The organism is Candidatus Hodgkinia cicadicola (assembly GCF_002774925.1).
On record NZ_NXGO01000030.1, the window covers coordinates 1 to 43,285 of the forward strand.

At 29.2% G+C, this 43,285-nt stretch carries 31 protein-coding genes and 1 rRNA gene; 7 read left to right on the top strand and 25 right to left on the bottom strand.

What is annotated here, in order from left to right:
- The 3 genes from MAGTDC_RS01960 to MAGTDC_RS01970 all read left to right on the top strand — a co-directional run.
- Positions 1-468: ribosomal RNA gene (locus MAGTDC_RS01960) — 23S ribosomal RNA — on the top strand; the annotation flags it as partial.
- A 1,656-nt stretch (positions 469-2,124) separates the two neighbouring features.
- Positions 2,125-2,589, top strand: a complete 465-nt coding sequence (locus MAGTDC_RS01965; protein WP_146656839.1) for a hypothetical protein — start codon at positions 2,125-2,127, stop codon at positions 2,587-2,589.
- Positions 2,590-2,718: 129 nt separating this feature from the next.
- On the top strand, positions 2,719-3,924 hold the full coding sequence (locus MAGTDC_RS01970; protein ID WP_146656840.1) for a PLP-dependent transferase: 1,206 nt from the start codon (positions 2,719-2,721) through the stop codon (positions 3,922-3,924).
- Between the two features lie 2,001 nt (positions 3,925-5,925).
- On the opposite strand, the gene MAGTDC_RS01975 is transcribed toward MAGTDC_RS01970, so the two are convergent.
- The 5 genes from MAGTDC_RS01975 to MAGTDC_RS01990 all read right to left on the bottom strand — a co-directional run bounded on the left by MAGTDC_RS01975 (position 5,926) and on the right by MAGTDC_RS01990 (position 9,394).
- Positions 5,926-6,396 (bottom strand): hypothetical protein, encoded by a 471-nt coding sequence (locus MAGTDC_RS01975; RefSeq protein WP_192573084.1) that lies wholly within the window; start codon positions 6,394-6,396, stop codon positions 5,926-5,928.
- Complete coding sequence (locus tag MAGTDC_RS01980; RefSeq protein WP_278046926.1) at positions 6,380-6,583, bottom strand: hypothetical protein; 204 nt, start codon at positions 6,581-6,583, stop codon at positions 6,380-6,382. The genes MAGTDC_RS01975 and MAGTDC_RS01980 overlap by 17 nt, the downstream gene beginning before the upstream one ends.
- A 691-nt stretch (positions 6,584-7,274) precedes the next feature.
- Positions 7,275-7,412 (bottom strand): hypothetical protein, encoded by a 138-nt coding sequence (locus MAGTDC_RS04620; protein ID WP_192573086.1) that lies wholly within the window; start codon positions 7,410-7,412, stop codon positions 7,275-7,277.
- A 77-nt stretch (positions 7,413-7,489) separates the two neighbouring features.
- On the bottom strand, positions 7,490-7,678 hold the full coding sequence (locus MAGTDC_RS05520; protein ID WP_146656843.1) for a hypothetical protein: 189 nt from the start codon (positions 7,676-7,678) through the stop codon (positions 7,490-7,492).
- Between the two features lie 1,356 nt (positions 7,679-9,034).
- Positions 9,035-9,394, bottom strand: a complete 360-nt coding sequence (locus tag MAGTDC_RS01990) for a 50S ribosomal protein L20 (protein WP_146656844.1) — start codon at positions 9,392-9,394, stop codon at positions 9,035-9,037.
- A 2,821-nt stretch (positions 9,395-12,215) separates the two neighbouring features.
- On the opposite strand from MAGTDC_RS01990, the gene MAGTDC_RS04625 reads away from it, so the two are divergent.
- The 4 genes from MAGTDC_RS04625 to MAGTDC_RS02005 all read left to right on the top strand — a co-directional run bounded on the left by MAGTDC_RS04625 (position 12,216) and on the right by MAGTDC_RS02005 (position 16,736).
- Positions 12,216-12,413: a hypothetical protein gene (locus MAGTDC_RS04625; protein ID WP_192573087.1), complete on the top strand. Its 198-nt coding sequence runs from the start codon at positions 12,216-12,218 to the stop codon at positions 12,411-12,413.
- Between the two features lie 1,383 nt (positions 12,414-13,796).
- On the top strand, positions 13,797-14,576 hold the full coding sequence (coxB, locus tag MAGTDC_RS01995; protein ID WP_146656845.1) for a cytochrome c oxidase subunit II: 780 nt from the start codon (positions 13,797-13,799) through the stop codon (positions 14,574-14,576).
- Positions 14,566-16,203 carry a cbb3-type cytochrome c oxidase subunit I gene (locus MAGTDC_RS02000; RefSeq protein ID WP_146656846.1) on the top strand — a complete coding sequence of 546 codons (1,638 nt, stop codon included), beginning with the start codon at positions 14,566-14,568 and terminating at the stop codon, positions 16,201-16,203. Before coxB ends, MAGTDC_RS02000 begins: the two co-directional genes overlap by 11 nt.
- 47 nt (positions 16,204-16,250) lie before the next feature.
- Positions 16,251-16,736 carry a cytochrome c oxidase assembly protein gene (locus MAGTDC_RS02005; protein WP_192573088.1) on the top strand — a complete coding sequence of 162 codons (486 nt, stop codon included), beginning with the start codon at positions 16,251-16,253 and terminating at the stop codon, positions 16,734-16,736.
- Positions 16,737-17,204: 468 nt separating this feature from the next.
- Here the strand turns inward: MAGTDC_RS02005 and rpsD are convergent, their stop codons facing one another.
- From rpsD to MAGTDC_RS02095, 20 genes are all read right to left on the bottom strand, one after another.
- Complete coding sequence (rpsD, locus tag MAGTDC_RS02010; protein ID WP_146656848.1) at positions 17,205-17,828, bottom strand: 30S ribosomal protein S4; 624 nt, start codon at positions 17,826-17,828, stop codon at positions 17,205-17,207.
- A 364-nt stretch (positions 17,829-18,192) separates the two neighbouring features.
- Complete coding sequence (locus MAGTDC_RS02015; protein WP_146656849.1) at positions 18,193-18,822, bottom strand: cytochrome c1; 630 nt, start codon at positions 18,820-18,822, stop codon at positions 18,193-18,195.
- The gene (locus tag MAGTDC_RS02020) at positions 18,812-19,957 is read right to left on the bottom strand and encodes a cytochrome b (protein ID WP_146656850.1); all 1,146 of its coding nucleotides are present in this window, start codon (positions 19,955-19,957) and stop codon (positions 18,812-18,814) included. Before MAGTDC_RS02020 ends, MAGTDC_RS02015 begins: the two co-directional genes overlap by 11 nt.
- A gap of 539 nt (positions 19,958-20,496) precedes the next feature.
- Entirely contained in the window at positions 20,497-21,771 is a 1,275-nt protein-coding gene (locus MAGTDC_RS02025; protein ID WP_146656851.1) for a GTP-binding protein, read from the bottom strand.
- Positions 21,765-22,229, bottom strand: a complete 465-nt coding sequence (gene rpsG / locus MAGTDC_RS02030; protein WP_146656538.1) for a 30S ribosomal protein S7 — start codon at positions 22,227-22,229, stop codon at positions 21,765-21,767. Before rpsG ends, MAGTDC_RS02025 begins: the two co-directional genes overlap by 7 nt.
- Before the next feature lie 360 nt (positions 22,230-22,589).
- A complete protein-coding gene (locus MAGTDC_RS02035) occupies positions 22,590-26,615 on the bottom strand; it encodes a DNA-directed RNA polymerase subunit beta' (protein WP_146656537.1) in 4,026 nt (1,341 codons plus the stop codon).
- Positions 26,616-26,621: 6 nt separating this feature from the next.
- Positions 26,622-30,377: a DNA-directed RNA polymerase subunit beta gene (locus tag MAGTDC_RS02040; protein ID WP_146656536.1), complete on the bottom strand. Its 3,756-nt coding sequence runs from the start codon at positions 30,375-30,377 to the stop codon at positions 26,622-26,624.
- Positions 30,378-31,624: 1,247 nt separating this feature from the next.
- The gene (locus MAGTDC_RS02050) at positions 31,625-31,957 is read right to left on the bottom strand and encodes a L17 family ribosomal protein (RefSeq protein WP_146656546.1); all 333 of its coding nucleotides are present in this window, start codon (positions 31,955-31,957) and stop codon (positions 31,625-31,627) included.
- Between the two features lie 5 nt (positions 31,958-31,962).
- The gene (locus MAGTDC_RS02055) at positions 31,963-32,655 is read right to left on the bottom strand and encodes an RNA polymerase alpha/RpoL/Rpb11 family protein (protein ID WP_146656545.1); all 693 of its coding nucleotides are present in this window, start codon (positions 32,653-32,655) and stop codon (positions 31,963-31,965) included.
- A gap of 745 nt (positions 32,656-33,400) precedes the next feature.
- Entirely contained in the window at positions 33,401-33,565 is a 165-nt protein-coding gene (locus tag MAGTDC_RS04630) for a hypothetical protein (RefSeq protein ID WP_192572901.1), read from the bottom strand.
- A gap of 2,301 nt (positions 33,566-35,866) precedes the next feature.
- Complete coding sequence (locus MAGTDC_RS05525) at positions 35,867-36,022, bottom strand: hypothetical protein (RefSeq protein WP_278046846.1); 156 nt, start codon at positions 36,020-36,022, stop codon at positions 35,867-35,869.
- Between the two features lie 78 nt (positions 36,023-36,100).
- A complete protein-coding gene (locus tag MAGTDC_RS02065) occupies positions 36,101-36,340 on the bottom strand; it encodes a hypothetical protein (protein ID WP_146656544.1) in 240 nt (79 codons plus the stop codon).
- Between the two features lie 256 nt (positions 36,341-36,596).
- Positions 36,597-36,959 carry an uL14 family ribosomal protein gene (locus tag MAGTDC_RS02070; RefSeq protein WP_146656548.1) on the bottom strand — a complete coding sequence of 121 codons (363 nt, stop codon included), beginning with the start codon at positions 36,957-36,959 and terminating at the stop codon, positions 36,597-36,599.
- A complete protein-coding gene (gene rpsQ, locus MAGTDC_RS02075; protein WP_146656543.1) occupies positions 36,959-37,204 on the bottom strand; it encodes a 30S ribosomal protein S17 in 246 nt (81 codons plus the stop codon). Before rpsQ ends, MAGTDC_RS02070 begins: the two co-directional genes overlap by 1 nt.
- A gap of 484 nt (positions 37,205-37,688) precedes the next feature.
- Positions 37,689-38,018 carry a hypothetical protein gene (locus MAGTDC_RS02080; protein ID WP_146656542.1) on the bottom strand — a complete coding sequence of 110 codons (330 nt, stop codon included), beginning with the start codon at positions 38,016-38,018 and terminating at the stop codon, positions 37,689-37,691.
- Between the two features lie 1,477 nt (positions 38,019-39,495).
- Positions 39,496-39,660: a hypothetical protein gene (locus MAGTDC_RS04635; protein ID WP_192572899.1), complete on the bottom strand. Its 165-nt coding sequence runs from the start codon at positions 39,658-39,660 to the stop codon at positions 39,496-39,498.
- Complete coding sequence (gene rplD / locus MAGTDC_RS02085) at positions 39,639-40,121, bottom strand: 50S ribosomal protein L4 (protein ID WP_192572898.1); 483 nt, start codon at positions 40,119-40,121, stop codon at positions 39,639-39,641. Before rplD ends, MAGTDC_RS04635 begins: the two co-directional genes overlap by 22 nt.
- 48 nt (positions 40,122-40,169) lie before the next feature.
- Positions 40,170-40,730 carry a 50S ribosomal protein L3 gene (rplC, locus tag MAGTDC_RS02090; RefSeq protein WP_146656540.1) on the bottom strand — a complete coding sequence of 187 codons (561 nt, stop codon included), beginning with the start codon at positions 40,728-40,730 and terminating at the stop codon, positions 40,170-40,172.
- Entirely contained in the window at positions 40,731-40,856 is a 126-nt protein-coding gene (locus MAGTDC_RS05530; protein ID WP_278046845.1) for a hypothetical protein, read from the bottom strand.
- 1,399 nt (positions 40,857-42,255) lie between these two features.
- Positions 42,256-43,285 (bottom strand): translation factor GTPase family protein (locus tag MAGTDC_RS02095; RefSeq protein ID WP_462138615.1); only part of this gene is annotated, 1,030 nt, incomplete at its 5' end.

Below are 43,285 nucleotides of genomic sequence, written 5' to 3' on the forward strand. Positions count from 1 at the left end.
GCTCAACGGATAAAAGGTACGCCGGGGATAACAGGCTAATAACCCCTGAGAGTTCTTATCGACGGGGTTGCTTGGCACCTCGATGTCGACTCATCGCATCCTGGGGCTGAACAAGGTCCCAAGGGTATGGCTGTTCGCCATTTAAAGCGGTACGTGAGTTGGGTTCAGAACGTCGCGAGACAGTTCGGTCCCTATCTGCCGTGGGAAAAAGAATGTTGACGGATCCTGTCTCTAGTACGAGAGGATCGAGATGGACATACCTCTGGTCTACCTGTTGTCGTTGCCAAACGGCATGGCAGGTTAGCTAAGTATGGAATAGATAACTGCTGAAAGCATCTAAGCCGGAAGCTAAACCGAAAAAACATTCTATTAAGAGAAGTGATAGACTATCACGTTGATAGGCCAGATGTGTAAGTATGGTAACATATTTCAGCTAACTGGTACTAATATCTCGAAAACTATAAACAAACTGCTAACAACAAAACTGGAAAAGTAAATACTTATGCCTTTCAGTAATTTAGTTTAAGAACAACAACGCATTACCATGTTGAGCATGAATAGTTAAAATCTTAGACACCTTGTTGTCCTTTAAATCAAATATATAGGACTGAAGGTTTTACTGGTGGGTATTTCATCTTCCACATATGGAACAATACAGATAGATCTCATTAGATTCATGTTTTTTTTTAATCACAGAATCAAATCCATGTCTTCGTTGTATCATTCAATACTATTTTATTGTTAATTCTTAAATAAATCTAAAGAACTAAAACCTACCGAACACATCATCGACACAACATCCATGAACACAATTATTTCTCACAAGTATCAGTTCTAATTCCAATAAATCCTTCAACCAGTTACATAACAAAACATCTCAACCACAACACCAATCTCAACTAAATATCTACTGATCTATTACTTATAACCTCATTATCTTCATAAAACATACCATAACTATAACATTTTATATCCTGTATGTTCTTTTATAACCCTTTCTTCTATTTAAACTGACAACACAAACGCCCAAACATCAACAAAACTACCAATTACCTCTACCCAAAGCCAACCAATTGTTTCCTCCAGTCATAGATCAGATCATTACAACAATTTAAATGTTAAAACGTTTAGCAACTACAACGTTCCCATGGCCAACAACACCATTAGTTCTTAATTCCTATTAATAATATGTCCGAGTATACCTATAGTGGTAATTATTCAATTGGTTAAACCATGGATGTTTCAATAACTTTACAAATTCCGACGTTATGTCTAATCGAACAACATCCACACCAACACCAAACTTAATACTTCCATCCCCTTCTTTTTAACCATGTTGTTTTCTAGTTATCAACCAATAAAATGAACAGATCTTCCATGAAGATTACTATATAACTAATTAAGAATTAAAACACCAACAACCGAACAAAAGTTGTCAACATGTTGTGGATTACATGGTAACATCTATCATAATACTAAAAACTGACATGTTTTCATTGGATGTTTGATCAAACCGCCATAACATAGATACAATTTATGTTTTAGAACTTAAACCGAAACATCGGATGTTATCACAGAAACAAAAAATAAACATACATGTTCGAACTGAATCTTTAATTCCAAGATTATACCTCCAACATCGATATTATTGATTAGTATACTTTATAACTATTAATATTAACAAAAGTTGATTAACCAAGTAGTCCATGTATATGTTAACATCATGATCTCGTTGGCCAATTTATCCCTATAAATTACTATTGAATAACAAAAACCCAACATCAAAAGCCCGTTTAATACAAATCTGAACTTAATCAACGATTTATACCCCAAAGATGTTCGGACCAAACGTTGTAACAAGACGATTAACTCCTCATTTGGAATATCAATTACCTTATACATGTTGTTTAAAAACCAGAACAATCCGATCATCGAAATAATAACCACATTATTAAATGCTATAAAAAACCATATAACCGTTGGCCTTTAATTACTTAACAACAACATCCCATCAAATATTACTTAAACATACCAACCACTACTTTCTATTCATTGGATTTTATCATCCGCTTTGTAAATAATTTATTAAATTAACAACTGAACCTTATACAAATAAACATCTCTTTGATTAGAACTATACTGATAAAAGAATACACCCTCTGATGTGAAGATCTATCACATATTAGAAACGTTATAAGCAAGTGATTTACAAAAATAACATCAATAAGTTTAACCAATATACTCATACGTTTGATTTATGGTATTTTTGTTTGCTGATGGTATGTAAATTACAAATTAAAACCATTTTATCGTCTAATAAGAAGATTAAAACGAAAAACAAAGAAAATAATAAGATGAACTTGAAACAAAATAACGATTATTTTAAATCCAATATCAATTCTGTTATATTCATTGACAGATTATAGGTGGTTAACGTTTTACATCATCGTTTTAGCTAAACTCTTCAATGATCTATGTAACCGAGAAGATGAACGGGAATATTATGAGAATTACTATGAGGATTATAGAGAAAACTCCAAAAATGGAGATGAAGAAGACAACGGAGACCGAAACAGTGACCAAACATAAACATGTTTAATCCATTTGATAATTTTGGTTACCAACCTCCAGATTTTAATTATGAAGATAAATATCTTCGGTCAAAAAACAACAAAGTGACAATCCGAATCCATCTACCCATCTGATAACAGTCTATAAATGACTAACAGAATAGATTACTTGAACAAAATTAAAACAAACACCCACAACAATCTAGCTGATAGTACCACTTTAATAAAAACATTCGATGATATGGACAACGGATTCGTGAACAACATCCTCGTTAATGGATCAACGATTTTATTCAGAAATACATCCGAGATGATAAAGAATAACAAAAAATATACCTATGGAACACATGGTACGCCGACAACAAATGATCTATGTGTTGCTATTAGCATGTTGGAAAGATCCGATAAGACAATGGTAACATGTTCGGGATTAATGGCATTAACATCAACGTTTCTATGTATACTAAAGCCAAACGACCACGCATTGGTAGTGGATTCTGTTTATAATCCTTTAAAACAATTCTGTAAGATGTTATTAACGAGATTCAATGTCCATGTTGATTTCTTCGATCCAAGAGATGAATATAACTTAAAGACATTACTTAGAACCAATACCAAGTTAATTCATTTGGAATCACCATGTTCGAATACATTCGAGATATTAGATATTCATTCGATCTGTAAATACATAAAACAACGTTCAAACAGATGTGTTATATCAATGGATAATTCATGAGCAACACCCTTAATATATAAACCAATAACACAAGGAGTCGATATATCGATTTGTGCTTTAACCAAATACCCAACAGGATGTTCGGACGTTGTTATTGGATCGGTATCTACAACAAAAAAACTTTCATTGGCATTTAATAACTTCGAAAGGCTTATCGGAACAACAAGTAGTAGTTATAACTGCACTTTGGTTCTTAAAAATCTGAAATCAGTCTTCGTTCGATTATATTACCACCATAATTCTGTTGTTAAGGTTTGTAAATATTTAACCACATCGGGTTATGTTAGTCATGTATTCAGTCCGATTTTACCATGATCTCCGGATCATAAACTTTGGAAAAGAGATTACAAATTAAGTAATGGCATAATATCGTTTACTCTCAAAAGCAACAAAATTGAAGACTATAAGAGATTATTAGATGGTCTTAAAATATTTGGATTAGGATGGTCATGAGGAGGATATAAAAGCTTAGCAGCAATAGCTGATACTAAACATCGACATTTCAAGGGAATAACCAACACCCCGATCATAAGGTTACAGATCGGCTTCGAAGACATTAACGACTTGATAAATGATTTAGATAATTCGTTTCAACATGTTAACAACAAGAAAACATAAATCCGATCAAACGTTTAGAGATAAACTGTTAAATCCAAAACAAAATCTTTATTAAACTGCTATTAAAAATCACAACGATGTAAAAACAAGTAGATTAAACAAAACTGGACAACAGAATAATAGTAATTAATCCATTCCCACGAAAATATAAACACATTGAAATATATATAAATTTTATGTTATAATTATAAAATACTATTAATAATAATTTAAAACAACGAAAAAACAACACAACTACAAGTTTGTTAATAATAATCGATGTTAGATGTAATAACATAAGTAAAACTTACCGTTAACAACAAGATTATAAGATAAAATGATCTAAACATAACAAAACATCAGGTACTTATGTCAATATTAAATTAAATTAATACCAAACAAAAAAAAACCATGAGGATGTTGGTAATAAAAATTCAAACTGTTAACTATTCTGATTAGAACCTAATTTAATCCAACATCCGATCCCGAGTTTTACTAACTTGACCTTTCAAGTGACCACCTGTTATTCAAAGATGAACTTGTTAATGGGTGAAGTACATTAATCCGATTAAATTAATTGCCATCAATAATATTAAGCAACATAGACGAAACATTGGGAAACACTATATATATTTTGATAAACGAATCTATGAATCCAACAACCGAAAACATCTACACATATAGAAACATCTCAACACTACCATGTTTAGATTTAAGATCTCAATGTATACATTTGAAGTATGGAATATAGATTATTCCTTTAAGATAAGAACTCTTTTATGCTTAGAATTTATGAACAAAAGGTTAGAACTTAAACAAGTTGAAACAATAATCCAGAAAGAGCCATCAATTGCTCGAAGATTTAACAAACAACATCATGTTTAAAAAAAAACATGAACAGAATCATTAAGAAGATCCGCATCAAAACTTAACAACTTAATAACAAACAAAATTATTGACTCGAACATTAATCAATTATTAAATTTATTAGATTGACATCTAAACCTAACAAAGTTTTAAAAAAACTAAATATATTTAAACATGAGAGAAATTATAAAGTAATAATCGGTATTAACGTTAAAGTTTAATTTCGATGTTCATAAATTTACATAAATTTATATTCAACATAAATCTACATTTCAGTTTGAGATCTATTATGATTTACAACGGTGTAATATGCATCGGAATTCAAGAAATCATCACTTCGTTGGCTTAATAGTTAACCATCTTAATATAATTAGAAAACATAGGATCACTTCATTTTAGATATTTATATTATTTTGTTGCTAATAGATTATCCAATATATATCTGATTGAATGTCAATTTAAATTCAATTGTATTAACTACCAAATTTATTGAACTTTTAATAAAATTCAGTTTAAAAACAAACAACGTTAAGTTATTAAAAACTTATTAAAACTAGAGCTGTTCTTAGAATTTTAAAAACATTTCTATGATCAATTGCATTTAATTGAAATATTTGTTATCTTTTAGTAAAACCAAAATCCGATCACACCCATTATACATTACATATTAATTAATTTAAATATTTTTTAGTCTATTAATTCTCTAAAACTCATACCAAACATCAATTTAGACTACTTACATCTGTCTATTAGACAGTCTTCTACATTTATTACATAAATTCTGATATTTATACCAATCTTAATTCAAACAAAATCACTAATCCCAACATCCTTATCCTCCGTTATTCTTCTTTGAATAAATAATATTTAATTTAATATACCCAGATATATCGTTGGAACTTATATTTTTTGAATAACTTTAACTTACTGATATCGTTTACTATTACCGTTACTATGACCAATTTATTTTTTTTTGTTAAATCCTTATCAAATAAGATACCATTAACTACATCCTTTATTAGATTTATAACTTCAAACTGTAATGTTATCGTAGAATTAAATCAATTTGAAGGTAATCCCAAATAACATAATTACAAATCTTAAGTTGATTAAAAATATTCTTATACTGTTGTTGGTAAAATTGGATTAAGCTATTTACACATCTACGTTGTTCAACAATTTATAACATATAAACAATTCATCCATTCTAGCAGAATATCTAAAATGACAATATAGTAAACGTTTCGATGCTTCAAAATAATCTGAGGATATATCTTTACATATACTTCCAATGAGATCTAATATGTCATAATATAAACAATTATCATAAAGACAACGGATTTTGTTGTTCCAAATAACTAATTTATGTAAAACAAACCTGTCAATCTGACGTAACAGCCTTGGAATCAATTCAGTTTCAGGTTCCATAACATTAAGTGTTCATTTTATTACATAATTTATTCCATACAACACTTCTACCATTTTCAATGATCAATTACCCCCTACTATTATGTTTTCAGATAAACCAAAAACCCATCCTCTTGAAACGTTGTGGTCGTTGTTTATTATATTGTTAACAGAAGTTCCAACAATAGACTTTGACATCTTATTAAAATCAACATTCAAGATAAACGGATGTGTTATCAATGGTTTTTATTAGAATTTTATCCTCTAATATAGTACTGGTTATTAATAATGTTTGAAACCATCTTCTATGTTGATCCATGTCTCCGATAACAACATCCCAAGGTAATCTACCATTCCTTAATTTATAAACAATACCCGCATCAAACCCATACATCCAAGACATCATTATACCTTCGATCAATTGAACCTATCATATCTGCCATATAAAATTTTAACTTCTGATCAATACGAATCCTATTTCTTTCTCAAATAGATCTCACAACCTTCAAAATAAATTTTTATCATAGATTATTTTATTAAATCAACCTCTAACTAAACAAATAGGTGTTCCCCAAACACGTTGATGTGACACAATCCAATCTGCCCTTGTTCAAATTAATTTAACGTATTAATTCTTTATGTCATTGAGGTTTAAACTTTATACAATTAATAATCTTTGTCGATTGTCACTTTCCTGTTATAATATAATCTTATATACCATTAGAGGATTAACACAATTAATTATCAAAGAATTCGATCATGTTGATCTAAGACCACCGTTTATTCACTTCAACACAATTATGGATAAGCGAACAGGCTATAAGTTTATTTATCATATTTTTGTTCCAACCAAACCATTAGTTATAACATCGATTGTCTTTTTTTTAAAATATTTGTTGTTGTAGTTCAAAAAAAACTTCTTTTATATTCAGTTAACCTTTTAAACCTGTTTAACCTGTTTGTTATGTTAACGATCGATGTTTTAGTTCTAAAATCAACAACTATTGGCATATTTCTTTGGTTAAAAACATTGAAAACATTGAAAGTAGTCATTATTTCAGCAGGGATTGATCCATATAACCATGATTGGTTCATACTTATTTCTTTTCTAACAACAAGATTGATCCATATTCTAATCTTTTAGAATTTAATCCATTTGCAGCTACATTAACATATATTCCTCATGGCAACGACCATAACATACAATTACTAATCTGTATTCTCGAATCTAACATCTATGAATCTTGGAATAAAAAATTAACTAACAATTCTAATAATGTTGGCATTGATATTATCTTAACTTGTCGTTTTTTTAAGATATTACACCATATATCCCGCCTTCAAGACTATCCATCACTGAATCAATAACATCGATATCTGGTATGCTACTGTTATCTGTTATTGATCAAGCTGAATATTTCTTCCCAAACGTTATCATTCCTGTTTTAACAGGGTTATAAATTCTATTAGTATATCATCTTTTGAGCTTTACAAAGTACAACTGTCCTTGATTTATAACAACGGATTCCAAACATTTTTAGTTGCAACCCTTGTGTTATAGCTCAGTTCAATAAATATATCTTACATAAAAATGATAAGTACCTTCTGTTTCTTTGTTTTAGCTATTACTTGTAGTTCGATAGGTAATTCATGACAATCCCAATTATTTTTTGATATTCGAAGACCTTCCAAGTTCTTCATTGGCTTGATACAAATGTCTTCAGTATTTTATTTACTATGTGATCTAGATGAAGTTCACCGTTTGCAAATGGTAGTCCATCTAATACTCTAAACCTTTTTTCTATTCAACGTTCACAACAAAGTTACAACTTCTATTACTTCGTTGATAACATGTATACTTAACATCTATACCATTTTCTTGTTTCTGTAACATATCAATATTAAATATCTGTATTAATAGTTCGTTTTAATCAAAGTATTTCTAACATTAATAGGTTCAATATCAAATTAATGTATCTGTTTTTTTTTGGAATTCAAACATTTTAATTGTATTATTGGATGATATAAACTCCAATTAAGTTTAAAACTATTAAATGCATGGATGTTGTGTTGTTTATTCAAGATGTAGTTCCAAGTATCTTAATTAAAACCGATTTAATTCTGTCATGATTGGAACAGTCATATTTAACATCAATGTAACACTTTGTTTGATAAACAACGGTCATAGAGTATTAATTGAAGGAGAAATAATAGGGTAACAACAAACAAACGATGTCAATTCCATCCTTGGTAGTATAAATTAATTAAATGTTAAGCTTCAAACATGAGAAACGTGTAAACAAAAGAAATCAATGATTCAATATGGTAACCCATCAATGATGTTGGTATAAATTTATCATTTTTATTAGAAATTAATAATATTATTATCTATGTAAGCAAAAAAATGTTTATAATTATATTATTGTTTATCCAAGTTATGGATTATTAGCTTAAAATGGGTATGATTTATATAAAATACAACAACAAAAAAGAGATGGTATTACATGGAGATTATATGTGTATTGAGATAACAAACGACTAAACATGTAGGTATTAAACCTCACTAACGTTGGTTCGTATTAAGTAATATGGATTAAATTAGTGTATTTATATTAAGATTTGATTTGTTTTTTAAAAAGGATTGTTCTGTCTAAGCTATTAGTTTATAAGTTGAAATTAAACCAAAAAAAAGGATCTAATCCAACACAGATACTTGTGATTAATATATTATTGGATATTATTTGAATTAATAACGATTGAGATTAACATCTTGAATCCGATGTTCAAAGTTGGTAACAACGTTCAAGCAACAACGAATCAACACTCTTTTAAACCTCCAACGATCGAATAGTTTTAATTAACTAATCTTTGGTAAGAAAATAAATAAATTAAATAACACATCATAGAATAAATTTTTACTTGCTAGTTCATTTAACATTGGCAACGTGTATTCTAAACCAAGCTTATGTAAACCAAATATTGTTAGTTTATACCCAATAGATCGTTCGTTTGAACCTTTGTTTAGGCATTTGATTGAATTTGTTTTTTCAATACGTCGTTTTAATCTATTTGATTTATACTTATAAGCTAGAGATCTATCCACAGCTTGTTTTGCTGTTTTAATACAGGATTTACGACGGCCATAATAACCTTTAGTTAATTTTAGAATTTCTTTATGTTTATAGTGAGTTGTTAATCCTCTACTGACTTTGGACATTGATGGTTATTTATCCGACATTAATATAAGTTTACTATTTCCTAATTTATTTAACATAACTACATGTTATTATGATTTAAAACTACAAGAACAACTATATGTTTTATATGGAAATGAATCAATCGGTAACATATTTTTAATTTAAATTTAATAAAAGTTAATTATTAATATAACATCTAAACAAAATAACAACAAAGTAGGATATGAATTCCAAACGTAACAACACTTAGATTTCATCTACATCGATGAACAATAAGCTTAGTTATATTTATTATCCTTGATTACAAGCGTATAATCTCATTTGAGTTAATTTATGGTTTAGATATGTAAATTTATTTCAATTTAATAGTTAAACAAATATAAAAACTTATTAATATTAAGTATAAATATTACAGTCTTGCCGAGACTGATGGTATTATCATGTTAGTTTAATAGTTGTTTGAAAACTTATTAATGGTATTTCTATCGTTATGCATCAACGTTTGACAACATTTTATATGTTTAAATATTTACTTAGTTGTTATAGAAATATCTAAATTGATAGTTCAACAGGTAGACATTTTGGCGTTTGATCAGGTAACCAACCGTTTGGTTATAATTTACACATTAACATATTAAGGTAGTTGTTATTATATTCTTTTTTAAAAATACAACATGAATAAGTTATTAATTCATATGGGTTTTAAAGATAAACAACAAGTGAATGATTTTGTTGTAATGTTTACATAAGTTACTATAATGATTGGATCAATGACAATGTGTTGGGGTCGGAATTAGTAGTTATTTAATACAATTTATATCAGTAGTGATGTTTATTTTCTGTAATAACAGGTATATGTCAGGATTTGATACAACGAAAACATGTTATTTTGGTGTATAGATTTTTAATATATATATATGTGTGTTTATGGAGACATTTACATGTTTTGGATTATTTATTATCAATTTTGTTTAAAGATATAACGATTTATGATAGATAAAAGGTAGTTATACTTATTAGTAGTCATTAACTTGTAACATAGAAATAATGAAATGGGGAGATAAATTGTTTGGTATATTGAAAATATCTGGTTATAATGTTATAAACATTAAAATTCGAAATGAAACAGATATATATTTGATGATTGATTAGTTTAATTTTAACTAGAACAACATTGTTGATTGAGTTTTTTATTAAAATATAATAGATTATTTCAATAAGTAATTCAATGCCAAAAAAAATGGTGTCAATTGAAGAATATAAATGTAGTGGTTATATATCCTTGAGTAGAATGTTATAAATAATTATAAATATTCATGTTTGGTTTTAGAAATGTTAATTAATTTTAGTACTATGTGTTATAATATTGAATTATCAAAACATATAATAGACATAAAATCGAGCAATTTATTATGTGTGTTTATGTGGTTTACATCGATTTGTTACTTCAATCATAACAACAAAGTGATGAATTAATTTCTATAATATTTATTTTTAAGTAAGATATTGTATTGTTTTAATTGAAATAAATCTGTCATAAATTGAACATATTTGACATAACAGATGATTTACAATTAGTAATGATGTGTATAAATTACTCCATCAATATATTTATTAATTTATTCGATCAAAATTATCAAACAAACAGATAAAATATTGAACTAATATGTGTAGTTTGGTATAAATACCAAATTTATCATGAATGTTATTGTTGTGAGAATAATGTTGTGAAGTATCGGATAATTATAAGTTATCAACGTTTATAATTCATACTTATCTCTTTTTTTAAAATAAACTTACATGATTATAATCGAAATGTTATAATATATAGTAATTCACTGTAAAGTGATCATCGATCTTGATAGCATATATATTATAGCGGTTGGATTTTTGTTAAATGTTTTAGAGTTTAATACTATAAGGTATTATTTTAATACTTTTGTATCTTTTATATCAATTAACTAATAATCGATCAGTTCTCGCCTTAAGTTAAATATAATTGAGTCTTGTTTTGTTTCATTTAATTTCAAGTATTAATAATTTGAGATATTTATGATAATCGTAGTAATAATTTGGTTCCTTATGGTCTTAAAACAACAACATCTACATAAAAACAAACAAATAAACGTTACAACGTTGTAATGGCTGTTGTGTTTGATGCAATTATGTTGGAGATGTTGGGATTTGGTTGATTGGTTGTTTTCATTAAAAGAAACGATTTATAATAACCAATACAAATAGATGTTTTTAAAAGATGTTTATTAATTTTAAGAATAATAGTTGAATAAATTTGAAGTTTCGGTTGATGAATCAAACATCGGATTACTGGATTTAGACTAACACCAACATCCAAAAGATATGATCATGATGTTGAGAAAAAAAACCATAGTAGTCAATGAATGGGATAGATAATGTTCGATGGTATTGTAATAAATTAAAGAATATTTTGAAGATTGGCTTATAATCAGGTAGTTTTAGATAATTTTAATTCATAAATTATTATACCAATAAATGATTGGAGGTTATAAACATGTCAATTGTTTGTTATCTTTGGTACAACGTTTGGTATGATGATTTAATTTTATCTTTTTTTAATAGTTATTTAAAATTAAGAATTATAACAATTTAATCTTTTAAATATGAAATATTATAACAACAAAGTAAATAGTTTAAATTATAATTTTTTTGATTGATAGAAGATAAAACTGTGTAATCACGTTGTGTTATCGAGCATATGTTTGAGAGGTTTGAACACGATTATTGATGAAATGGGACTATCAGTATTTAGTGACTACGTTGGTCTTGAAATTTGTTTAAATAAACGTATTACAAAAGATATTTATGTTAAAATGACATATTAAATCAACAATCAATAGTATTGAGCTGTTGGTGTTTAAGTCAAGAATTAGAGGATTAATCTATGAAATATTTATTGATAAGTGTGAATTGATAAAGATTAAGCTTAATAATTTGCTATATGTGAGTATATTTGATTCGAATGAAACTATTATAAATCCTGATACCGAGAAATTATTTTAAATACTTAACATAAAACTGAAGTTGTTAGTAGTATAATGGCTTTGAATCAAGTAAACTCTCGAAAGATTTTAAAATATAACCTTAACAACAAGATAAAATTATAAATCAGGTTAATGTTGTTAATAATTTAACAAAAAACGGTATGAAATGAAAAAAACGTTTATTGGTTGAAGTTAATATGCCAAGATTAGTTATAGAGAAATGGAAAACAGATATAAATTGATAAAAATAATATTAAACAATACAGTTGCAGTATAATGGTGGAGTTTAAGAAGGTGGTTCTTGAAGTGTTAATTCAATTTTGTCCAGTCGTGTTAATTGCTAAACATATTACACCGTTGTTAATGTCCAGTCACCCTTGAATCATACATGTTTTCTCTGACCGTTTTAAACCAACATGCAGATAACTAAGAATTAAAATAAAATTTGATAGATTTTTGTTAGTACAAATGTATAAATAGTTTATGAGAAGATAGACTGTTATAAAAAAACCATAAACCATTAAAGACTAATAGCATATAGTTATTAAATAATGTTTTTTTAAAAAAACACTAAGAACAAACGACCTCTTGGTTTAAGATCTAATAGATCTCATCTATTAAGGGTTATAATATTTATAAACTTGTTTGATCTGATTGAATTGGCTCATGAATTAGGAAATAAAATGTTGGAACTAAGTGCTGGAATAAAAGTTAGAGATAAATGATAAAGTATAGATGTAGGAGATAACAGATTAATTTTTTTGATTCAATGTATATGTTTATGTTGTCTGTATAATTTGCTGATAATATTTAATGAGATTAATGTTATTAAATGTATGATTGATGTTGATTATGAACAGAGACTATTAAACAATTGAATAGAATAAATTTGTTAGTATATGACATATCGACATGTTCTAACTAATGGAAACAAAGAAATAAATCGAGAAATATTAATAAGTAATTGATGAGTAATGATATAATGTTACTGATTGTTCAGTTTATTGAAGAAAAAAAACAAAGCAACATTGACATGTTTGGATTGGAATTTAACTAACCGTAACACAATGAGGTTGAGATAAAAAAACATAGATGTTATCTGTGGTTGTTGATGTTCTCAATTAGATAACAGAATTAAGATAAATCAATAAGAATTCATTCGATGCTAATAAAAAAAATAAACTTATTGATCGAACATCTTGTTGTAACTAGAATTAAGGTCTAGATTGGAATTATTATTCATGTCTAAATATGAAATGGAATAAATTAAAGACTAAAAACATCCTATGTAAATTAATCTATCTAAAAATGATTCATTATCTAACAAAAAAACAAAATCTGGTTATAAACAGGTTATTATCTATATTAATCCCAACTATGTTGGCGGTTTTGAGGTAGAAAGATGTCTATATTTGTTGGAAAACCATTAAATTGACAGACAGGTTTACAACGGTCAGCAACACCAGTAATGAAACAGATAAATCAGCTTATGAGTTTTACAAATGTATTATTATTTCCAATATTGGTGTTTGTTGTAATAGCAATTATAATTCTGTGTTATAAAAACAACGGAAATACTGTTATATCACAAACAAATAAGAATTTACCTTTAGAAATCATATGAATAATTATACCAATTATGATTTTATCCAGTATATGTGAACCTTCGTTTAAGGTATTAAAGTATCAGATGTCTCAGAAGAGGTTACCATTTATTACTGTAAAAGTAACAGCACATCAATGATATTGAAACTATGAATATAACTTAATTGGTGATAGATTTAATTACAATTCGAATATATTGAGACCACAACATAGAATTGGATTCAAGAAAACTAATTTAGGTCTCTATCCTGAGCTATTGGCAACAGATTATGAACTTGTTGTACCTACCAGAAGGGTTGTTAGAATATTGATAACATCTGATGATGTAATTCATGGATTTGCTGTTCCATCGTTTGGGTTAAAAATAGATGCAATTCCAGGAAAATTGAATGATGCTTGGATTAAGGTAAGTACTCCTGGTATATATTATGGTCAATGTTCAGAATTTTGTGGTAAAGATCATGCATTTATGCCAATTGCTGTTCGAGCTGTATCTCAAGAAAGATTTAATAACTGGTTGAAAGTGGCAAAATCCGATCTAGATAAAGCATTTAGGATAATGAGACATGGATCGTAAATTTAATAAGTTAACAGATTACATCGAAGATAACATATTTCGAATGATATTAAATATTTATGATATTGTGGTATTTGTTAATGATTGGCTAAGAAAATATACTACAAATGTTATAAATTCGTTGATGCTTTGGGATCATGTTAGGATGGGTAGATATTATATATTCTTTTCAGTAATATTTGGCACAATTGCTATGATAATATCGATCTTGATGAGAACCGAATTAAAACATCCTGGAATACAGGTTTACAACAAAATTGCCAGATTAATATATAAAGATGGGGATATAGATGATAGAGCTAAACATTTATATAATTCTTCGATGACAGCACATGGTTTAATAATGATATTTTATATGTTAATGCCGATGCTTATCAATGGTATGGGAAGTTTATTAATACCAGAATTAGTTATGTCCAACGGTTTGGCTTCGAAAGCAGCAAGTTTATGTTCTTTCTTTATTTTGGTATTGTCAGGTTTAATTGCAGTGGCATCGATGTTAACAAAAGGTACATTAAATGATTATGGTTCTGCAACAGGATGGACTTTATATCCTCCGTTATCTAATGCCAATTACCATGCTGGTAAATCAGTAGATTTGGTTATATTTGCAATTATATTGGCATGTATTTCATCTGTAATTACTTCATCAAACTTTATTTCAACAATTATAACGAAGAAAGATAGGAGAGTAAGACTTGTTAAAATGTCACTTATAGCTTGGGCGTTGTTAATTTCATCTTTATTATTAATAATAATAATGCCAGTACTAATAAGTGCTGTTACAATGTTGTTTTTAGATAGAAGATATAACACTGTTTTCTATGAGGCTCAAGCAGGAAGTGATCCCACGATGTTTCAACATTTGTTTTGGTTCTTTGGACATCCGGAAGTCTATGCTTTAATACTACCAGCATTTGGAATAGTAAGTGAAATTATATCTAAGTTTTCAGGTAAACCAATCTTTGGAAGATCTGGCATGATATTATCAATGATGTCTATAGCATTAATAGGTATGGTTGTTTGAGCACATCACATGTATACTGTAGGGTTTACATTTAAATCGATAAAATATTTTGTAATCTCAACAATGGCGGTTGCTGTTCCAACCGGAATTAAGGTGTTTTCTTGACTTGGTACTATGTGAGGTGGCAATATTCGTTTGAAATCCCCTATGATATGGGCATTAGGATTTGTGATATTGTTTGTTGCAGGTGGTTTAACTGGAATACAATTAGCTAATGCTGCTTTAAGTAAAGCATTACATGATACTTATTATGTTGTGGCTCATTTTCATTACGTGTTGTCTGTTGCATCGACATTTGCTGCCATGGCAGGATGATATTATTGGTTTTATAAAATATTTAAACGAACATATAGTGAAAAATTATGTATATTGCATGCTGTTATAACATTTATAGCTTCAAACATAACATTTCTACCTCAACATTTTCTAGGATTAGCTGGAATGCCAAGAAGGAGTATAGATTACATCGAAGCTTATAGCGGTTGAAACAAAGTGTCAACATATGGTGCATATTTTGGTGTTATTGGTATTTTGTTGTTCTTTTATATTATTATTGATTCAAAAATTAGAGGTAAAACATGTATTAAAAGTCCATGATAAAGATGTTATCGATAAGTTCGGGTCTGATTTATGGATTCAGTATCGCGATGTTTGTTTCCATGGGTGTTTTCTGTTATTTAATGACAAAATTGTATAAAATAACATGTTCCAAGTTTGGTTTAGCTGGAACTCCTAAGAAAGGAGTTAATCTTAACAAGAAATTACATCACCAACCTATTCAAATAGAATTTATTACTCAAGTAGATAAAATGTTGCCATGTGTTTTTAGATGTAGTATAAGTCATATAACTTTAATACCTGGAGAAGTAACAAAGGCCAATTATAAACTAAGAAACAAAAATAACGACTATTTTGTTGGTGAAGCAATTTACAACATCACACCATTTATAGCAAGTAAATATTTTAATAAATTACAATGTTTTTGTTACAACAAGATGATAATACCTCCGTTTGCTGATATTGTTTTGCCGTTGGTGTTTTACATCGACCCAAATATAAACTTCGATGATGATACTAAGAACATAAAGAAAATAACCTTAACGTATATTTTGAATAATATGAGAAAATGATAGAGTCGATTCTAACACTGCTTATTACGTTGGTAATGATGTTGATGACTAGTATGTTGGTTCTATGATCTTATATTAATAATTTAAAAAATAGGAGATATAATATAAGGTTCACGTTAACTAAAGGAAAAAGGATTAGTAATTTTCATAACATTGAGTATACCGTGTTTAAAACTCTTTTTATTAAGCTTATGCATTTTATTATGAAGAAAAATTATAAATTACATATTGCTATTGTGTCTATTTTATTGGTGATTCAGATAATGGAACTCAAATGGGCATTTAATCAGTGTTTGGTTTTTTATGATCAGTTTGAGGTGTTAGTATTAACATTGATGTTCATTAACATGATAGTTGGATTGTTTATATTATTTATCAGGAACAACGTTGTAAATATGATAGGCTTGAGGTATTGGCAAATATTAGGTTTTTTATGAGATATGTATTATATTTTTCTTGCAAAGTATTAAATTAATATCTACCTGAATAAAATTCTACTATGGATTCAGGATTCATGGTAACTGGATAGGTTTTATTGGTATATTTCGGAATTTTTATTAACTTAAATGTCAGATATCGATAACAACATTCGATATGTTTTGGAACATCTAATTCAAAATTAAGTATATTTTGTTTTATCAGCATTGAATTAATATATTTCGGATGTATTCTGAAGACATCTCCAACGTTGCATTCATATGAACATATGTTTACTTCTTTATTATTTACTAGTATATAACCATGATCTATAAGTTGTCTGGCAGCTCTGAATGATGGAGCTAATTTGGCCCTATGTACTAGCACATCTAACCTTATCTCTAACAAACGAACGATATTGAGAGCAACGTTGCCATTAAGTTTCAAAGCTTTTATGTATATTTTTTTAAATTTTGATTCTGTTAAATTGGAATAATAAATCTTCATCTTTTGTTTTGCTAACAGTCTAATACCATAATCTGTTAGACGTTTCTTTGGTTTGTTGCCATGTTGTCCCGGCCCATAGTTTCGTTTGTTTAAACTTGATCTTCTAGAGTTTCAGATGTTTTCACCAATTCTTCTATCAAATTTAAATTTAGGTACTTTTCTTCTATTCATGTTAGGTCCTTAGTAATGTGATTAACAATGAAGATATTAATAACTGACAAATGTATCCATAGGATTTTGTAATTAAACTGTTATCTGTTATGCTAATCGATGGTCTCCTGATTAAACAACCCAGAGATATGCCATAGAAAACATTTTAAGATGTATAGTAGCTAATAAAACATAGAAGATATAGGTCTCATTGACATCGGTATTCGTTTATTCCAAGCATGGATGTTGTTCATTTTTAGTTTATTGTAATAAATCTCTGATTATGTAGGTTATTAGATAAGAGTTTTATATTGTTAGTTATGAATTACTATTTATATTGAATCAATAGGATAATTAGGTTACATAAATGTACTATAACCTGTTATTAATGGTTTCATGATCCGAACAAATGGTTGTTAACGATGTACTCTCAAAGAGTTTTGTTGTTGTTTTTAATTAATGAATTGGTAAGTATTAATCCTGTAATGAATAAACTACTTAAAATTGGTATTGTTATTCTCTGTCTTATGTTTAGTCATGGTTCTGATACTCAATTTAGGAAACCAATCACATCCCGAGTGTATTGGTGGATGGTATGTTGAGCACAGAAGTTGTCTTTGATACATCCGTAAGCCAATGGTGGTCTCATAGCAGTCCAACCGCTTTCTAGACCTTTGTTTTGATATAGATTACTTTTATTTCTTATAACAGTATTACCATAACCAGTTAAAAGATCATATATTCATTGAAATGATCTATATTTTGTTACTAAAGATAAGTCCGGAGGCAACGACCCATTGTTAAAATGTTTGGCCTGTATAATTGATTTGTATGGTAACTTAAAATAATCGATTATTCTATATTTTTTTACTAACAAAGCTGCTTGTTTGTGGGTATATCCCAATTTAAGTAGATCCATAAGCTTGAAAAGCTTAAGAGAGTGGCAATTGATGCATACTTGTCTAAAAATATTGAAACCACGTTTAATCTGACCTATCTTGAAGCTAATATCCAATATCTCTTATGTTTTTTTTGTTGATAAATGAAATAATTCTTATAATTAAAGGTAGAGAAATAAATCCTAGATATCACAACACACATGCTTTGGATAATTTAGAGATCAATTTTGTATATCTGCATTTACCTGTCAATCCTAAAAAGATAAGACTGATGAATGCGGTTATAGTATGTAATCGATAACTTCTTGTTGTTATATTTGGTAGTTCTTTGTTATAAATATATGGGATAAATACTAAGGAAGATAGGAGTACTATTATCGAAGTTATACCTAACATCTTTGATTCGAAGGTTTTAAGTATTGAATAATATGGTAAGAAATACCATTTTGGTTCAATGTCAGTAGGAGTTGAATAATAGTCAGCTGGGATATAACTTAATTTATTCAATATTATATTTGGATAGACCAAACATAGAACATACATTACAAATAATACAACAATACAAGTCATTATGTCTTTAGCAACAAAATTTGGATAAAGATCTTCAAATGATTTTGATATTGGTAGTCTGTTCGCTATTGGGCTTGTTTGGCCTTTAATATGTACTAATAACAGATGTATTATGATAAAAAATAAACATATAAATGGAAATATACAATGGAAAACAAAGAATCTTCTAAGTGTTGAAGCACCAACTGAATATCTTCCAAGTAATATTAATCTTAGAGGTTTACCAACAATTGGAATTGAGCCTATAAAGTTCGTGATTACCACAGCAGCCCAGTATGACATTTGACTTCAGCTTAAAACACTACCAAAAAACTCGATCAGCATCATAATTAAATGTATTATACTACCTGTTAATCATATTATTTTTTTGGATCCGGAATATGCTTTATAATAAATTCCTTTAAATATATGTAAATATAACAACAGGAACAACGCAGATGATCCGCAGACATGTAAGTTTTTTACTAATCATCCATATTTAAATAATCTTTCAGTTCTATGAATAGATAGAAACGCCAATCTGGTTGATGGTTTGTAGTGAATAGCCATCGAAATTCCTGATGATATTTGGAGAATAAATATAAACATCAATGAAAATCCTGTAGTATACAGCCAGTTTGCATGTTTTGGTACTTGGAATTTAATTAAGTAGTTTATCATAGTTTTAGTTAGATCTATCACTGTGTTGTTTTTTATTTTAGTTATTGTTGAGGTTTGATTTAAGTTTACAAATGGGATATTTTAGATTATAACAGGAATAGTACAATTAAATTAATTGGTTTGAGTTATTATAGAAATATCCAGTGGTATATTTAACTTTAACTCTTTATTTTGTTCGAACAATAATTCGAATTGGTAGAAAAATAACAATGGACCAATCAGTTATCGCAGAACATGTCTAATATCTTAGGTTTTATCATTGAATGAATGTTTTAATATTTTAAATTATCATTTCCAACTAAAACATCTGTGGTCTGTTTAGTCTATTTAATTTAATAAATCTTCGAGATTTTACATCACATAATATCTTGTTTTTTGGATAGATGTTGATGTTTTTTTTATTTGCTATCAGTTCCAATCGAGATGGGATATAATTTTATGTTTTATTTAATTAAAAGCATCGGCAGATATAGTTATTTAACAACATTTGGTTATTGCTGATCAAATATTTGTTTACAACGTAGTAATAGTTTCCTTTCATGTGTTTAAATGTAGGTTTGTTACTCATAAACATGTTCAGTATCTGGTTCAAGTGCAACACAGATGACAGGTGTTGGAAATTTAATAGCAAACAATGATATTGGTGAGGTTATATCACATAGTGTATCACCGGTTATTGAGTTTTTAATACCACAAATGGAAATAATATCTCCAGAGTTTGCATGGCTTAATTCTGTTCTAAAGTTGGCATGCATTTTCAACAGTTTAGTGATCTTCTGTTCAGAGTTATTTCTAATGTTGTAGACCACCTCTCCTTGTTTAACACTTCCAGAATATATTCTTACAAAACACAGGAAACCGGAGTATATATCTGACATTATTTTAAATATTAACATTGATGTTGGTTCGGAGTTGCTTGGAAATCTTAGAATCAGTTTGTTTGTTAATAGTGAATCTCTCACCGGTTGTCTATCATCAGGAGATGGTAAGTAATTAACAATTGCATCTAATACAGGTTGGATTGCTTTGTTTTTGAATGCACTACCACACATAATTGGGAATGCTTTACCTGAAATTGTAGCTAATCTTATTAATGAGATTATACTATGGCTATCAAGTTTATTACATCGTAGACATGTTGTTATTTTGTTGTGATCGAACTCGAGAATTGAATCAACGAGTAACCTCCGTTGTTCGTTGGCAACATTTTTGTATTCGTTTGGGATGTTCATAATACTATATGTTAGATCTTTACCATTTTGGTTTCAGTATACTGCTTTCATGTTAACTACATCTATTATCCCATGGAATTCTGATTGTGTACCAATTGGTATTTGTAGTAATAATGGTTTTATAGATAATTTATTAATCAGACTATTGGAACTAATGAAATAATCTGATCCTGTTTTATCCATCTTGTTACAAAATATTATTCTCGGTATTGAATGTTTATTTGCTTGTCTTCAAATCGTTTCTGTTTGAGATTCAACACCAGCACTGGCATCTAATATTATAACAGCTCCATCCAAGATACGTAAGCTCTTTTCTACTTCAGCAGTAAAATCAATATGACCGGGAGTATCTATGACATTAAATCGAACATCAGTAAACAAATCAGTCTTCCAACTTGTAGAAGTAGCAGCCGATGTTATCGTTATTCCACGTTCTTGTTCCTGAACCATCCAATCCATAGTGGTATTTCCGTCATGAACCTCTCCAATGTTGTGTTGTTTACCTGTTATAAATAGTAACCTTTCGGTGAAGGTTGTTTTACCAGCATCTATATGAGCCATTATACCAATGTTTCTTATTTTTCTGAGGTTTGAGTTTACCATCCCATGTGAGCAAACGCTTGGTTGTTTTTAGCTAAGTTGTGCATGGTTTCTCTTCGTTTAAATGAAGAACTCTTTCTTAGAACACTATCTATTATTTCTCAAGCCAACCTCAACCATGCTGTAACCTCTCTACGTTGTTTTGCAGCATCAACCATCCATCTTAAACCTAATCCCAATCTTCTATCAACAGGTATATCAATTGGTATCTGATATGAAACACCACCGATTCTCATGTTTCTAACTTCTATATATGGTGTAACATTATCAACTGCTTCGTATAATACCTTCAATGGATTAATGTGTAATCTGTCATTTATATAATCCAATGATTTCTTCAAAATCAACATGGCCATACGTTTCTTACCATCTCTCATTATGTAATTTATTAGTTTTGATAACATCAAACATTTATCAGAATAAGAAAACACAGTGTTATTAACTTTACGGTTCCTTGACATTGTTATTTCCTATTCATTGGTAGTACTTTTATCTGAATATTAGAGTTCATGAGTGTTTTTGGTACGTTTATGTTTATAATACTTTAACTTAATGGTTTAATTTCTGTTAAATCTTCTTAATATACTCATATCTAACAATTATCATGGAATATCTATTACCGATTATATACTTCAATCTTAATATGTAGATAAACAAAATCCCATCGTTGTTACTACACATTTCTACTTAATTTCTGTTATTAATAACATAATTTGTTCAAACGTTCAAACGTTTTATTTAAACCAAAGAGATATACTTATTAGTTAGAAGTTATATTTCATCTGGTAAGAGATATATCCTGTTCACTAACAATTTTATACCTAGATCTTTCCATCAACGGGATCACTTTTGTTTAACATCCCATCTTCAATCAATTTTTGTTCGTTTATGAAACCTGTACCAATCGATGGTACTTTTCCTAACATAATTTTATCTTTTATTCTAGTTATTTCGTAATTGTTATTAGATATTATAGCTTTAATTATTGATTTTATTGCTCCTTGAAAGGAGATAGCGGATAGTATAGATCTTTGATTTACACATGTTTCTGTTATACCAACGATTTGTCTATCACCTAATACTGTTTTTCTTTTTAATGTTTTGATATAATAATTAATTCTGGAAACATCCTGTCAATTATAACAACATCCGACCTTCAATGGTGAATTACCAGCATCAGATATGCTTACTGTGTTAGTCATTTGTCTTAAAACCATCTCAATGTGTTTACTATTAACATTAACTCCTTGGTTTCCGTATATTTCTTGGACAATACCAACGAAATAGTTAAAGAGATCATTGAACCCGTATATTTCAGCATAATTCGATAGATCATGGTCTCCATGTAAGATGATTTGTCCTTGTTTTACCATGTTGTTCTCTTTAATAAACAGTTTAACATCTAAACCAGAATAAACAACAGGCCGTTTGTTAATGTTTATCGGATCAATGATGGATAATCTGTTTCCATTACCATCGGTTCCATGTTTTAATATCCCATCTATCGGACTAATAACTGAACTATTATCTTCATCGTTGTTGTTATCAAATAACTTCGATAATCTTTCGAAACCTTCAGTCAATGTTATGTCAATTTCATCTTCATCTTCGGTTGTAACCTCTAAGATCTTATCAAATAAACTTATCTTTTCATTAGGATTTATTTTAAACGTGTTCTTACTATTAACAGTGACATAATACAACTGTTTCTTTTTTCCAACATCTAAACCAATCAATGACATCTTATCTTTGACAACATTCGGTTTAACATTGGTCTTATCTCTTTCAGTTATATCGTAGGTTTCTTTCTTAATGTTTAAGTAATATATTAAGTTCTTAGAGAACGAACGACCACTGGCTAAACTTAATAAACTTGTTGATCTGACACAATTGAAACATAATATCTCTTCGGATTCAACGTGTTTATTGTTCGAAACCAACAAGTGAGTACCTCTTGGCAGTTTATAACTCCAGATTTCAATATCATCTTTAATAATTAATAACGAACCGTTAGAATTAACAACGGTTATATCGTTTGATTCTGAAACAACACATGAAACATCCTTGATCTTAATAATTCCTGAAACTGGTGATATTAAACAGTTCTTTATCATTTTTCTATTGGTTTTACCTTCGATATTTGTTAATCCATGAAATGTTCTTAATGTAAGTTGTGTTCCAGGTTCGCCAATTGATTGGGCTGCTAAAACACCAACAGAATCACCATGTTGTACCATGTTTCCACTACCCAATTCTATTCCATAACAGAGTTTACAGATACCAAATCTTGCTTGACATGTCAACGGAGATCTGATTCATAAACCATCATTACAATTTGTTAATATCTTATAAATGTTATCTTCAGTAATTAGTTCATTTCTCTGTACAATTATTTTTTTGTTTGTTAATATCGGTTTAGCTATAAATCTTCCGATCAATCTGTTCTTAATAAAATCAAGATCCATGATTGGTTTAACATTTAGACCTGTTTCGGTGCTGCAATCATCTTCACTTATTACTCACTCTCTCGTTGATTCAACAAGTTTTCTTGTGAGATAACCGGAGCTTGCCGTTTTCAACGTTGTCTCGATCAATCCTCTTCTCGATGAAAATGTACAACAAAAGAATTGAATTAAGCTTAATCCTTCATTATAAGAATTCAGAATTGGTAATCTACATGGTTTTCCATCAAACCCAACGATATATCCTCTAGAACCAATTAATTGTTGAATCTGAGACAACGTGCCTCTGGCACCAGAGTTAATTATCATTTGAATCGGTGTTTGTTTTAAACTATATCCTGTTATTTCTAAATTAATATTACTATTAACAGCATCCAAGACCTTCGGTCATAGTGATAATGACATTGAAACCTCCTGTTTGTTGCCGATCTTTGATCAGGATTTTGTTATTCTTGATCGTATACCTCTAAGAAGTAGTTTCTTATAACTTGGACTAACGAGATCGGAGTTCGATAATGACAGACCAGATTTTGTTGCATATTTGAATCCCAATCTCATCAGTCCTTCACAAAACGTTGTCATTTGTTTTGATCCACATTTATCATTGACCAATTTAATTATGTCGAAGGTTAGTTGCTTACTGAATTCGGGATAGTTCCACTCGTATAAAAAATTACATTCTGATGGAACTAATTCAGATATCAACAAACGACCTGGTGTTGATAGTATTTCAGTTATCTTCCCGTTTACAACAGTTCTGAATTTTATTTTGGTATGTAAGTTTATTTTGTTTAAGAACAGAATTTTATGTACTTCAGTGTATGAAGATAAGCATATATCCTTGTGTTCTGGTGATGTTAACGACATGTAGTACAGACCAAGGATCATGTCTTGGGATGGCAGGATGCATGGATCACCATGGGCCGGATGCATTACGTTATTATCGGCCATTAACAACGTTGTAGCTTCAATTCTGGCATTAAAACTGAGTGGAACATGGACCGCCATTTGATCACCATCGAAGTCAGCATTGAAACCAGAACATACTAATGGGTGTAATCTTATAACTTTTTCATTGGTAAGTTTAACTCAAAACGACCTCATGCTTAACTTATGCAACGTTGGTGCTCGGTTTAATAACACCGGACAGTAACTTACTACTTCTTCTAAGATCTTATAAGTTAAATAAATATCAGTTTCTAGTACATGTTTGATGGTTTTTTTGTTGTTAAGATTTGATTTCAACATTAGTTTAGAATAAATGAATGGTTTGAATAATTCAACAGCCATTGATCTCGGTATCGAACACTCATTTATAGATAAATTCGGTCCTGGTACTATCACACTCCTACCTGAATAATCTACCCTCTTACCTAATATGTTATGTCTAAACCTACCTTGTTTTCCTTTTAATATTTCAGCCAATGACTTCAATGCTTTTGTGTTGTACTTGTTGGGATTATCAACATCCGAAGAGTTATCAATTAAATCATCAACTACCTTCTGTAACGATATCAGACCTTCAATGTAACTATCAAATTCATCGGCACTGTTTGACCTTATCTCGTTTGTTTTAATTAGGTGGTTGTTGTTTGCGGTGATAATATGTTTATAGAGTACATTTAAATCAGAATTTGCTAATGTATCATCATCTAAAACTATCATTGGTCTTAATTCAGCAGGTAGAACAGGTAAGATCCTTATTACCAATCATTCTAATCTAATATTATTCGAAATAAAACATTCAACTATCTCCAGTCTATTCTTTATCTTATCCAATAGTTCTTCGGATTTTGTACGTTGCGTTTCCTTTATCAACGATGTCTTTATCTTATTTAATTGAACTCTTGATAACAGTTCCATGATGGCCTGTCCTCCTGATGCTACTGAACATCGATCGTTTCTTGTTCATATGTTTCTGTATGTCTCGGTTGATATGACTTGTCCGTTTCTATAATCATTTAGATCGGACCATATTATAACATGTAGTTTACATTCGATTATATCTTGAACCATTTCAACGTCCATGTTAAGTAATTCGGCTAAAATGGTGGGTGTTGGTTTATAAAACAGAGTATGCATTACTGGTGTTGATAAATTAATATGTCCGAACCTCGATCTTGTTTGTAATCTGTCAGTATCAAGGTATATGCCACAAGTTTGGCAGATCATTTTGTTGTTTAAATTGGGTGTTGGACATAAACATTCATTTCTCCTTCTAAAACCGAATATCTTTGGACAAAACAAACCACCAACGATTGGTTTTCCATTATCATCATAGGTATCTGCATTACATATTTCCCCATATGACCATGACAATATTGTTTCTGGTGATGTTATTTTAAATCTAAGATTAGATATGTTTTTATTAAATACTGACAACATGTTTATTTATTTCGTTGCTTCGATTTCAATACACATTGAGAATAATTCCTTTATCAAAACAGCCATACCTTCAGTTTGGTAGAGATTATATGTTGGTCTTTCTTCCAGAAAGTTCTCTTGGATTTCATGTCTTGCCATCATGTCATCACATTTAGCTGATAATAATTCATTTAAGAAATAAGCAACACCATAGCTCTGCAACGCCCATACTTCCATTTCACCCAACCTTTGTCCACCTAAATTATTCCTTCCCTTAAGAGGTTGCTGAGTTACAAACGAATATGGTCCTGTTGATCTGGCATGGATTTTGTTATCAACTAAATGGTTTAATTTAAATATATATATAATCCCTACATTTGTTGTACTAATGAAAGGTAATCCTGTTTTTCCATCGTATAATTGAATCTTTCTGTTGGAATTAATTGACAACCTGTTGTTAAAATCTTTCAAACATGACTCAAACGGAAATCCGAACAACGGACAGGATATCTTTACTCCTTGTGATAATTCAGACAACAAAATCAGGATCATATTTTTTGTTAACTTATTTATATTTGGATATAATTCGGTAAGTTTAGGTATAACTCTTTCCAATATCCGATCATCATTTGTTTTATAATACATGTTTAATACATGTTTAAATTCTAAACCAAACTTGTAGCTAATTAAACCAAAGGTTGTTTCTAATAATTGACCAATGTTCATCCTAGATGGTACTCCTAATGGATTAAGTATAATATCGATCGGTGTTCCATCAGCCATGAATGGCATATCCTCTTTCGGAACTATCTCCGATATCACTCCCTTGTTACCATGTCTTCCACATATCTTATCACCAACTTTAATTGATCTATGTACAAGTAGTTTTACTCTGATAGTTTCTAATATCTTACTTCCATCACTTTGATTTTCATTTGTCAATCTGTTGTTAAACTTAGACAACATGTTAACTTCCAATTTGTTCAAATAACTTAAGTATTTCTTGTGTAATAGATTTAGACCGTCTTGGATTATCTTATTGCCAGATGTAAGTGGACTTGTTGTAAATAATTTCTTTATATTACTGATCTGTAATAACAGACAACATCTTCTGACATATTTCTTAGTAACAACGTTGTAACAACGTATATAATCTTCTAGATCCTTATCTTGATAATTTTTATTTCCATCTGATGATCTTTCCACTTCTAAAACCGTTGCATGATCTATTCCTTTTGGTACTCTAAGTGAAGTATTATGTACTAATTCTGTAGATAATTCATCGTTTCCATCTTTTCCTACGTTGAATGTATAATCTCCATCTTCCATGTTGGTAATTACCCCATTATCATCGTTGATATCTTCATCTGAACTTAACTCATCTCCACAGATCTCTTTGATTTCTTCTTTCTTTTGTTTAGCATCAGATCTTGGAGCCAACTTACCCACTAACACATCATCCTCATGGACGTTGCTTCCCACTTTAACTATTCCATCGGAATCCAGACATCTCCGATATTTTATTGGTATATCAGTAATATTTGGACTCAATCATTCGTTACCAGATGGTGTTTGTTTGACCTTTGTTTTAAGATTTATTATATGAAGTGATTTAAATATACCTTTATTTATAACATTATTAGAGATTATAACCGAATCTTCGAAGTTGTATCCTTCTCAACACATGAATGCCACTAACAGGTTGGCACCTAAACTCATTTCTCCATCACAACTTGATTGACATTCGGCAATAACATCTCCCTGTTTCAATCTTTGGCCAGGATAAACAACCGTTCGTATTCTTTGACACATGTCTTGATTTGATCTTCTTGATTGTGGTAAGATATAAACTCTTTGTTTCTGATCTCTTGGTTCGTAAACAACGATTCTCTTAGAATCAACATTAACAACCCTTCCATCGTTACGTGCCACAACGTTGTGACCAGTATCTCTCATTACGGCATATTCTTCTCCAGTACCAACTAAGGGTGGCCTTGAATTCAATGGAGGTATGGCTTGTTTTAACATGTTTGCTGCCATTAATGCCCTTGTTGGATCGTTGTGTCCAAGAAATGGTATCAAACGAACAGCATGTGAAAACATTTGAGCATCTGATACCAAGCTTAGATCTATTACACTTCTATCTGTTATTTTAATTTCGTTTCAATTCAAACACATGGTTCATTTCTCTTGAATTCTATTATACGTTAAACCAACGTTCAGTCTTTTACTTTCAAAGTGATTTAAATATATAATATTTCTATTGATTAATCCATTATAAGTTTTATAATATCCTGTCGATATGTATCCGTTAACATCAACGTTGGCATATGCTGATAATGTTGTTACCAAACCAATGTTCTGACCTTCTGGAGATTCAATTGGACATATCTTAGCCAAATGTCACCGTTTTGTATCTCTTATGGTAACCTCTACATTTTGTGATGTCAATCCACCTTCACCCAAACATGTTAACTTACCTTTATGAGATAATTCAGATAAACTGTTTACTTGATCGAGGTATTGACATAGGTTTGAAGAACCAAAAAATTTATCAACATCACTTTGTATTTTTTTAACAGAATCAAAAAGTTTACCAATCATCATGTCATCATCGGTTTGAACGTTTGGATCATTAATACTTAATATTGGTTCTAATGTTTTCTTAATAACATCTATTATCACATCACCACTTCCTCTTATCACACGAACATCACAATCAACATGTTTGAAACCATTCCGATTGAACAACATTTCATTCATAATTAGTATTAAATCTTTTTTTGTTAACTGTTCTAAACCAAAATTCAGATGGTTTCTTGTTAAATCGTTTAAAAAGATCCTACCTGTTAATGTTAATTCAACATTTTTGATGTCTTCATGAGTTATTTCAGTTTCACCTTCCAATATTGCTTCATCGAGTTCATTAATAACATTCAGAACATTTAAAGATTTAGTTATTGTAATGTAACTTGAATAATTCAGTGCGGTATTCTTATCTAACATTATGTCTATGTTAACAATAGGAGTCTTTGATGCCTTAGTATAAACTCCAATAATAACCACATTACCCGTTTCTATACATCCTGTTATAGTTTTTTTACATCTAAGTGATCTTCTCGAACCATATTTAAATTCATTTTGTTTTGTAATATCTCAAGTTAACCGATGTCATGTACCTTTATAGAAACCTACATCATGTATTTCAGAAGTACCTTTAAATATATGTGAATGTTTGGTCTTTAGTGCTAACAGACTTGTAAATAGATCGGACTCATGGTTGTTATGTATTATTTTCGGTCCATTGACCTTTAGATAACCAATATCTCTATCTTTTATGCTTATGGTTTTGTTTTCTCGATCAAATAACACTGCCGATTGTTTTATCAGTTGTGTTATTAATGTTTTTCTTGTTCCGTTTATAGTCAGAATTCCATCTTTTGATGGTCTCGGTAAATCCATTAATAGTACATCTAAACCATATTGATCGATAACAAACAAAATATCTTTATCAAGACAATACCGGATAACGTTTAATTCAAGTCCAAACGAAGTTAACTTCTCATCTTTAACAAAATTACTTGGTTTTATTAGTTCTAAACTATAATGTTTGAGATTTAATGGAAACAACGTTTGTAAGATAAGTTCTAACTTTGATATCTTTATACCCTCGTTGTTATAACAACCTCATAATATGTTTTTATAGAGTCTGTTTAGTAAATCATTGTGATTTAATGGTATTTTGTTAACCAAGTTGGTGTTTAAATTAAATCTGGTGTTCAAATGTTGTTAGTGTTATCTATTATAACATTTAGTAGTTCAGATCTTTGATCCTTGATAGGATCAGTTTTGTTTTTTTAATTTATTTCTCTTTTGTTGTATTTGGTTATCACTTCTATTGAGGTTCATTTGATTCATTCTTCCGTTATACGTTTAATAGTTTTTTTAACTGTTAACAACGTTTTGATGTATTTCTTTAAGTTTTGGTTGCCACAATGCTGTTGTTATTATGTTGTTAAGAGTGATAAACATGATGACTTCGATCAATTTGTATCTGATAACCAACATCCACATGTTTATTTCCGATGTTTATATTAATTTTATCAGTTTAACTTATGTTTAAATCAATTATAGTGGATCAATAACCCGATCTCGTTGGAAACAACAAAGTACCGATAGTAAATAGATCTTGTTGGTAGAGAGATAACATGAAGAAATATGAATTAGACTTATAAGCTTAATAGTAGATCATGAGGTTTATGACCGTTTAGTTGGTGTAGGTTTAAATACTCTTTAAGTCTATGGATAATATGGACATCTTTGTTGGCAACGAAGACACATGAATTATTGGGGTGGACGTTGGTAATTGAAACAAAATGCAGATGTTTAATCAGATTGTTATTAGTTAATATATGTTAATTCTGATAGTGGAATTAAATCTGTTAGAAATAGGAAACAAAGTAGTTGTGGGTATAATTGATCATCATTTTGATGTGGATTAAAACAACCAGATGAGGTGTGTATGGTTTTTTTGTTTAATTGAAGGGAATTATATGTTTAAAGGTTTGATCTAACAGGTAATTTAACTTGATTTTGTTGTGTTAATGTTAAATGAAGTAATAATTGATGTTACCTGTTATGATGTAGATTTAATAATAAAAAGACAGAAGATGATTGGAACATGTTTAACACGAAGTAGGGACTGGATGTTGGTTCTTTTTTATATGGAGAAACATATCACTATGGGATCGGATATAACGATTGAGGTTACATGGTAATTGGAAACATTGGAATAAAACATATAAGTTAATGAGTTAGTGTTTGGAGGATATAATTGTCGATGTTATGTTTGAAATGTTATTATGTAATTCTGGTTGGGTTGTAATGGCATGGTGATTGTTGATTTGGGTGTTGTTAGCCGTATAAAACAATATCATTAATCGTTTATAATTTTCATTTGATATTAAACAACATCCACAGAACAAATAAACAATGGTAAGAATTGGCATAGCTGATGGTAATGCATTTAACTAATGGTTTGATGGTATTAAAATTGATGTAACCGCACCATCACCATCTCTTCTTCACAACCTTATCAGTTTGGTGTAACCACCATTGGTGGACTTTATTTTAGAGAATAAATATCCTATTAACACAGCGAATCTTTGACCGCATTTCAACTTAGATCTTAATAACCTGATGGTTTCTTGTGGTTTGTCTATCTTGATGTTTTTAATTCTATTTAATATCCTTTCAATGTCAGTTTTAACAGCTTTTAATCTTTCTGAAGTAGAAACCAACCTACCTGTCATGATAAAACATCTTATTAAGTTTATAACTTCATGTTTTGATAATCTTACCATTAACTTTAACTTATTTTTAACGAGTCTCTAATACTATCAAAGTTTTTATTCAAATTTAAACAACATCCGAAGATTACTTCGACAACATCTACTGATCCGTTGGTTTCAATAATTAATTCAGCTTCTTCTTGTGAATATACATTGAATTCATGTTTGATTATCTTAAATGATACTTGTTTAATTGGATTAAAATCAACATCTAAGACCAAACACCCATGTAAACATGAATTATATCTACCTTGGACTTCTGAAGCTGACAAATATCCTTTACTGCAAGCAACAACGAGTTCACATCTAAATCTGATTCCAATTCCTAAATTACATATATAGTGATTACGATTAAATATTAATACTCCATCAGGAAGATAAATGTCACTTGCAAGAACCTTACCCTTCTTAGAAGTATTTATTACTGCTCTAAATACGTTTCTTCCATCTTGACACATGAATTCTAGTCGCTTGACATTGTTAACAACCTCAATAACATCTTCCTTTATTCCATTTATCTTATCAACCTCATTATATACACCATCAATATTAATTCCAATTACCGCATATCCTACAACATCAGACATTAATACCCTCCTTAATGTATTTCCTATGGTTTGAACCAAGTTCTTATCATTTAATATTATACCTAACTTAAACTTATTATATCCACAAGGTATTAATTTAATTTGTTGTAACATTAACAACATCCAAACCCTCTAAGGTTCACAATCCATTATAATGGTTTTATTAATAAAATATCTAATAGAAGTTATGATTTAAGATCAGGGTTGTAGTACTTATAACACAACATCTTGATTCGATTCAGTGCTTTTGTTTCTATTTGAAATGTTACAGTGTTTATTACTATTATTATTTTGTTGTTTTTCTATCAGTATCGTATCTATTAGTTACTTAAATAATAAAATGGTAAATAATTTCCACTTTCCTTTAAATCTTCATATTCATTTATAATCACCACAACACCACATCACCTCTTCTATAAGAACAACTGTACACTACTGTTGATTTTTTTGTTAATTTTGTGTGTAATACTTCTATTTAATTCTTTATTAAACGTATCAAACTTATTATAATCTCAATGTAGTTTAGACATGACCGTTTGTTGCTGTTCGTTACCTTTTATAACCAACAAATAAACCTTATGTCTATAATCTCCCCTTTTTTTTAGTAGTTAATATATCCAAGTTATCTACATTAGATAGAATTTTATACTTCAAGATGGTTAATTAATATGATGGATGTTTTCTATGACATGTAATGACCTATGGTCCTGTTTAAACTGAAACAACGTTCATGCCAAGATTCATCGGACTAACAGATAGTAAGATTTAACATGGAATAACAAAGTATGGTCCATCAAGAATCACATTAAGTGTGTAGCAACAACGAAGATATTTCTGTTTTATAGTATCGGTTGTATTTTTTATTTGATTACTTCAAACGGAATACAACATTTGATATATTAATCTTACCTCCAAGATTTGTCATTTTAAGTATAGTATTATCAGATGTCAGATTACATTCCAACATCAATCCAGTGACAATTATCTCACCATCTAATGATTTAACATAACAGAGATCACTTATACCAAACATATCTCTATAAATTTTTAATAGAACACTTACAATTACTTGATAACCTGTTGTTCAACAGGTTTAAACTTATAGTTTTGATAATATGACCACCATTGTTGTTATCTCATTTAAATCCATATTCTAATATCTTTCAGTTAACTGGATGTTGTTTTTTATAACTATATCTCTTACCATCTGATCTACATCTCTGACCGTTGGATCTTCTACCATATGTCTTTCCTTTGGAACAACCATGACCTCATCTTACTTCTTCGTGGCCCCTTCATGAAACCTGAATTCAATGAGTTTAACAACACCATTTTTTCATTTAATTAGAAGTTTGAATTTAATTCTCTATAATGTATTAAATGTTACTTTGATAACATTATGTTGGGTTTTATCCAATGACGGAACACTAACATTTATAATTTCCAAACACAACAGAGTCCAACGTTGTAACATTATTCTGCTTTGTTCTTACAATGTTGTTGTCATTTTACACCAACACATCAATATTTGTTCGTAATTATATCACATTGGTATTAGAGATAAGTTTCTTGTTCCTTCCGAGAGGAACCTCTAACATATTATTCAAACAAAATGATCAGAATTTTGTAACAACATCCTGTTTCTATCTGTTTGTTTTATTGTTATCCGAAGTCAACACTATTAATAAATATCTTCAATAACAACCGATACTCAAGATCTATGGTTTTTGTTTTTTTTCAAACATCCTTGTATATTTTTGTTGTTAACTTTACTTATTTTTTCCTATATACTGAAATCTTAAACATCAAAACAATCACCAAACACAATAACATTGATATGGTTTTTTTTTGGTTTAATCAACAAGGTTAGGAAACGTATTCATCAATCAAAACTTTTTTTTCAATATACATTCATCTATAACATAAAATCTAATGTGTTGAGTATGTTTACAACATGTACCATCCTCCCTTTAGAGTTATTTGTATACTTCAGATAAAACATCAACGACTAAACAATACCATGATATCTTCATGATTAGGTTTCTAGTTGATTTTGTTCATCAGATTATAATTTCTATTATTAATTTTTCTTAACATTGATGACATTATCGGATCTTGAACATTTAATTCCATCCTATTACTTTCTAACAACGTTCGATCCAATATTTCTTATCCGTGTATATTATCACTATTACCATTAACAACATTTATGACCTTTTAATATGGTTATGTTTCTTAACAACCTAATAAGTTATAGACCTATATCCGAACTTATATCTTGAACTCATTATATTTATTAACGATTGGATGTTGGACTGAACGTTGGTTCTGTTTAATTGAAATAAAATTTTATAACAGGATCGAAGTTCAAACGTTCACAGGTCATTTGAATACTTCGATGTTTTTATGATTTGTTCCTTTATAACTATCTATTTAATATGATCTATGTTAATACCTTTAAAATTAATTGTTAACTTTGATAAGTGTATTACTAAATCGTGGTAACAGACCACAACACAACTTATGTTTAATAGATACACAGTTGTTTAATATCAATATTTCTGAATGATCCAAACATTTGAACGTTTGGAACCATGTAAATGGAGTTTTATTCTTCTTAGAATGGTATATAGTAGTAAGTTTTTTTGATAAAGTAACAACCACTATTCTTTCTAGTATAAGTTGGATTTAATATTCGTTTAATACCATCACTTTGTTGTTAATAACAGGGTACCAACCTGAATGTTTCATCTCCGATGTTTATTACTCCCAATATATCTTTAGATTTAACGATTCTGATGTTAGAAGTGTTTTGATTATTCATGTTGTAATTCTTATTATATGGTTAACATCTATTAGTTTATTAAGTGATTGAATGTTATAATTCCAACGCCAATACTATAACCGTACCTATGTTATTTAGATGTCAGTGATGAATTTGATTTTGAATTTAAGGTATGGAGGTTGGAAATCGAACCATTTCTCATTATAGATAATGGATTCTAATATATATTTTCATGTTTACTATTAGATTTATTAAGATTATTTCTTTTTTCTTAACAACAACCTTGGATTATCTAGTCGTTTTATTACTTCTTGAAACAATCGGAAGAAAAATATGATAATATCCTTAAGATCTATCAACAATGATATATTTACTTCTTATATTAACTGAACTTATTATTCTTGGTAAGTAAATCAATGATTCTGGTAGTAATAGATTCATTTTTTTGTTGCAAGAAACAAAAGGTTACAATGTTGTTGTGTTAATTTAACATTGTTAATAATATATATCACATTTTGTTTGTTTTAGTTTTTTTTTAATGTATTGATCTTAGATGTTAACGAAGTTCGATTCGATTTTCTTTAACAACGTAACAACATGAACTTGTGTTAATGCACTGATACAAATAGTGATATTGAATCCTGTTTGGCCAATGTTCTCACATGACAATGTCTCTAAAACATCAATTCAATCCTTGTTTTCCAACCGAAATGTTGAAATTCTTATCAGAAGATGATAGATTAAATCCCTTGAAATCCTTCATTTTATGAGTGGTACTATATGTTAATTTATCCAAGAAAGTATATATTTTCTTCGAACGTAATGCAACACTTGAATCCGATTACCTGATGTTTCTTTATCATTAAATCCAGATATTATTGACTTAATTTCAATTAAAACTGATTTAAATCCAGTAATCAAATGAAGAACGGATGTTCCAATCTTGTTGGAGGTTTCATTGGATTTTGTTGTTAATACATCCAGATAAGATGGTTTTGTTAATCTTAGGTAACATATGTACATTTTAATATAAAAATATGTATTAGATTCAGCTTAAATATTAAATATCTATTGAAACCAACATCTGGTTCGATTGAATAGATTTAAGTTGTTGTTTGGTAACAACGGTCAGTACTTTTAAACAAATGAATACTAAAACAGCCGATAATCTTGATTATACCTCTTTGGTATATGGCTGTTGTGTTTACATGAATTTATTTCTTATTTTTTTTATTATTTATACTAACAACTATCCATGTTTTGTTCTTTTAAATATTAGTTAAACAACATCATTGATCAATGAAAATATATTTTGGTTAGTAACCTTCAATTCTCTCAACACAGGTCCAAATATTCTGGTACCTATAGGTTCTAACTTATCACTTAAGATTATTACAGAATTTTCATTAAACTTTATATATCCTAATGTTCTATTAAATGGTTTAATACATCTGATTATCAAAGCATTAACAACACTACCTTGTTTAATTTTAGATCTTGGGTATACAACAATTGCTGAAGCTTTTATTAATTCTCCATATTTAGCTCAACGTTTGTTTGTTGAGCCTGTTATTTTAATACATCTAATAAATTTTATTCCAGAATTATCTATAACCTTTACAACAGATCTAGGTAAAATCATTATGCCATACTTACAATAAACCACGATTTACGCTTAGAGATTGGTGAACAACTTTTAATTAAAATCTTTGAACCAATTCTAAATCTATTATCCTTATCCGATACTAAATATTTTTTTGTACTTGTTATTGTTTTTTTATATTTCTTTGATCGTTTTGTTCTTTTAATAACCAATACCACTTTTGTTTCTGTTAATAAGTCCCTAATAATAGTTCCCACTAACATGTTGATCCCATAATTCCACATCCATGATCTCCATCAATCGTTAAGTTTACAATTAATGGACCTAAGAACAACATTTATAGACCTCCTTTGAAGGAGGATGGCTTAACAAATAATATCCTGTTAGGTTTTAGTCTGAAAAACAAAATCCAGAGATTTCTATACTTCTCTTATCTACCTGTTTGTTGGCAGCGGTTTAAATGTATCACTATTGTTAATAAAATATCATGAAACATTTCTTATCAACACCCATATAACCGTTTTCCATGCAGTTAATACTATCAGATCTAACAGATTCAATTTATACACATGTTATCTTTAATTATTTTGTTTCTGTTCAATGAATTCAACGTTCAATGAGATAATCGGTCTAAAGTTTCGGTTCTTTCCTCTGAATTTATCCATATTTGTTGTAACATGTTTAATTTTAAATTATTAATATATACTCAGACTTTAATACTACAAACACCATAAGTTTATTCGAACATTTACGTTGGCATAGGATATATTAGTAGAGAATATTTGCAATAACATCTTTTTTATATGTTATAACTGTTTGAACAACATCTGTTCTGTTTATTCTTTCAGAATATCTTACTTTCAATTCAACTATGTTGGTTCCAACTAACGTTTTAGATATTTGTTTTATATTTACCATTATTATTATGTTATTTGTTTCATTTATCAATCTGTTGGCTATAACTAACGGATGGTAAGTAGGATTATCTGTTTGTTTAACAATGACTTTAATATTCGATCAAAATAATTTCTTTAAAGTATAAACGTTTAAATCTTTTACATGAATGTTTTGTTGTTTGTAGAAAAGATGTGGTATCATTGGTTCCTAGAATTATTCTATAGAAATATTTTTCCTGTTTCACACTAACCCTTACCTAATCCATGGTTCTTATAACAATTTACCAAACATGTTTTCAGTTTTAATAACTTAAATATTCGGAATAATCATTTAGACATGAAGAATACCGAATCTTTATCAATTAGATGTTAATAACAACCGATATACCTATAAGGATTAGTTTTTTTTACTAATTATATTAACATTAACACTAACAATTGGTTCCTACACTTTTGATCTTTAATATTCTACCCTTTGAACCATATCTAAGTTTGGTTTTTTATATGTCTTCTACCGATATTAAATCTATTAAGTATTATGAATCTAAAGTTCAAAACCTTCAAACCCCACATCATTGTGTATATGTTTTAAGAAATTGATTAACAACACAGCTATTCTTTCTTATTAACCATCCCAACTTATTAATAACAACACGTATATCACCTCTCAATATATGTTTTAGTTCATTGGAGTTTCTTTGGATTGTAATTGGTGTTGTTAAACAGGTAGGTAATACTAACCACTATGTATACATGTTGGTTTTTTTAATGGAGAATTCATCTAATTTATGTCCAACCGTGGAGGTTGTAATTTAATTTTATTAATCATCATTCCATTAATGTACTTCAAACGTTCCATCAATTGATTCTGGAATTTATATATTTATTTCTGCTTCAGGTTTTGATATTAACTTAACAACATCATCTCTTTAAGATTCTGTTCGAAACAAACGTTGGTTTCCACAGTTAATCTTGACATTAATTACTACATCAACCTTTAGATAAGTTATTTTAATGTTTGGTTGTTGTTTTCTTTTTTTTTGATAACCATATCTTAAGGTGAAACGGGATGTGTTTCTTCACTAGTTTTTCTTTACCTCCATCCATAGGATGATCAATAGAATTCATTGTTATTCTACTATACGTTTGATCTTTTTTTAAGCCAACGTGATCCTTTAGTCTTACTAATTTGGTTTTTTAAACTAAATGGTTCTTGGTTGATATTATTCTAATAGTTACAGTACATTTTCTATTTAATAATCTTCTTATATCTGAATTAAGTTTTTTAATTAATACTTTATCTTGAATTTTGTTAAATCTTAACAACAACAAGCCGTTGGTCTTGATAAATTTCTACCTTATTCAGAATAAAATTCCATATAACTAATCTTGAGTACCAAGAGACAGATCATCTAAACTCAATGCTGATTTATAACCTCTATCCGTTGCTTATACCATAATTATGTGGTTTTTTGTTTGATCTGATCATTTGTTTTTTTTTAAAAACCATCTACAGCAACGATATACTTTAAAGATTTCAGTTCTGTTTTTAACAACAACAATGTTGGTACTCCTGTTAGGAGTTGTATTCTATTCTTAATAACTAACAACCTCCATATTGGTTAATTTTTGTAATCGATTATTCGAAATATTCTCTTACATCTCTCACTTCTATGTTCTTACAGTAATCTTTCAGTATTGTTCTTACCTGATGGTTCACATATATCTTTTCTTGTTAATGGTTTGTATTGGTTTGTCTTTATATATTTCGGAACATTTAATAGTTGTATTAAGTTTTGTTCTGCTGATGGTGTTGGGTTAATTAGTTTGTAATCAGTTGTCATCTCGATTCTAAAGTGTTACAGAGTTTGTTCATTGCTAAATCTGTGAATAATAGCTGTTTTGTTTTGATTAACGAAGAAATATCTAACTTCGATCAATGAATACAACAAAATCCGATCTTTGTGGCATAAATGATTTGTTTATCTTCATCAGAAGTGTGTATCAATAATCCCGATACAACCAAATTCCTAACATTAGTTAATCTATTTATCAGTAACAATTTACCATCTTTAACTTTCTCAACCAATACACTCCTAATAGCAATATCCCTATATCGTTTGTTGGTTTTAGATCTTTTTATTTTTTTGATAGCACTATATTTATATCCTCCTTTAAATTGTGATACTGATTTAGTTGAATGTCTTGCAACGCCCATACCCTTTTGTTTGTATAATTTTTTGTTACTATATTCTGAATCTGATCTTATTTTAATATATGAAACATATCAACGTCGTTTATCCAACTCTCATCTTACAACGTTGGAAATAATATCGGTCCTGGAATAAAACAGTTATGTTTTTGTTTGTTGTAGATATAAGATGTTATTATTTTTTCCGGGAACAGACCCATAAACTATAATTCAACATGTAAATTTATTAATAACCACTATCTTGATTAATTTTAAACTAATATAAACGTTTCCCATTCTACCAGCCATTTTTTTTCCTTTTCAAACCCTGCCAGGGTCTTGTCTTGAACCAATTGCTCCCAACGATCTATGGGTTAAAGATACACCATGTGATGCACTTAGTCCCGAAAAACCATAACGTTTGATCACACCTGTAAATCCTCTACCTTTTGTTTTTCCTCTGATGTTTATAGTTGAATTTGTATTTAAGTCTTTAATATCCAATACTGAACCAAATTCGTTTGGAGTTTTAATAAAACACGGAACATAAATTATTTTTTTAACATCAATATCTCTGAAATTTTTTAACAACTTTCTCTTATTATATCCTAATTTAATAAAATTTAGACCACTTGATACAACGACACATGCCAAGATATCCAACATTGTTGCCGCATTACCATTAATTGATATCATTTTAGACTTTACAGATACTAATTTCATTTAAAAGTTAATATAATTCTTCGATGTACCTTTGGTTGTTTGATTCCAATATAAATATCTTGATGGTATTGAGATCTTAATCGATTTAGAAAGTATTTCATTGAAGTCAGCTGCTGTTGTCAGCATTTTGGAGTATGTTTTTATCTTATAATCAGATTTCTACTTTTTTTATCTATGTATTAAAGTAGTATTGATTGTAAATTCTTTGTTTTTTTGTTGAAAGACTTACAGATTTCTGTTATTTTTATATTAGTTTTAATTCTCAATATATGGTAATAATGTTGGTAAGTTGAATGATTTAGATCTTATATTAAACACTAAATCTATCTTATGAGTCTTGTAATGACTTCAGCATTAACGGTTTATCTCTTTATCTAACAACAAGAAAACTTAATCTTTCTTCCAATAACCACAGGATATAATTAATTCAATTGATATTGTTGTACTTATCTCTGGACATTATTATTTCAACACCTTTAATCAAGATGAATTGTTCACAGTTACATCTGTAGTTCTGTAAGTAAAACTTGAGGTTATACTTGTTTAATATTGGGTTATGTCTACTATTCTTCTTTCTTTAATGTATAAATTTCAGTTTAAGTGTACAGAGTATGAACATAAAGATTTAGGTTATATAAAACCTTATCTCTATTTAATAATATTTTATCGATAGCTATGAACAAAATTCCAACGTTGTAACCTGTTTCTCTCCTTGAATCAAGTCCTTTTTTTAAGAAACATCTCGTTGTTAACACATGTTGGTTTATATCGGTTGTTTGATGTTAATTGTTTCTATATTATCTCCTATTTTAATTAATTCCTATTCTATTCGTCTTACTGTAACAGTATCTCTTCATAGAATTTAAAACACATCTTCAATTGGTATTAGAAATGGTTTATCTCTTTCATGTTTTTGGTGTTGGTATACGTTTATCAATTGTTTTAATTAATAGTTTTTTTTTAAATCACATCATTTGTCTTTTGTTTTTAAAACAAAGCCATCAACACTGATCCTCTAACAATTGGTGGTTTTCCATGATTAATTACAAGAAGAAAGTAATTCTCTGAATTCTAATTCGACAAGTTTTATTGAATATAAATCATCTATTAAATCGATCTTATTAAAGAAAATAACACTTATAGGTTCACCTATTTGTTTTGTTAACAATATCCGTTCCCCTGTTTGGAGTGTTGGTTCATCGTATGCTAAACAAACGAAAATGGTTCTATTTATTTGAACCGTTCCTGTTGTTAATTTTTATGTAATAAGGATAACTTAAACAACCAACATGAACATAATGTCTTGTTTTAGACTCATATCCAACATTCATGTGGTTGATATAATTATTCTTACGAGGTTTTTCTTCAGGGGATAAGATCCTGTTTCCTCGTATGGTTTGTAATTTCCAAAGAGTTTAATAATCGTTGAAGTAAAATGTTGTTTTGCCATGAATTGACATGGCCTAATTGTTATAAATATTCATATGTGATTTGTCGGGATCGGATGTTGGATTAAATTAGGTGTTTATTTGTTTAGTTTTGCGTAGCTATCGAATTCTATGAAATATGTTCCAGTTCCTTTTGTTAAAGATCTAAGGGTATCTATGTATTTAAATGTGTTTGCTAATGATATTTTGGCTTTTATCAATCCAGTTTTGTTAATGGATGTTTGATCTGTAATATGTCCGCCTCTAGCTTTTAAATCACTTGTAACGTCTCCGATATAAATATCAGGGATAAATATTTCAACCTTCATAATTGGTTCAAGGATACATACCCCCATTCTTTGAATGGCTTGTTTCAAACATTGTTTAGCAGCTATTTCAAATGCTAATATGGAAGAATCAACATCATGATGTTCTCCATCTATAAGAGTTACTTTCAATCTTATAATAGGATAACCGAGTGCTGGTCCATTTATAATTGCTGATTCCAATCCTTTCTTTATTCCTGGAATGTATTCTTTTGGAATAGAACCGCCAGTTATTTCTGATCTAAATTCAAATTCATCGTTGTGTGTAGGTTCAAACAACATTTTGACTTTTGCAAATTGACCTGCACCTCCAGTTTGTTTTCTGTGAGTATATTCTTCAATACATTTATCCAATAACATTTCTCTATATGCAACTTGGGGTTTGTTTGGTTTTAACATTAGATTATGTTCTCTTAAAATTCTATCAATTATTATGTCTAAATGTAGTTCTCCCATTCCTGATAACATTATTTGTCCTGATTCTTCGTTGATTTTAAAGCTTAATGTTGGATCTTCTAAACTATACTTGTATAATATGTTGATTAGTTTTTCCTGATCATGTTCAGTATCTGGTTCAAGTGCAACACAGATGACAGGTGTTGGAAATTTAATAGCAAACAATGATATTGGTGAGGTTATATCACATAGTGTATCACCGGTTATTGAGTTTTTAATACCACAAATGGAAATAATATCTCCAGAGTTTGCATGGCTTAATTCTGTTCTAAAGTTGGCATGCATTTTCAACAGTTTAGTGATCTTCTGTTCAGAGTTATTTCTAATGTTGTAGACCACCTCTCCT